A 57,671-nucleotide genomic window follows, 5' to 3' on the forward strand; every position below is an offset into this window, starting at 1 on the left:
GCCCGCTCGGTTTCGTTAAAGTGTTTTTTACTCATGTGCTCGCCCCCACTGTTAATTCCAGTATACAAAAAGGTACCCCTACACTAAACACTTTTTTCTAAGTGTCCAGAGTATGGGTACCAGTTTAATCGAAGCCCCTTTCCTTTCAACGCTCCTCGGCAAGTCCTCCGGGGGCGTATGACGATTTGCCTCTTTCTCGCAGCGAAAGCAGCTTTCGCACCGTCGTTTTCGCCAGGAACCAGAGAAGACGGAAGGCGCTATCCGCACCGTAAGCCACTCCGATCACGATAAACGGAACTGCAGGCGCCTTGTACCTGTACATGCTATCGATGAAAAATACGATGCAGAACGACAACACCGCCAGGACGAGCAGCCAAATAATCGATGCTTTCCGGAACAGACCGTTCCAAGCGGCCGCGGCGATTCCGAACAGGAACAGCCCCGTCGGGATCATGTTGATGCCGAATTTGGCGATCCCGCGTATCGTCGTCAAGTCGGTTTGTATCGCCCATCTGCCGAGAAAGGCGACCATCCGCTTCATATACAGGACAGAAACGTGATCCCAATTGTTGACGATAAAGCTGACCACAAGACTGTTCAAAACGTCGATGTCGTAATTGGGCTTGAACGGGTGGTCGAACGCAGAAGCTCTGTCGAAAACCCAGCCTTTGGCGTAAATGTTGTACAACACCATTTTGGCGTTTAACTGCATGGAAGCGATCAGCGTGTCTAGCTTGCCGGCCAGCAGCAAAACCAATTCGATGGCGACAATGGCGGCCGCCCCGCCTGCCAGCGGGAGCCAGCGTTTTTTGACGAACGCTCCGAGCACTCCTTTACGGAGATTGATAATAAGGTATAGACCCATAAATGCCAAAGCCATGATCCCGGTAGGCTTGAATAGCGCCAAATATACGGCGGATGCAATGAAAGCGGCCATATGCAGCCTTTTGCCCGTCTCCCGCCATTTCAGCATCAAGTAAACGCAGAGCAGCAGCAGGCTGATGAAGAAGCTGTCCGCCAAAATATACGTCGACCACAGTGTAATCGCCCATGTCTCGTAGCAGAACAAATAAGTAGCGATGATGGCGGTGAGCCGGTTGAACAACAAACGCGCGATGTGGTAGACGAGTATGACGCTCAGGCCGGCTACCAGTGCCTGAATGAACAGCACCTTCACAGGGTCCTTGAACAGATACATCAGCAGCGTAAGCAGCAGATTATAGCCCAGATACATCAGATCATTCATTCCGGTGCCGATCCCTTTACCCTCGATCAGCTTCTGGGCATAGGCCAGATACCATTTGGAATCATCCGATGTGGGAAAGCTCTGTCCCGGAGAAGCGAGAAAAAAGTAATAGTTCAATCTCACCTTGAGTGACAGCAGCACGAACGGGATAAGGATCAGCCAGTCTTGGACCGCAATTTTTCGGATCAGCCGGATCACCGGATCTTTGTACGTCGCGTAAAGCCGATGCATAGAGAACACACCCTATTCTAAGATAACCCCACAAAGTGGAGCCCAAGCTTCGAAGCTTATTCCAGATACTTTGCGGGGAGCCCCGAAACTTGAAAAAAGGATCGCATCTGTTTGACAGCGCTTGCAGTCATTATATCCGGCGGCTTTTACTGGGAAAATAGACAAATCGAAGTTGTATATGGACGATTACATACTGTTTCCCCACAAAGTGACGAGAAGCTTCGAGGTGCATTCTGATTACTTTGCGGGGACCCCTTGAAAGTGCAAAAAAACCCGCTTCCGGGGCCGGAAACGGGCTGAGTGATAGTTCCAATAAAATGCTTACCGCAGTCTCGATTGGGCGTACTCGGACGGCGATTGTCCGGTGATCTTTTTGAACACCCGGCTGAAATACAGCGGATCGGAGTAGCCTACTACGCTCGCCACCTGCTTCAGCAGCAAATCCGGCCGCTCGTCCATCATCCGCTTCGCTTCTTTGATCCGGAATTCCACCAAATATTCGAGAGGCGTCTGGCCCAGCTCTCGTTTGAACAGCACGCTTAAATAGTTGGGGACGAGGCCGAATTCGTGCGACAAGCTTTGCAAAGTAATCGTTTGCCGGTAGTTCGTCTTCAAATATTCCTCGATTTGTCCGACAATCGTATGCACTTGGACGGACTTGACCGACTGTTCCGGCGAATCGAACAGCTCGTGAAACAACAGCGAAACGTGATGCCTCAGCTCGGCATAACCCAGCGAATGCGAGACTAGCATTTCCAGATCGATCTGCCGCTCCAGTCCCCGGTCTCCAAGCTCGGCCAAAATGCGGAACAGCGTCTGCTGGATGACATACTGGGTCGCTTCTTCGCTCTCCCAGCTTGCCATGAGGGCGCTCAGCTCATCGGCGAACAGATCGAATCTCCGCTGCTCGATCACTTCCATGACCTTTGCCGTTTCACCAGCAAACTTGCGCGGTGTCTCCGCTTTTCTCAGACCGGACTCGCGCAAAAACGTCAGGCTCGATTTGCCAAATACTAGAACGCGCAGCAGCTCCTTGCGCATCCGGTTGCCCGCATCGTACAGCTGGCCGAGCGTCAGGCCGGAGGCGGCCACTACGGTAACGGGCTTCTTTCGGTTTTTGATCGCGCTTTGCAGCTTGTCTGTGAACGTCCGGAAGCGGCTGTCCGCCTCGGATCCGTCCGCCGCCAGCGCCACGAACCGTTCGTTCGGCCTTTCCCCGCTCACAATCCACATGCGCTGTTCCGGCTTTCCGCTCTCTGCGGAGCATTCGTCCAGCAGCGCCGACAGCTGCTGCCCGTCATCGGGGTACAGCTCGGCCCCCCCGTTCAGGAAAGGACCGAAACAGACAAGCAGCAGCGCAACCTTCAAGCCATTCAGCAAGGAGGGAGGGTTGTCCGCCGGAAATCCGCGCAGCAGCGCGCCGATAGCGTCTTGCTCCTGCCGTCTGGCCTGCTGTCCGGCCCGCTCCTCCAGCCTTTCGAGCAGCTCATGGAGAGCACCGGCCGTCACCGGCTTGAGCAAATAGTCCGTTGCGTTCATCAGCAGCGCTTCCCGGATGTATTCATAATCGGAATAAGCGCTGATGACCGCCGTCAGCAATCCCGGCTTCCTGCTCCTGGCTTCGCGGATCAGCGACAGTCCGTCCATTCTCGGCATTCTCATGTCGGTAAGGAGAATGTCGGGATCGAACTCCCGCATCAGATCAAGAGCTTCAACACCGTCGTACGCCTCTCTGACGGCATAACGATCGGCCCCCTTTTTCAATATCAGCTTCTTCAATCCGTTCAACAGCGCCACTTCGTCATCCACGAGCAATATGTTCAGCATCCGCGTCTTCTCCCGTCTTCATGCCCCAGTTTACGGAGGCTCCTCCGGCTTCGCCATTCGACAGCACGAAAGTTAGCTTGTCACCAAACGTATGATGCAGTCTCGCGTACGTGTTCATCACCCCAAGCCCGCCGCTTTGCGCGTATAGATCGAACGCCCCCGAGCGGTTCCGGTTCGCTTCGAACCGCTGCAAAAAGTCGCTCCCGAAGCCTCCCCCGTCGTCGCGGATGCCGACGCTCCAGCCGGACTCCGACACGGCAACGGCCAGCTCGATGCGCCAGGGATATTTTTTGCCCGCGAAGCCGTGCTTGACGCAATTTTCCACGAACGGCTGTACGACGAGCTTAGGCACCCGAATCGCGCTCAAATCTCCCGACAGGCTTACCTGAACGGAAAGATGATCCCGGTAGCGCATCTTCATAATATCGAGATAGCAGAGCGCGTGGTCAACTTCCTCCTTCAGCGTTACCAGTTCCTTGCTGTCATACGTAATATAGCGGAGCATCTGGACGAGCTCGCCCGTAATTTTCGGAATTTCATCGTTGCCGTCCTCCATCCCCAGCATGCCGATCAAGGTTAGCGTATTGTACAGAAAATGCGGATTCATCTGTGCCTGAAGCGCCAAAAACTGCGCCTGGAGCTCCCGGGACCGCGCCTCGACGGCAAGCTGCTTGGACTCCTCCAGCCGCTCCAGCATGCTTCTGAACGAATGATACAAATGAACGACTTCATTGTGCGTTTCTTTGCCGTCCACATTTGCGAACAGCCTGGCCAGTTGGACGTTCGTCTTCTCATCCCCGGGCAATTGCGCCATCGCATGACTGAGCCGGACAAGAGGCCTCGTCGTCCTCGCCGTAAAAAAATAAATCATCGTGAGCGAGGCAAGCGACAGTCCTCCGGCAATCGCGGCCATCCAGTATCCGGTTTCCCTCACCGGCTTCAGCAGCAGATCCATCGGCTGGGCGACGACAATCCGCCACCCTCCGTGGCTGAATCGGCTTTCCGCGGTCACATAAGGGCCGGAAGGCATAACTCTCTCCTCGGACGGATAAATGATCTCATCGTTATCGTCGTACACTGTGACATGTTTACCGTTCGTCGTAAAGTTTCCTTTGAAAAGCATCGCTTCCATGTAGGAGAACGGAATCTGCACTTCAATGACCGTGCCGGGGACGGCGCCGCGAATGACGGACACGATCATTTTGCCTTTGGAATCCCAGTCGTCGCGGTGCGGGGGCAGGACGAGCATCGGCTTGTTCTCGACATCGTCAAACCACGTCAAGCTGGTTATTCTTTTTTTCGCCTGATCTTTATTTAAGGACGAAGCGCCGAACGTAAGGAACGTCCCGGAATCTTTAATGATCGAGATCCGGTTGAAGCTGTCTGGGTCCACATCCAGATCAAGCCTCATTTTATTGAAAATATTAATCACTTTGCTGTTGGAATTCGCATCCGGCGTCTCCTTCATCCAATTCTCGATGGACGGATTGGCCAGCGTATTCACCGCCAGGCTGTCCGCCGCAACGATGACTTTATCGAGCTGCTCGGCAAGTGTGTTCACTTCCAGATCGAACGCTCTGGACAGCGTCTGATAAGCGATCGACTTATAGTACCGGTACAGCACGAAATTGGACAGCGGAACGACCAGAATGATGATTAGCGAATAAATAGCAAACAAACGGGTCGGAAAACTCCACTTTTGCAGCATCGCTTACGGCTCCTTTATACCGGATATCCGCATTTTAACACCGACCTGCCAAAACTGTAAAACAGTTTGTACCTCGGTGCTTCCGCGAATACCGGGCCAGCAGCAAAAAGATCGGAATCGCCAATACGGCGGTCCCGATCCTCTCCTTGCAGCCTATAACCTTAATCGCTCCTTACAAAATAGGCGAAAGCAAACGCGCGCACGATTCGAGGAACCGCTTGTACAGCGGCCGGTTGCGGTACTTCTCCTCTGTTAGCAGCTCGCTGTTCATCAGATCGTCCAGGAAAATGCGCTGCAGCTTAGTGGCGGTATCGGTGTCGAACAACACGGCATTCACTTCAAAATTCAGCTTGAAGCTGCGCAGATCGATGTTCGCCGTTCCCACCGAAGCGATCCGGCCGTCGACCACGATCGTTTTGGCGTGCAGAAACCCTTTGGAATACAAGTAACATTTCACCCCGACCGACAGCAGCTCGCCCAAATACGAGGTCGAAGCCCAATAAACGAGCGGATGATCCGGCGTGCCCGGCAGCATGAGCCGCACGTCCACTCCTGAGAGGGCGGCCATTTTGAGCGCGGTCATCAAGCTTTCGTCGGGCACGAAGTACGGGGTTTGAATCCAGACGCTTTGCCTCGCGGCGTGAATCATTTTGATATACGCTTTTTTGATTTGCTCCTTCTCGTTGTTCGGCCCGCTGGCTACAATTTGCATGCCTACCTTACCCGGGTGCACTGCCGCCGGGAAATAGGCGGTCATGTCGGAGATTTGCTCCACCGACGACAGATTCCAATCGAGAACGAACTGCATCTGCATCTGGAACACGCTGCCGCCGCATACTTTCAGATGCGTATCCCGCCAATCGCCGAAGCGCTTGTCCAGCCCCAAATATTCGTCGCCCACGTTCAAGCCGCCGATAAAGCCGCAAGTTCCGTCGATGATCGCCAGCTTGCGGTGATTCCGGTAATTGACGCGAAAGTTGATGTACGGAATTTTCGAAGGGAAAAACGCCGCCACTTTCCCGCCGGCCTGGATGAAGGAGCGAAAGTACTTTTTCTTCAGCGCGGAGCTGCCGATCGGGTCGTACAGGAAGCGAACCTGCACGCCTTCCCTTGCCTTCGCGGCCAGCTCTTCGATCAGCCTGCGGCCGAGCCCGTCATCCTTCACGATGTAATACATCAGATGGATATGATGCTTCGCTCCGCGGATGTCCTCGAACAAGGCCTCGAATTTGCCGCTTCCTTCCGTGAAAATGTCCACATGATTATCCTGCGTGTAAAGCGACCGCCCGCTGCACAGATTCATGTAGATCATATCCTGGTAGTGGATCATGGCGGGATCGTGGAAATGAATGTGCCGGATTTCCCGCTTTTGCCGCTCGACCAGATGTTCGATGAACTCGCGCTGGTCCTCCTTGATTTTGTATACTTTACGCCGGCTGAGGTTCTGCCCCAGGAACAAATACAAAATGAACCCGACGCCGGGCAGCAAAAACAGCACCATCAGCCAGGCCCAGGTCGCGCCGACATTGCGCCGTTCGAGAAAAATGACGGTGGCGGCAAACAGCAGATTAAACAAAAAAAGCAGCGATGACAAGTTTTGCAGCGTGAACATGACGGCATAATCCTCCAAGCGATTGTATACGGAAATTTCCGGGGAAATATCCGGAACGGTTCGGGACGCACCCCGTCTCGGCTTTTATTCCTCCGGTGGCCTGAAGCGCAGTTGCAAATAGCCGTACAAATTAACGACGATGATTTTGGCGACGGCGTACACAGGAACCGCCAGCAGCATGCCGAGTGGTCCGACCAGACTGCCGACGACAAGCAGCAGCAGCAAAATCGTAAGCGGGTGAATTTCCAACTGCTTGCCCATAATTTGCGGGGAGATCAGGTTGCCTTCGATTTGCTGGGCGATGATGCATACGATAATGACCTTCACGACCATAAACGGCGAATCGACCATCGCGACCAGAATGGCCGGAACCGCGGCCAGAAAAGCGCCCACGTATGGAATGACGTTCGTAATCATCGCAGCAAGCGCCAGCAGGAAAGCATAATCGATGCCGATGATCAAATAGCCGAGCAGGCACAACACCCCGACGACGAAAGCGACGATAATTTGTCCGCGTATGTACAGGCTGACCGTTTCGTCCATTTTGGACAAAATTTGCTTGACGCTTCCTTTGTGCGTTTGCGGCAGCAGCTTCAGCAGGCCGTCGCGGATTTTATCCCCGTCCCTGAGCAGATAGAACAAGATGAACGGAACCGTAACGGCCAGAAAAAAGACGTTGGCCACAAAGCCGATGACCGTCTTGAAATTCGAACTGAGCAGATTCAGCCCGATTACGAGATAATCGGACGCCTTCTCCGACAGCTTGTCGAAATCTACGTTGAAGCTTTCGGTAAACCGCGTGAACCATTCGCTCTCCGTCAGCTCCTGGCCTTTGCTGATGGCGGTCTGAATCAGCCCCGGCATGCTGTTAATCAGCTCGGTAAACTGCCGCTTCAGCACCGGAGCGACGAATATGACGATAATCGTCATCAGCAGCGCGAAGAACAAATAAACGACCAGAATCGCAAGCGATTTGGGCAGCTTTTTCTCAGTAAGAAAATTCACCAGCGGACGAAACAAATAAAATAAAATACCGGAGATGAGAATCGGAGAAAACAACGTCTGAACAAGCACCTTTAGCGGGTAAAAAATAAAGCTGATTTTCACGCCGACCCAAACGATCAGGAACACAAGAAGTATGCCGTATCCGATACGGAAAAATTTCGATTGTGGCACCGTATCTCACCAACCTCTCTCAACTCACGAAGATAAAGCCTATGTCGCTTTCATTATAACAGGTAACCGGAGCTAATTAAACGAACCCGGCAAGCGAAAAACAAAAACCCGCCAAAACTCCGGAGAGCGTACGACGGGTTATTGCCGCTTCTTGCGATTGGCGATGCGTTAGCCGCCGCTTATTTGCCGCTTACGCTTGCTTGCCGAGCGGGAACGGACGAGGCGGACGGCGAACGGAACTGCGAGAAATAAACGAAGGTCACAACGATCACGAGCGCAAGCAGCAGCACCAAAATGTTGCTGTACAGCAGCCCCGCCCCCGGAGCGAACGGATTCAGCCGAAAGCCGGCGGACTCGGCGTCGAGCGCCTTGCCGATCAGCGTCGTCGACGTTGCGCCGGCGATAAAGTTCAACATCGCGAATATGCCCATACCGACGCCGACCTGCTCCTTCGTCAGCGTGCGCGATATCGTGTTGGACATCGCGATCTGGATGAACGATTGTCCCACCGTGCCGAAAATCATAAAACAGGATATCCAGACCGCAGACATGCCGACAACCGACGACAGCGCCGCAAAGCTAAGCATAATCAGACCGGACGCAATCGCAAACAAATACCGGTTGCCCTTCTCGTCGGCCAGCTTGCCCCCTCTTTTTCCGAGCAAGGCGGCGCATATCGCCGAAGGAAACAGGACGAACCCGACGGCAAGCGGCGATAAATGATTCAGTGCCGCCAAAAATTGCGGGGCCATAAACGGCAAACCGAAATTCAGCCCCGTGAGCACGAAGGCGATGCACAGCCCGAGCGTATACGATTTGTTGCGGAAAATGGCCGGCTGCACGAACGGTTCCGCGGCGGTGCGGATTCGCAGCAAAAACAGCAGCAGCAGCAAAACCCCGAGCCCGCCCAGAAGGAGGCTGCTCTTCGTAATCGCAAGCAGCAAAGACGCTACTGTACCGGCAAGCATCAAGCCGCCAAAGTAGTCGATACTGCGCGCGGTTCCCGTCTCATTGTCCAAATATTTGCGGAAAAACGGCAATACGAAAATGGCGAGAATCGAGAGCGCGAACAAGTACCGCCAGCTGACAAGCCCCGATACTACTCCGGAAACGATCGGCCCGAGAGCCGCGCCGAGCGCCAAACCGACCGCTGTCGTGCCGAGCGCCCGCCCGCGCTTCTCCGGCGAAAAGTAACGGACCGGCACGATCATCGCCGTAGCGGGAATGACCGACGCCCCGGCAGCTTGAAACAGTCTCCCGGCGATAACCATCCAGAACTCCGTAGCGGCCAGCCCGACGACCGAGCCAAGCGCGAAGGCGATCAAGCCGTACGTAAGCAAATCTTTCAGCCTGTATTTGTCCGCCAGCTTGCCGAACGTAACCGAACCGATCGCGTAAACGATCATGTAACCGGTCAGCATCCAGCCAACCTGCGACGGCGTCAGATCGAATTCCGCCCGAATGACAGGCAGCGCCACATTAAACATCGAAGCGTTCATGACAGATAGGATCAGCGTAAATACCAGTACGCGCAGCAGCTTATCGGCTTGCTGTTCCCGGCTTAATAACTTTGGTTCCATGTACGTCCCACCTTATCATCTTTGTTTCCGCGATTTTGTTACATTATAAACTTTTTAAACTTGTATGTATAGTTAATTTATTTTAAAAAACGCAAACAAATTCGCACCCGCGAACGGATGCGAATCGGATTTTAATAGAAGAATGGCTTTAAAGCACACTGGTTTATTTCAAGCGGGATAGCAGCGTACTCTCCACCGTTTCGCGCAGCTGCGGGTATTGATTCGTCAGCTCGGTAAAGCCGCTTCGCCTCAAGGAGAGCACCGTCGTCGGCTCCACCGCCGTGACGGTTGCCGTTCGCGGGATATTCCGCAGCAAAGCGATTTCTCCGAAATAATCGCCGTCCTGCAGCGTCGCCACCTTCTCGCCCCCTCGCGTAATCGCTACCGTTCCGCGAACGATGATGTATAGCTTGTCGCCTTCGTCGCCTTCGCGGACGATCGTTTGACCGGAAACGTACGCTTCCGAGGCGAATAACGACGATACCGACTCCAACGCTTCCATATCGATTCCTTGCAGGAACGGCAGACGACTGAGCCGCTTGCCGTCGATTTTCGCGTGAAAGCCGTCGCCGGACAGCGTAAATCCATTCTGCTTATCCCACATCTCCCGGTACAAGCCGTCCCGGCCAAGCAGCTCTTCGTGACTGCCCGCTTCCACCACCTGACCGTCCTTGAATACGACGATCGGATTCGCCTGCTGAGCCGAGGAAAGGCGATGCGTAACCATCACAATCGTACGCTGCCCCTTCATCCCGGTGATCAGCTCGTTAATGTCGGCTTCCGTAGCCGGGTCCAGCGCGGATGTCGCTTCGTCCAGCAGCAGGATCGACGGCCTCCGAATCAGCGCCCGGGCGATCGATAACCGCTGCCTTTGGCCTCCGGACAAGCTCCCTCCCTGGCCGGTTATGACCGTATCGTAGCCGTTCTTCCACTTCAGGATCGTCTCGTGGATGGCCGCTTCCCGGGCCGCGCGGATCATATCCGCCTCGGTTGCCGTATCCGCGCCGGCGAGCAGATTGTGCCGGATCGTGTCGTTGAACAGAAACGTGTCCTGAAACACGACGCTCATCTGCCCGCGCAGCTCGGCTTCCCCGACGTCCCGCAGATCGACGCCGTCCAGCGTAATTCGCCCCCGCTTCGGATCGTAGAACCGGAGCAGCAGCTCAAGCGCCGTGCTTTTGCCCGAACCGCTCGGCCCGACGAACGCCGTCAAGCTCCCAGCTGGAATATTCAGCTCGATATCGCTCAAGGCGGCTGCATCATCCGTGTAGCCGAAGCTGACCCCCTCATAACGGATTTCCCGCGAAACGGGCGGCAGCGCGACCGGCTGCTCCGGTTCCTCGACCGAAGGGCGGTGCCGCATCACTTCATCGATGCGGCTATAGCTCACTTTCGCTTCGATCACGAGCGGAAGGACCATCGCCAAATTCGACACCGAAGTGCCAAAGCTCATAAACAGCGTCAGAAAAGCTACAAAACTGCCAATCGACAGCTCGTCCTGGAAAATGAGATAGCCGCCATAACCAAGCATAATGCCGTTCAACCCTAGCAGGCCGGTAACGGGCAGCCGCTCGAGCAGCGAATTCGTCAAGCTTTGCCGCAGGCCCAGCGTAAACAGCGAACGGATATGGGCATGGGCACGCTGCTTCATCACCGCTTGCAGCGCGAGTCCACGAATCGTCTTGTAACCCTTCAGATGCTCGTCGATCGTATTCGCGAACCGTTCCTGTTCTTCCTTCACCTGCCGATTGAACCGTTCGGCGCGGCCTTGAAGCAAGCGCGGGCCGATAAAAACCAGCAGCGTGCCGCCTATCATCGCCAGCGTCAGCTTCCACTGCAATTGAAACAAGAGGGCAAGCCCTACGACGCCCCCGATGCCTTCCTTCAACGTATAAGGAAACGAGAACGAGATGAGACGTTCCATCGCGCTTATATCGGATGTAAAGCGGGTAATCATGTCGCCGGACCGGTAGCCGGCAAAAAACTCGGGAGCCTGCTTCTGCATCTGGCCAAACAAGCCGCTGCGAATCCGCTCGACGATATGTCCGCTCAGCCGGGACAGCGAGTAGTCGCCTCCGATGCCGGCGCCGACGCTAATCAGTCCGCTCGCCAGCATAATCGTCAGAATCAGTACGAACAATGCTGCATTTTTCGGCGTAAACGCTTCATCGATCATGTATTTCAGGCTGAGCGGGGACACCATCGTGTAGGCGACTTCGAGCAGGATGCCACAAATGACGAACACGGAAAGCCATTTATGGGCGGAAGCGTATCGAACTATTTTACTTATCATGGACCGCTTAATCGCCGCCTCCTCGGAACCTTGTACCCGTGTCGTCGTCACGGAATACGCCTGTATTCAGTAGCCGCAGGCAAACTGCGAACCGTTGTTCTTTCTAGCATACATGAGTTTCACCGTACGGTAAATAACAGAACAGTCCGGAAATAACCCCACAAAGTGGAGCCAAGGCTTCGAAGCTGGGGGCTCCCCCGAAAGTAATCGGATTAAGCTACAGTTGTTACGTCACTTTCGGGGGAATAGATTATTCCAAATACTTTGCGGGGAGCCCCGAAACTTATGAATTCTAGCAGTAAAACAAAAGAAAGCCTCCTGGAGCGGATCACGCCGTCCGGAGACTTCCCTTCGCTTTCGGTTTTCCCTTACATCCGTTCCTCACGCCGTAGTTACTGCGATTCCGAGCTGCTGCAGCTGGTTCATCATCTCGCCGCTGATATACCGGTCGGTGACCAGCGTGTCGACCTGATCGAGCGAAGCGACAAACGTAAAAGCTTGCGAGCCGAATTTGCTGGAGTCGGCGAGCAGAACGACTTGGTCCGCAATGCCGATCATCTGCTGCTTCACACGCGCCTGCAGCTCGTTCGGTTCGCTGATTCCCCGCTCCAGGTGAACGCCCTTGCAGGACAAAAACACTTTATCGACATAATACGAACCGAGCGACCGCTCCGCGAGCGGGCCTACATAGGAGAGAGAACGGGAAGCGAGTATGCCGCCGGTCGAGATTACTTCGATTTTTTCTTTGGAAGCGAGCTCTGTCGCCACCTTGATCGAGTTGGTCAGTACCGTAAGCGGGATGTCCGGCAGCTGCGCGGCCATATACCAGGCGGTCGAGCTGGCGTCCAAAATAATCCGCTCGTTCGGCGCGATCAGCTTGATCGCTTCCTCGGCGATACGCCGCTTCTCCTCGGCATGCGTCACTTCGCGCTCGAAATAAGGAATTTCCGGCTGCGCGTCCTTGACGCTCACCGCGCCGCCGTGCGAACGGCGAAGCCTGCCGGCCTGCTCCAGCCGGTCGAGGTCGCGGCGAATCGTCTCTTCGGTTACGTTGCACAGTTCGCTCAGCTCCGTTACCCGGACGCTGCCTCTCTCGCTCACCACCTGCACAATTTTCTCGTACCGCTCCGCGACCAGCATAGCGTTCCCTCTTTCAATCGAAGTTTAGTGCAAGGCCTAAGATAGCCGTACTCTGTTCCGGAAGGTCAAGCGAGTCCTGCGAGCGACTGGAATCGCCCGTACGCGTCTTCCCACGCTTCCCGGCGGGCCGGTTCATAGGTGACGACCGGGAACGAGTCGCGGATCACCGAGCGGGCTTCCCATATATCGGAGAAGTCCCCTCTTGCAATCCACTGCACCGCCAGATTGCCGATCGCGCTCCCTTCCGCCGGACCGGCCCATACCGGCTTGCCGATGGCCGCCGCCGTCCAGCGGCACAGCAGCGTATTGTGAATACCGCCGCCGACCATATGCAGGCCTCCGAAGCTTTGACCCGACAGACGCTCGGTTTTTTCAAGCACATAGCGGTATTTTAACGCCAAACTTTCCAAAATACAACGGACGACGGCTCCCGTCCCTTCGGGAGAACGCTGACCGGTTTCCCGGCAGTAGGCCGCGATGCGTTCCGTCATGCCGCCCGGGGCAAGGAACCGCGGATCGTCAGGGTCGATCCAGGCGGCGAAGGCTGGCGCCCGCTCGGCTGATGCCAGCATTTCCTCATACGAGTACGTTCTGCCGTCCCGCTCCCACTCCCGCTTCGTTTCCTGCAAAATCCACAAGCCCATAATGTTTTTCAGCAGCCGGTACGTGCCGTAGGCACCGCCCTCGTTCGTAAAGTTCAGCTCCAGCGCTTGCTCGCTCAAAACCGGCTGCGGCACCTCCGTCCCCATTAGCGACCACGTCCCGCAGCTCAAGTAGGCGAACGAGCGCTCGGACGCGGGCACGGCCACCACGGCCGAACCGGTGTCGTGCTCCGCTGCCGCGATAACGGGCAACTGCCCGATGCCGAGCTCCGCCGCTACTGACGGAAGGAGTTGCCCGGCCGAATCGCCGGGCTTAGCGACGTGACCGAAGAGCGAGGCGGAAATGCCGATCCGCTCCAGCAGCTCGGTATCCCACCCGCCGGCAAGCGGGTTGAACAGCTGCGTCGTTGTCGCGTTGGAAAACTCGTTTATCGTTTCACCGGTCAAAAAGTAACGCAGCAAATCCGGTATCATCAGAAACCGCCGCGCTTCCCTCAGCAGCGGACTGTTCGCCTGCTTCATCGCGGCAAGCTGGTAAATCGTGTTGAAAGGCAAAAACTGAATGCCGGTGCGTGCGAAAATGTAGCTGCGCGGGATGCTCGCAAACAGCTTCTCCATCAAACCGTCCGTATGCGAATCCCGGTAATGGTACGGGTTGCCGAGCAGTTCCCCGTCCGCGCCGAGCAGACCGAAGTCAACCGCCCACGAGTCGATCGCGAAACTGACCGGGATGTCTCCTTTGATTTTCGCCTTGAGCAGCGCCGCCTTCATCTCGTGAAGCAGCCTTAGAATATCCCAGTACAACCGCCCCCCGGCCTGCACCGGATCGTTCGGAAAGCGGTGAAGCTCCTCCGTTACCATGTTGCGGTCCGTCAGCCGGCCGAGCAGCGCCCGGCCGCTGCCGGCGCCGAGATCGTATGCGAGAATGCTCGCCATAATGGCATCACCTTATCCGAAAAGTTATCAGCCGCCCCGCTTCAGCAGCACGTCCCGCTCGTATCCCTTCACTTCCGCCAGCCACTCTTCCCGTACCGGCACGCCGGAAGTGGCGCAGTAGTAATCCCATACGGCGCCGAACGGGTACGACTTGAATTCCTCGGTCAAGGCGAGACGAGTCGTATAGTCGCCTGCCAGCTCCGCTTGTCTTAACGCTTCGATCGGTTCGAGCATCGCCCGCAGCAGCGACTTAATCGTGTTGCGCGTGCCGATAACCCATGCCGCTACCCGGTTGATGCTGCCATCGAAGAAGTCGAGTCCGATATACGTTTTGCCGAGCAGATCCCCGTGAACGAGCTCCTTGCCGATCTCGAGCAGCTCGTCGTCCAGCGTTACGACATGATCGCTGTCCCAACGCATCGGACGGCTCACGTGCAGCAGAATGCCGTCGGCGAACAGCGACAGCGCAGACAGCTTGTTCGAGATCACTTCCGTCGGGTGGAAATGGCCCGCATCCAGACAGATTAGCTTACCCTTCTGCAAACCGTACCCCATATAAAACTCGTGCGAGCCGACGACGTACGCCTCTGACCCGAGGCCGAACAGCTTGCTCTCTACGGCATCCAGATGATGGCGAGGATCGAGCTCCTCCGCGAACACTTCGTCGAGCGCGTCCTTCAGGCGCCGCCTCGGAGCAAGCCGGTCGCTCGGAACGTCCTTGAAGCCGTCGGGAATCCAGACGTTCGTTACGCAAGTTTGTCCAAGCTGTTCGCCGAAGTAGGCTCCGACTTTGCGCGACGCCTTGCAATGGTCGATCCAAAACTGCCGGATCGCCGGGTCCGGATGGCTGAGCGTAAACCCGTCGCTCGATTTCTCGTGGGAAAAGCAGGTCGGGTTGAAATCGAGCCCGAGTCCATGCTCCTTCGCCCATTCGACCCAGCTCTCGTAATGCTTGGGCTCGATCTTGTCCAGCTCGACCTTCTCTTCCGTATCGGCATAGATCGCATGCAGGTTGACCTTATGCTTGCCGGGAATAAGCGAGAACGCCTTCTCCAGATCGGCGCGCAGCTCCGCGGGCGTGCGGGCCGCCCCCGGGTAATTGCCCGTTACCGAGATGCCGCCGGTGAGATCCTGGTCGCGGTTCAGAAAGCCGCGGACGTCGTCGCCCTGCCAGCAGTGCATCGATATTTTGACGTTTTTCAGCTTTTCCAGTACGCTGTCGGTATCGATTCCGTGCGAAGCATACAGCCGCTTCGCCGCTTCATAGCTTTTTTCGATTTCGGAATTCATGGAAGCTCCTCCTTATTGGACCGCGTAAGCGACGACCGACATGAGCGCGTTTTCCGCCTGCGTGGAGTCCAGTCTGCTGTATTGCACGATAATCGGGATATCGCTTTTCACTTCGATCGCGTACGGAACGCCGACCGGTATACCCGCTCCGTCCTTCTGAAGCGAGCTTGTGCGGATATGCAGCGTACGCCTGCCGGGAACGATGACGGCAATATCTTCAAGCGGCTCGCGGTCCTCGAAGAAGATCGTAAACAGCAGCTTGGCGTCGTCGGACGAACTGTTGAGCACGCAAACCGATTCGTGACTGGTCAGAAGTCCCGAGCTTTTTTCCGGTATGTAAGCATCCGGAATGAACCAATGTGTTGCGCCAGCACCTTTGTGCATACAAGCACCTCCGAAATTTATCTTGTAAATGCGGCCGGTACGCCGCCGTCGATCGTCAGCATGCAGCCCGTCGTTTTGGACGATTGGGACGAAGCGAAGAAAGCGACGCCTTCGGCAATGTCCCGCGGATAAATGTTGACGAGCAGCGTCGTCCGTTTGCGATAATATTCTTCCAGCTGATCGGGCTCGATGCCGTACGCCGCAGCCCTTTCATTGCGCCAGTTGGAATTCCAGATGGCCGAGCCTTGCAGGATCGCATCCGGCAAAATCGTATTGACGCGAATGCCGAATTCTCCTCCTTCGGCTGCAATGCAGCGGGCGAGATGCGCTTCAAGCGCTTTGGCGGCGCTGTATGCCGATGCGTTCTTGCCGGCGTAGATCGAGTTTTTCGAGCCGATGAACACCATACTTCCGCCGATCGCCTGCTGCTGCATCAGTTTGAACGCTTCCCGCGCTACGAGAAAATATCCCGTGCCGAGCACGCCCATGTTCAGGTTCCATTCCTTCAGCGACGTTTCGGCGAACGGACTGGAGGTCGCGAGTCCCGCATTGTTGACGATAATGTCGACACCACCGTACGTCAGCGCCGCTTCGGCGTAAGCCGCAGCGATATCCTCTTCCTTCGTTACGTCCATCTTAATCGCAACAGCCCGGTTCTCGCCATACTTTGCGCTAATATCGTCCGCAACCTTCTGCGCTCCCTCCAGATTGAGGTCGGCCAGCACGAGATGCGCGCCTTCGGACGCCAGCCGTCTAGCAGTTTCGCTGCCGATGCCGCCGGCTCCTCCCGTAATGAACGCAACTTTGCGCGAAAATTCCGCTTCCGGCGGAGCGAGCGTCAATTTGTACAGCTCGAGCGGCCAATATTCCACGTTGTACGATTCGTTCTCCGTCAGCGAGACGAACGAGCCGAGGGCGGTAGCTCCTCTCATGACCGCTATTGCGCGGTGATAAAGCGCGCCGCTTACTTGGGACATCGCCCAGCTTTTGCCCGTATTGATCATGCCGACGCCGGGAATGAGGATAACGCGGGGCGCCACCTCGAACATGACGTCGCCGTCATTACGGTTGCGCTCGAAGTACGCCTTGTACTGCTCCTTGTAACCCGCAATCGCTTCCTTCAGCTTCGCCTTGAGCCCTTCCGCGTCGTTCGCGTCAGGCGTCCAGTCGATAAAGAGCGGGACAACCTTCGTATGCACGAGATGGTCCGGACAAGCGGCGCCCACCTGGGACAGCTGCGCGGAATCGCGTCCGCAGACGAATTGCAGCACATCCTCCCCGTCGTCGAACGACAGCAGCATTTTCTTCTCGTCGCTGACCGCCCCGCGAACCGTTGGCATTACTTTCGCCGCCAGCTGCCGGCGGACATCCGCCGGCAGCGTCTCGTACTTCCGGCCGCCGAACAGCTTCGCAGCGTCGACGCGCGCTTCGATGTAGCTTTCCGCTTCATTAATAATGGCGATCGTCTTCGCGTAGCAGGCTTCCGACGTTTCGCCCCAAGTGACGAGGCCGTGCTTCTCCATCAGCACGAGCTCGGCCTTCGGATTCGCCAGCACGCCTTCGGCGATTTTTTTGGACAGCGAGAAGCCCGGACGCACATACGGTACCCAAACGAATCTATCGCCGAATATTTCGCGTGCCACCGACTGCCCGTTATCCGCGCAGCACAGGCTAATGATCGCGTCCGGATGCGTATGATCGACATGCTTGAACGGCAGGAACGCGTGAAGCAGCGTCTCGATCGACGCCCGCGGGTGCTTCGCGTCGATCATGCAGTGCGCGAGATAGGCGACCATCTCTTCATCGCTCATCGACTCCCGCTCGAACAGCGGGCGAATGTCGTCCATCCGCAGGCCAGTGAAATTGCCCGCCTTCATCGTCGCAAGGTCAGAGCCGCTCCCTTTCACATACATCACCTCGACCTCGCGCCCGCGAAAGTCGGTGACCGTCGTCTTGCTCGATGTGTTGCCGCCGCCCCAATTGCATACGCTGCGATCGGTGCCGATCAGATTGGAACGGTACACGAGCTCCTCGAGACCGCCTTTCCGTTCGGATGCCTTAGATTGCTCCCACAAGCTTTGTACCATTGGTTCTCCTCCGTTGTGTTTTGTTTGTGTTTGAATCCACTATATCATCTTTGTTTATTTTTGAATATAACAAAATCAAAAGAAAACAAAGAAACAACTCTGCAAAAGAGTTGTTTCTTCGGGTTCAAATATTTTCGGTTCGAGCCTACGGCTCAATCGTCATAGTCGGCGAGTCCATTATCTAGCAAATATTTCATCTCAAGATCGAGGATCGTGTCCACGTCCAGCTCGCTCAGCTTCACATCGGGACGGCTGAGCACATAATCGACCAGCTCGTCGCTGTCGATCTCGACGTCGTGCTTCGCATTTTTTTGCATCCGGCTCACGTAGGCCTGCTCGTGCCCCAGCACCAGCCGGATGTTCGCCTCGCTAACCTTCGTATGCTCCTTTATGTATTGCAGCAATTTCGGATCGTTCGTATAATCGTTCATCTGTCGTTCTACTCTCCTATTCTTCCGTATGCCGTTATTGTAGCATAGTAACGAGCCTTTCACACCTAGGCTTACGCGGGCCGGCGCATATTTGCGGCTTTCGCGCAACGGATTGTATAGCTTTATTTGAAAATGGACTTGAAACGATCCGCCGCCGACGGGAAAATAAGAATAATAACTTTATCGGGAGGAAAACCGAATGATCCGGATCGAAGAAGCCTCGATAACCGATTTGCAGCGCGCTCTCGCGTGCAAAGAGCTATCCTCGTTCGAGCTTGTACAAGCCTACATGGAGCGGATCGCCGCCCACGATCGGCAAGGAGCCGGCATCAATGCCGTGTTGGAGCTGAATCCGGACGCTTTGTTTATAGCCGAGGCCATGGACGAGGAACGCAGCCGGGGAACGTTACGCGGTCCGCTGCACGGCATCCCTATTTTGCTGAAGGATAATATCGATACGGCAGACGGCATGCATACGAGCGCCGGGTCTTTGGCGCTGGCTGGTCACTACGCCCGCGAAGACGCTTTTCTCGTGTTGCTCCTTCGGCTTGCGGGCGCCGTTATTTTGGGCAAAACCAATATGACCGAGTGGGCCAACTATATGGCAAAAGACATGCCCGGCGGCTATAGCTCGCGCGGCGGCCAAACGCTGAATCCGTACGGGCCGGGACGCTTTGATGCCGGCGGTTCGAGCACAGGCTCCGGAGCGGCCGTCGCCGCAGGTTTTGCCGCAGCCGCAGTCGGCACGGAAACGTCGGGCTCGATTCTCGACCCGGCCGCCTGCAACTCCGTCGTCGGTATCAAGCCTACGCTCGGGCGCATTAGCCGCAGAGGCGTCATCCCGTTGTCGCATAGTCAGGATACGCCGGGCCCGCTGGCGAGAACGGTTAGCGATGCCGCGCTGCTGCTCGGCGCGATGTGCGCCGTTGATCCTCTTGACGCCGCAACAGCCCGTTCCGGAGGCCGGGAGCAGTTGAACGTTTCGTGCTTACCTTTAACGGGCGGATTAAAAGGAAAAAGAATCGGAATACCGAGACGTTTCTACGCGGATTCGCTACCTGCGGAGGAAAGCAAGCTGTTTGAAGAGGTTGTGCGGGAGTTGTCGGGCGCGGGGGCCATCGTCGTAGATCCTGCCGACATCGGTTCGACGGAGGAACTGGAAAGCCGGAATTCGAGCGTGTTCAGGCATGAGTTCAAAGCAGGCTTGAACGCTTATTTGAATCGTCTGCCGACCGGACTGCCCGTTCGCTCGCTGGAAGAGCTGATAGCCTTTAACAAGGCGAATCCGGAAAAGATGCTGAAGTACGGGCAGTATGTTCTGGAAAAAGCGGAGGAAACGTCGGGGTACTTGACCGAGCCCGGCTATATTCGCGACCGGCTAAGCGATATTCGGCTGTCGAGAAAGGAAGGAATCGATAAGGTCATGGACGAGTATCGGCTGGATGCCTTGTTGTTTCCCGATTCCAACGGGGAATCGATCGCCGCTAAAGCCAGCTATCCGTCCATCGCAGTTCCGGCCGGATATTTGTCAAACGGACGGCCGTTCGGCATCATGTTTACCGGCCGGGCGTTCACGGAGCAGGTACTGATCCGGATTGCGCACGCGTTCGAGTTATTGCGTCCGCGTCGGATTCCGCCGGTTTTGTAGGCGGTACGGGCGGCGTTCCCCGCCGCTCCCGCCGTTTCCCTTGCAACGAAGAGCTATGATCCTGAGGCAGCTTCCAGCCGCTCCGCCCGTTCTTTATTAATGCTCTCCACCCATTGATGCATAGCGTACAGCCCTTTATAATGCCTTTTGACAAACCGGATCATAAGGGCGTGCCGGTCGAACTTCGCTTTCGCTTGGGCCTTCGGTTTCGTTTGTACTGCAGTCCACATTGTCTTTTCACTCCAATACATAATTTCGAACACAAAAACCAGTGTATTCGAGCGCAGCGAAAAGTATGACCGGCAAACGCTCATTTTCCCCGCCCATCAAGGACCCGTTCAGTTTTCAACCGTCGCCGCCTTCCGGTGCGAAAGCAGTTCCGAAACGGTAACAAAGGTAAACCCCCGTTTTTTCAGATCAGGCAAAATTTGCTTTAACGCTTCGACGGTTTGCGATTTCCCTTCGACATAGTCGTGAAACAGCACAATATCGCCGTTGCGGGCGTTGCCGAGCACTTTGTTTACGATTTTCTTTACGCCGGGCGTGCTCCAGTCCTCCGTGTCCTGATGCCAGGACCACATGACGACTTTGTAGCCGGTTCGTTTCGAAGCGCCAACCACCTGTTCGTTGTAGTAGCCGCCCGGCGGGCGAAACAGATGCGGCTTTTTGCCCGTAGCCTTGAAGATGCTTGCCTCCGTCTTCGTAATTTCCTCCTCGATCCGCGCTGCCGACAACCGGTTGCGATTCATATATTGATGGCTGAATGTGTGATTCGCGATCTCATGCCCTTCGGCGATTTCCCGTTTCGCAATGTCGGGATATTTATCGACGCGCTGGCCGACGACAAAAAACGTAGCCTTGGCCTCATACTGCTTCAGCAGCTCCAAGATCGCCGGCGTATCGACCGGGTCCGGCCCGTCGTCGAACGTTAGCGCGATAACTTTTTGATCGGTCGGCACTTCCCATACGATCTCTCCGCGTTCCTCATAATACTCGCGGCCTTTCTTCGCCGGTGCAGAGTCGACATATTGAAGCAGGACCATACTAAACAGACAAGCGGCGGCCGTCAAAATCATCGTTTTCCGGAAAGTTCCCATCGGATCTCCTTCAGAGCGCAAGCTCGTTCTATGATGGTTGCTGATTGCAACTTGTACTTGGTACTATTTCCGTTAACGGTCAACTATACTCCGCAGCCGGACGCCCCTTTTATTTCCATTCAGAGCCTGAGGCTCGTTCACAAAATGAACACAGCTTCGTTCATTGCTCCTGCCAAGAAAGTCATGGTATACTAATAGGAATTGGCGAAAGATGTGGTGATGGAATGGATACCGGGATTTTTGCGCAAACTTCATATAAATTCCAAATCCTTGACCGAAAACGGTCAAGGATTTTTGTTTCCTTCGGGAAAAAAAGCTGTAGGGGGCAATGAATGATGACCGGAGGGAACAATTCGTCCATGAAGGCAGTCTGGATCAGCTTGATCAGCAATATTTTGCTAACCGCCTTGAAGCTGATTGTGGGGATGCTGGCGAACAGCCAGGTATTGATCGCGGATGGCGTACACAACGCAGGAGACGTCATCGCTACGATGGCCGCGCTCAGCTCCATGCGCATCTCGAAACGTCCCGCCGACGAAGATCATCCGTACGGCCACGGCAAAGCCGAAGTGCTCGGCTCGGGCATCGTTGCGATCATTCTCGGACTCGCTGCGGTTTATATCGGCTACCACGCCGTGCTCGCCTTCTTCGAGGAACCGGGGGAGGCCAGTCTTCTCGCTCTCGCCGCCGCGATCGTGTCGGTCGTCTGGAAGCAGTGGCTGTACATGTACACCATCCGGATCGGCAAAAAAGAAAACAGCAAAGGACTGATCGCAACCGCCTACGATCATTTGGCCGACGTTTATGCGTCCGTAGCGGCAGTCATCGGCATCGGGCTCGCCCTGATCGGCGATGCTTACGACATTCATATTTTGACGTACGGCGATCCGGCGGCCGGCATTATCGTCTCTATTCTTGTTATGAAGCTCGCGTACCATATGGCGCTGGAAGCGATCGATATTTTGATGGAGAAGGCGGTTGACGCCGGGAAACTGAACGAATACAAGACGCTCGTCGAGAGCATCCCGCAGGTGAAACGGATCGACCGTATCCGGGCCCGGGAGCACGGGCATTACATTCTCGTCGACGTGCGGGTCAGCATTCCCGGCGAACTTAGCATTCAGCAGGGACACGACATTTCCCGCTCGATCAAAAAAGCGATTATGGACCGGCACCAAGAGGTCGACGAAGTGCTGATCCACTTGAATCCGTGGTACAAATAGCTTAAAGCTCCTTAAGGGGTGCGATCCCGCCCCGCCTCGGTTTCGACCGAAACTTCCTCCGGCAGCTTTTTAGACATGCCGGGCACTTCCCGCGGCTTGTATTCGATCGTATCGGACGAGTAAATCGCCACAAACATCGTGCCGCCCCCGGCGAACGAACGGATGAGCACCGGCTGATTGTACGGATTGCGGAATGCAAAATCCGGTCCGTCCCAGCTTACCGTCGCATCCCGGCCGGGCAGCACATACGGCACATGGCGGCTGTGCGAATAACGCTGGACGATCTGAAGGCCGGCACGGTCGATTGCATTGTACAAGGTCGACGACACTTGGCAGATGCCTCCGCCGATATCTTCCGAAAGTTCGCCCCTAACGATGACGGGCGCGCGCAAATAACCTCTTTCCGTCGTGCGTTTGCCGACGACGCGGTTGAACGAGAACGTTTCGCCGGGAAAAACGACGTAGTTGTTGATCGACTTCGAAGCGAGCGCCATATTGTGCGCTCTGTTTTTGTTCCCCGAATTGTAATAGGTGGCGTAAGAGCCGATCGGTTTTTGGCGTATAGCCGCGAGCAGCTCGCTATCTACCTGAGGGAATACTTTGCTGCGGATCAGTTCGGTCCGCTCCGGCCCCCGGGAATAAAAGTAAGCGTAAAACCGTTCGGCAAACAAATCTTGATTCAGCTTGTACCCGGGCTGCTCGGGGACGATGCCACCGCTATCGCCGATGACGGCATTTTTCGGAGGCACGTAGGTAAGCCGGTCGATTTTCTCGATCAGCTTAGCCAATTTGTCCGGATCGACCATCGTTTGACCGGGCAGCGAATAGTCGATCCGATCAACAGTCATAATGGTGCGGCCTTGAAGCTCGACCGTCAAAGGACCTGCGACATCCGGGAGCGGCTGCTGCTGCGGTTGCGGCAGAAACATCAGTATCGCGGCTAACCATGCGGTTTTCAATATAGGTCCCCCTTAACCGCCTCGAAATGTTGTACCTCCTAGATACAGTTTCCTAACTGAATTCAATTTATGTCGGCCTGTCCAGGGTACGTAAGTCAGGTCGGCCGACAACGCAAAAAGTTGCCCGTGGCGAAACCGCGCACCTCGTCTTCCTTGTACTTTTTCAGCAGCTCCTCTATCAGCGACTGGCTTTGGCCCGCATGCTCAAGCCCTGCGATATGGCTGGAAATGCCGTCCAAATCCGAACCGAGGCCGATATGGCGAACGCCGCCAAGCGCGCAATAATGGTCGATATGGTTGATCAGATCCGTGATCGTTGCGCCCCCGCCTTTTTTCGTAAACGGGGGGTTGTAAATGACGTGCACCATCGCTCCTTTCGCAAACATCGCTTTCGCCTGTTCGTCCGTCAAATTGCGCGGATGGTCGCAAAGCGCTTTCGCATTGGAATGGCTGGCGATCGGATAATCGGCAAGCTCCAGCACGTCCCAGAACGCCTTCTCGCTTATATGGGAGACGTCGGTAAGCAGCTTGTGCTCGTTATTGAAGGCGACGATTTGTTTGCCCCAGGCGGTGAGCCCCGCTCCTCGCGGCTCCATGACGCCGTCCGCAGCCAGATTGGCGTTGTTCCAGGTCATGCCGATCGACCGTACGCCCAGCCGGTGTACCAGATGCAGCTTGTGTAGATCCGTTCCTAGCGCATCTACTCCTTCCAGCGTCAGCATCGCGCCGATCTCCCCGGCCTGCAGCCGGTCGAAATCGCTCCAGTCCGTTAGTTGCTTCATTTCTTTATTGTTGCCCAGCACCTCTTCGTAAAAATAATGAATCTGGTCAAGCACCGCCTGAAAGCGATGCTCCTCTTTCACGGCGGGAGGAACGAACAGCGCGAAGCATTGCACAATCACGCCGCCTGCGTGGAGACGCTCATAGTTCGTTTCCAGCTCTTCACTGTCACGGTACGCCAGCTTCCCGCCCGATTCCCATATTTTATATAGGGCGTCGCAATGCAAATCGATAATATCCATTACATTTCATCCTTTCAACCGAGGATACCCTCATTATAGCGAAATCTTCCAGGTCAGCGGGAAAAAGAAAACCCCGGCTTCCGTAAAGGAAGTCGGGGAACGGTGCATCAACGCTGCGGGTAAGCCCGCCTCGGATCAAACGTTTGCTACGGCTTCAACCGGATTCGGTTTGCCGAGGAAGCGCCAGAACGCACCGCCGAACAAGTCGGATACGTCTCGGCGAATTTCTTTTTTCTTCAGCTTCCAGCCGGTGTCGAGCAGGTCGCAGTATTTGTCGGCCAGTACGTTTGCGATAATGTCGCGGGAATGATCCCATTTGTACAGCAATTGATCGAGTACGCGGCAATCCGAATGCTGCGGCGTAACGCTGGTGCCGAGAAGCTCGAAGCGCATACGCGTCATTTCTTCGATCAGGCTCGGGTTGTTCAGGAACCACCAGCAGCCGAATACGTGCAGATTGCGGAACTTGCGGGCCGCAACGGCGAGACCGTGCTGGTTCTCTCTAGCCAGCATCGTGCACAAAAACTTGTTGTCCGGGTGCATGGCGCACAATTGCTCGACTACGCGCACATCGCTTAGCCCAACACTGTCTCCTGCGTCTCCCAGAGCGGGATTGACCCGTTTGTTGACGCCGATCATCATCGCGAACGGAATATCGAACTCGCGGGCAACCGGAAGAATGCATTTCTCGATAATCGCGCCGCGGGCCGATTGCTCGGGATAGCGGAACGATGGCGGCAGCGATACGGCCATATAAAGCGGATTCATTTTGCGAATCCAGACGCGCAAAAATTCGCGGATGCCTTCCACCGTTTTGTCCGTTACCTGCTGCTCGACGTCGTAGCCCCATTCCTGAAGACGCTCCCACGTTTTTTCTTCCCATTGCATAAGGAGCGGGTCAATCCGCAAAGCGGTATGGAATCTTGGGTCCACGTTGTCGATAGTCGCCCAGCCTTCGCGCTCCGCGTCGACGAACGGATCGTTCGTCATACAGACATTATGAACGCCGGACAGCTTGAAGACGAGGTCAATGTATTCGCTGGTCGACTTCGAGGCGAAAAAGGCCCGGTACGCTTCCAGATCGCGGGACGCTACATCCAGCCCAAGCCGGTTCAGAACGGTCAGGACGCCGCGGCACGCTTCGCTATACGGGGAATGCTCAATAAAGAGCGTTTGCCACACGAGATCGGCTTGCTCTTTTTTCGACATCGCCCAGAACGTTTCGTATGCCAGATCCGGATGAAAGCGGAACGTTTCCGCCACCAAGTAATGGTACGTCAGCAGCTCGTCGATTCCCCACAACAGCAAGCCGTCGAAATCTTCGGTAAACAGATGGGTATGAATATCGGAAATCGGGGTTGAACGGACCGTCTCGCGGACAAACGAACGGAGCTCCTCTTTACTATGAATAGCCATCTTCTGCTTCCTTTCCCGACTGCGAATTTTGGATCGCGCACAATGTTAACGTGTGCATATTGCTAGAAGAAAAGCCTCCGCAGAAGCTTTTCCTCTATTGTACACGCCTAAGCGTTATTTGCCAAGAAGCGCCACATGTTTGCCGATATGTGCGCTGAGCGCTTCCGTATAAGACAACTCATAATCGTCCATCGTTTTGAAAAACTCATCCTTAAACAACGCTTGACCGTTTGCGTCCTTGGCTTGAAGCAGAACGCCGTACGTAATATGCAGCATTTGCCGCGCGTCGTCGTCGTTTAAATAATCCGGGAGTTCGGCGTCGGTAACGTCAGCCAGCGGTTTGATCGCATTCAGATCGGCCTTGACGTGGTAATACGCGGTCGCCTCATGGAAATGTTCGAATGCGTACGCATGCATCCGCCGGTACAGAGCCGGTTTTTCTTTGGCGATCACGCGCATCGCCTCCAGCCAGTTCGTGCCCGCCGTCTTCAGATGGAAGCGGCCTTTCGTATGAAGACCGATCATCGGAAACACCGTAAATTTGTCGCTGCCGGAATGGATGCTCAGCTTGTAGCCGAAATGATCGGCGATCGCGGCATGCACCTTCAGTTCTTCCTCGAACCGGTTTACGTCGCCGATGTAATCGATCCCTTTCTGGAACTCGCCGCAGAACCGGGGCGCCATCGAGAACATCGTCACGCCGCGTCCGTACAGCTCCTCCGCGATCAGGAAATGCGACGCCGGGTCCGTAGGCGTAAGCGTCTCGTCGATCGAAATTTCGAAGTCGATTTCCCGACCGGCCGTTTGGATATATTTACGGAATACATGCTCCATATACTCGATCGCTTTGGCGTAAATAAGCACGTTTTTGGCAAGCGACTGCGGATTGTAGACGAATCCGCTGCCGGCCACCTCGAAGGTGCGGTTCAAATATTTGCCTTCGTAATGAGCGCGAATATCCGCCGGCACCTCGGCGTATTTGGCCATTAACTGTTCCTCGTTAAGCCCCTCGACCGTATTGTCGATATGCTCCGAACAGTCCAGCGTCAGCATCGTGAAGCCGAGTCCGAGCGCCATCTCGATATCCGCTTCCACCTTCAGATGATCGCCGTCGGCGCCGAAGCCGTCCGTGTAGCCTTCCTGGAAGGCGGCATAACAGGCGGCGTCAAGCACCTGCTTGTAATCGCGCCCGGTCAAGTTCAGCTCGCGGATGCTCTGCTGCGCCAAAATCGGGCGAAGCTCCTTGCCGCGCACCGTCTCGATATGGCCGGGAGAAGCGATGCCGAGCCGGTCGCCGAGGCCGATGGTGGCGATTCCAGTCCCGAATGCGCGCGGAGCGGTGTACGGGAAAAAGCGGTTCAGCACGAGCCGGTTCGCATGGGAGAGCGGACAAAGCTTGGACGGGCTTGCGCCTCCCGCCACAGCTTCTCCTTCTAGCGCATCGGCAAGCGCGCCTAAGCCTTCAGCGAGCAGCGCCTTCCGGCCGTCCCGTTTGATCATGACCAGACGCACGCCTTCGTGCTGGGCAAGCGAGCGTTCGTATACTTTCAGTTCGGTACCGTTTTGTTTCAACTGCTCAATAATCGATAGGATAGCTTGTTGCATCGATGAACCTCCTTGGGAAGTGGCGACAAGTAGTCGGCGTTTGCAAGTAGACGGCAGGTGGCCGGTCGTTTCGTAGCCGCCTACTCGCGCTTAGCCTCATCTTAGCGCAATATCCATCCTGTTTCTGTTCAATTTTTGCGGTTTGCTTGTTTTATTCTACAAATTTTGCTCATCCGCGATCCGGTACATGCTCCGGCTGTTCCAGCACGACCGATCCGTCATCGAGGCGCAGCCATGTTTCGAAGTCTCGCCGCCCTTCGGTCAGCCGGATCAGCCGGGAGCCGCGCGGGAACCCTTCGCGCCCGTACGTGTTGTAGCCCGTCGCCCGGCCGTACGTCAGCTTGATACCGAACAGCTCCCCCCAATAATCGTTCACGTGATCGTGTCCGCAGAACGTTGCCAGAACATCCCCACCCTCGACCAGAGCCGCGAACAGCCCGCTATTCACTCTCGCGCAGCAAACATCTTCATACTTTTCGCCGTAACACGTCTTGGTTCTCCATACAAGGTCATACTCGGGCAGCGGGATGTGGAAGAAGGCGAGCGCGGGCATCGGCTCTCCTCCGTTTTGTTCGGTTAACCGGCGGGATTCGTTTAAATACCAGGCGATCTGATCCCGGCGAACCCAATCGTAGCCGCCCACCTGCGGCAGGAAAGAGTAAGCGCCCGAATCGAGGCCGTACAGCGCGGCCGCCGCACGACCGTCGCCGCCTTGCAGCTCAAGCACGAAGTTCCCGCAGCCGGACAGTTCTTCTGGTCCTCTCGTCGAAACCGCGTGCGCATACGTCTCCACCTCCGCAGCCAGTTCCTCCCGCGTGATAAACTTCTCCGTATCGTGATTGCCGAACACGACCGCCCACGGAATCGCGTTTTCCTCTGCGGCCGCTACCGCCTCGCGCAGCGCTTTTTTCGGATCGGTGCACGGCTCGCGGCCTTCCTTCACTTTGCCCGTATAAATCAAGTCGCCGGTAAATACGATAAGGTCCGGCTTCTCTTCGCGGATGACCCGCTCCATCAGCTCGCGCGAGCGCAGATCCGCCTCCAGTCCGTGCATCCAATGCACATCGGTAAATTGCGCGATCGTAAACGTTCCGTCCTGACGGAATTTCAACTGCTTTCGATTGCTGCTCATGTCTCGGCGCCTCCCCTAATTTGTAACGACTTGCATTTCATTGCCATGCCAATTGCCTGTTTATTCACGGTTTCAACGTTAAGGCGCCGTTATCAGCTCCACGCTGCGTTCCGCGAACCGGTCCAGCCATTCCTGCGGGCACTCCGCATCGGTTACGATCATACTCACCTCATGCAGAGCGGCGATATGGGCGAACGTTGTTTTGCCGATCTTCGAATGATCGGCCAGCACGATCGCTTCCTCCGCGCATTCGAGCATCTTGCGGGAAACGCTCGCCTCCCCGTAGTCGTAATCGGTAATGCCGTTCTCCAGCGATACTCCGCCCACCGACAAAAACGACTTGTGCACCTTGAACTGGCCGAGCAGCCGCTCCGTCATCGTCCCTGTTACGGATTGCAGCGGAGCGTTCAGCTCCCCGCCGGCAAACAGCAGCTTCCCGGCGAAGTGCTCCATGGCCGCCAGCAGCACCGGCACGGAATGGGTCACAATCGTCACATCCTCCCGGTCCCGTAAATGCTGCAGCAGTCCGAGCATCGTCGTCCCATGGTCGACCATGATGGTCTCCCCTTCACGAACAAGCGCTGCCGCATATGCGGCTATAGCCGCTTTGCCCGCCCGGTGCAGCTCCATCCGCTGTTTGAACGGCGGCTCGCGAAGCTCCATCCGAAGCGGAACGGCTCCGCCGTACACTTTCTTCAGCTGGCCTTCCTTCTCCAGACGGTCCAGATCGCGCCGGATCGTTTCGGCGGATACCCGGAGCCGCTGCGCAAGTGCGGGCACCTCCACCTTCCCCTGTTCGTTCAATATGGCCAGTATCGTGATGCGCCGATCTTCAAATGTAAGAGACATGCCGCTTCCTCCGATGCATGTTTCATGCTGTATGTCCGTTTATGACTATTCTTGTTGTTTGTTGCCCATTCTAGAACATGATTGCGAAGGTGTCAATTGTTTTTTGGCAAAAAAAGAAAGACCGTCTGTGAGGACGATCCTTCATCTAGTTATTGCGATAACAGGAGGCTTCCGGGCTTAACCGTTCCAGCCGAAGCCGACTCCGCTTAAGAAAGCGCGGGCCAGCACCATATGCCCGGTCATATTCGGATGTACGCGGTCCCACGCCAGCGTCGCGGGATAGTAATGCGGCAGCACGTCGTCGAACGCTTTTTGCGTATCGATAAAGACGGCACCCGTTTCCTCGGCAAGCTTCTTGACTACTTGCCCGTACCGGTCCATCGCGGCACGCATGGCATCGTCGCGGTTCGGCTCGATATAAAACGGGGTCATCAGCACCAGCCCTTTGACCAGCGGCTGCGTTTGGCCGACCAGCTCGCGCAGCGTGCTTTCGTACTCCTCGATCCGTACATGCTTCTCGGAATAAGTCGGCAAATCGTATTGCCGCCAAACATCGTTAATACCGATCATAATCGACAGCCAGTCCGGCTTCAGATCGATCACGTCGGTTTGCCAGCGTTCCTTCAGATTGCGGACCGTATTGCCGCCTGTTCCCATGTTCGTTACGCGAATCTCATGGCCTGGATAAACGGTTCCGAGCAGCGCATCGACGAGCGAAACGTACCCTTTGCCGAGCGCTTCTCCCCGGCCTTCCCCGATCGGCTTCGCGCGGCCGCAGTCGGTAATCGAATCCCCAATCATCACAAGTCTGCTTTTCGGCTGAATGAGCAATGGTTTCCCCTCCGTTTGGTTGAAAACGTCCAGTACCATTATAAGGGAATCGGCCGGAAGCGGACATGCTTTTTTTATGAGTTTTTGCGTAACCGGTACAAATAGTCTAGAAAAAAGAACGGACCGCTTCCCCGTCTCATAACCTATTCTCTACAGCGGAACTAGAAGTTCCTCTATCGCCGCTTTGCTGGTCGTCCAAGTTGACATAAAGGAAGCAAATCTTCCTTATGGGCTCATTTGCCTGCTTCTCCCGAGGTTAACTGCCGCTATAACGGAACTTTCGCTTCCGCTCCAAGCTTCGAGCTGACGCTACTAGGAACAAAAAAGGAATCGGCGTTGTGCCGATTCCCGCTGTGACTGCTTGTTAGAGCAGTCCGCCGCCCTGCTCCACTACGCGCAGCGCCTGATGATGAACGTCTTCGTCCATAACGGCCGTAAGTAAATAGTTCCGGCCCATCGTATCGTCCTCGCCGCTGACAGCCATGCCGCTTGCACTGGCGTCGGCCGCTGCGAGTACAGCCGCATCCCGGTCCGGGAAATCGCCGCCGAGCGTCAAATAGCCGAGGCCCGAGAAGTCGGCGTTGACCGGATTTTCGATACGGTCGCTGCCTTCGCCGGGAAAACGCCCGATCTCGTCGACACGCATGTCTTCTATGCGCAGCGACTTCAATTTGGCAGCGGCTCCTTCGGCTTCCTCGCGGCTTTTAAAGTAAGCGAGTATTTGTTTCTCCGCCATCGTCGTTCCACCTCCATCGGTTCAAGGCGCCTTTTTATTCGTCCTGCTGCCGCTCGTCAGCAGCCTCAGCCCGCTCGCGCGCTTCCAAATCGTCCGAATCCGCTAACGCTTCGGAAAACTCAACATCCTCGTTTTTCCCTATCGAAAAGGCCGATCTTCCCTTTTCCTGCTCGTTCTCGTCATACATGCCGATCCCTCCTTCAGTCCATTCGATAAACGGGTGAAATGTGGTACCTACGTATTTTTCCATTCCGAGGAAAACTTATGCGGACGGCAAAAAGACCGCCTCCGAGGGAATCGTTCCCCCAGGAAGGCGGTCCTGTGCATTATACTGGCGCTCAGCCGGATCAGTCGCCCAAAAACGCTTTTTTCATACGCTCGAAAATCGTCTGGTTTTGTTCATGGGTATGCTCGCCGTTTTGCTTCGCCAAGTCGCGCAGCAGCTCTTTTTGCTGCTCGTTCAGGTTGGTCGGCGTGACGACGACGACCTTCACCTGCTGGTCGCCTTGCCCGTAGCCGCGCAGACGCGGTACGCCTTTGCCCTTCAGGCGGAAGTAGGTGCCTGTCTGGGTGCCTGCGGGAATTTTCAGCTTTACCTTTTCCGACAGCGTCGGAATTTCGATCTCGTCGCCGAGCGCCGCCTGAGCGAACGTAAGCGGAACCTCGCAGAAAATATCGTCGCCCTCGCGCTCGAAAAAGTCGTGCGACTTGACGCGGATGACGATATACAAGTCGCCCGGAGGGCCGCCCTTCGTTCCGCCTTCACCCTCGCCGGATACGCGAAGCTGGGCTCCGTCATCGACGCCGGCCGGTACTTTCACATGAATTTTGCGCTGACGCTTGATTTTGCCCGCGCCGTGGCACGACGAGCATTTGTCTTTAATGATGGAGCCTTGCCCGTTACACGACGAACAAACCCGCCGGTTGACGATTCGGCCGAACGCCGTGTTTTGCACGACTTCCTGCTGCCCCGTACCGCGACATGTCGAACACGTCTCCGGCTTCGTTCCCGGCTTAGCTCCCGAACCGTGACAGTTGTCGCAAGACTCGGTCCGCGGAATCTGGATATCCAGCTCCTTGCCGAACACAGCCTCTTTGAACTCGATCGTCATCGTATATTGAAGATCGGCCCCGCGCTGCGGCGCGTTTGGGTTGCGACGCTGTCCGCCGCCGCCGAAAAACATATCGAAAATATCGCCGAAGCCGCCGAAGTCTTGAGCGCCGCCGCCGAAGCCGCCCATTCCCTGATTCGGATCGGTCGTGCCGAAACGGTCGTAATGCTCTCTCTTCTGGTTGTCGCTGAGCACCTCGTACGCTTCTTTCGCTTCCTTGAACTTCTCCTCGGCATCCGCCGCTTTATTTACGTCCGGATGGTACTGACGAGCCAACCGTCGATACGCCTTTTTAATTTCGTCATCCGAAGCTTCTTTGCCTACGCCAAGCACTTCGTATAAATCGCGTTTGCTCACCGTTCCACCTCCCCAAGATACCCCAAAAAGTGAAGTTAATCTTTGTAGCTTAATCCGACTACTTTTTGGGGACCCCAGACTTCGCCCCAAAAAGTGAAGTTAACCTTTAAAGCACCCCAAAAAGTGTAGCACGTCCACGCAGCCGGCGCCAGCCCAAATGCGCTTATCCGCAAAACGAAGTCAAAGCCAGGATAGCCCTGGCTTTGACTTTCGCGGAAACGCTGGACTTTGCCCGCTAGCTTGCATGCTTCGCTTCTTACTTCTTGTCGTCCACCACTTCGTAATCGGCGTCTACGACATTTTCGCGCTTCGCTCCGCTTTCCGCCGCACCGGCTTCAGCTCCGGCTCCAGCCCCAGCGCCTTGCGCTTGAGCCGCTTGCTCATACAGCTTCACGGAAAGCTGCTGAACAACTTCGGACAGCTGCTCGGTCGCCTTCGTGATCGTCTCCAGGTCGTTTCCTTCCAAAGCTTTTTTCAGCTCATCCTTAGCCGCATTCGCTTTGTCGATTTCGCCTTGATCCACTTTGTCGCCGAGGTCCTTCACCGTCTTATCCACCGTATAGATCAGCTGATCCGCCTGATTGCGGGCTTCTACCAGATCTTTGCGCTTGCGGTCTTCATCGGCGTGAGCTTCGGCATCCTTCATCATTTTGTCGATTTCTGCATCGCTCAGGCCGCTCGAAGACGTAATCGTAATTTTTTGGCTCTTGCCCGTGCCTTTGTCAAGCGCGGATACGTTCACGATACCGTTGGCATCGATGTCGAACGTAACTTCGATTTGCGGAATGCCGCGCGGTGCCGGAGGAATATCGCCGAGCATAAACCGTCCGAGCGTTTTGTTGTCGGCCGCCATCGAGCGCTCGCCTTGCAGCACGTGAATTTCAACGCTCGTTTGGTTATCCGCATAAGTCGAATACACTTGCGATTTGCTCGTTGGAATCGTCGTATTGCGGTCGATCATCTTCGTGAACACGCCGCCTGCCGTTTCGATACCGAGCGAAAGCGGAGTTACGTCGAGCAGTACGACGTCTTTTACGTCACCGGTAAGAACGCCCGCTTGAATCGCGGCGCCGAGGGCAACGACTTCGTCCGGGTTAACGCCTTTGTGCGGCTCTTTGCCGATCAGCTTCTTGATCGCTTCTTGAACGGCCGGAATCCGCGTCGATCCGCCGACGAGAACGACCTTCGTAATTTCGCTGGTAGAAAGTCCGGAGTCGCTAAGCGCCTGACGAGTCGGGCCAAGCGTGCGCTCTACGAGCGGAGCGGAAATTTCTTCGAATTTCGCGCGGGTCAGGTTCAGCTCCAAGTGCTGCGGTACGCCGTCGACAACCGTGATGAACGGCAGCGAGATCGTCGTCGTAAGCACGCTGGAAAGCTCTTTCTTCGCTTTTTCGGCCGCATCCTTCAAGCGTTGAACGGCTGCTTTATCTTTGCTCAGATCGATGCCGTGCTCTTTTTTGAACTCGGCTACCAAATAGTCCATAACCACTTGGTCGAAATCGTCGCCGCCGAGACGGTTGTCGCCGCTCGTCGCTTTTACTTCAAAAATGCCGTCGCCGAGCTCGAGAATCGATACGTCGAACGTACCGCCGCCAAGGTCGTAAACGAGAATCGTCTGGTTCGTATCCTGCTTGTCGAGACCGTAAGCAAGTGCGGCCGCCGTCGGTTCGTTTACGATCCGAAGCACTTCGAGACCGGCTATTTTGCCTGCATCTTTGGTCGCCTGGCGCTGGCTGTCGTTGAAATAAGCCGGAACGGTAATAACCGCCTGCGTTACGGTCGTGCCGAGATAAGCTTCGGCGTCCGCTTTCAGCTTTTGCAGGATCATTGCAGAAATTTCTTGCGGCGAATATTCTTTGTCATCAATCTTTTCTTTGTGGTTCGTTCCCATATAACGCTTGATCGAGATGATCGTACGGTCCGGGTTCGTGATCGCTTGGCGTTTCGCCGTTTCACCGACGACGCGCTCTCCGTCTTTCTTAAAGCCCAGGACGGAAGGAGTCGTCCGATTGCCTTCCACGTTAGGAATAACTACCGCTTCTCCGCCTTCCATAACCGCTACGCAAGAGTTGGTCGTACCAAGGTCGATTCCGATTACTTTACTCATGAACAAGTACCTCCTAAAGTTTGGGTTGTATCTATAAATAAAATAGCTGCTTATCCGCTAACTTTGACCATCGACGGGCGAAGGACTTTATCTTTCAGCATGTAGCCCTTCTGCACTTCTTCCACGACGGTGCCTTCCTCGTGCTCCTCCGACTCCACCTGCATAATCGCCTGATGGAATTCCGGATTGAACGGCTGCCCGACGGACTCGATCCGCTGAAGGCCTTCCGCCGCAAGTACTGCATCGAATTGGCGGAATATCATATCGACGCCTTTCAAAAGCGCCTCGTGGTCGCTGTTGTCCTTCGAAACGGCAATAGCCCGTTCGAAATTGTCCACGATCGGCAGAAGCTGCTCGATAAGCTTACCGGAAGCGTACTTGGCGAAATCTTCCTTCTCCTGACGCGACCGGCGGCGGAAATTATCGAAGTCCGCTTGCGTACGCAAATAGCGCTGGTAGTGTTCATCGGCCAGCTTCCGCTGCTCCTCCAGCTCGCGGCGCTCGGCCGACACTTCTGCGGCCGCCTCGGCTGCCGCTTCCCCCGCTACTTCCTCCACCGTTTCAGCAGCCGCCTCATCGGCCGTTTCGCCTGCCTGTTGCACGATGTCTTCCTGCTCTAGAGTAGCCTGGCGCTTCTCCTGTTCTGCCACCTTGCAGCACCTCCACCTATTGTCCTGCGATTTCTATTTAATCGTCGGATTTCATCTTGATTACCGTATGAATGCGCAGCACCGCCGCCGCCACTTCGCCCGCCGCCCGCAGGGCGTGGACTTTCACCGGAGCCGGATCGATAATGCCGCGGGCGAGACAATCCGTCACCTGTCCGCTATCGCAATCGATGCCGTGCCTGTCCGACCGCTCGGCCAATTGGGCGGATTTGACCGCCTCGAGCTTCTCCAGCGGGTTAAAGCCGGCGTTTTGCGCCATTTGCGCAAGCGGCTTACGCAGTGCGTGGGCGACCGCTTCAACGCCGAATGCTTCCAGGCCCGCCACGGTCTCGCGGTAACGCTCCAGCTCATAAGCGATCGCTACCTCGACGGAGCCGCCGCCGGGCAAATAGCCGCCGCGGATGGCCGCCTGTGCAGCCGCTGCCGCATCCTGGGCGATGCGCGCCCGCTCGCCGACGACCTCGCGTGTGCTGGCTCCGACCAGTACCGTCGCAGTCGGCTTGCCGGCCCCGCCGGTCAGCCGGATGCGACGGATGCGGCCGTCGTATTGCAGCGACGCGCATCGTCCCGTATAGCCGGCAAGCTCCTGAGCCGGCTTGCCGAGCACGGACTTCCGCGCAGGCCGCGCTCCCGTATGCTCGCACAGCCGCTCCAGCTCCCGCTTCGGCACGCGCTGCAGCAGCATGATCCCGTTATCCGCGCAAAATTGCTCGGCTTCCGGATCGGCGCTGCGATCGAGCGCGACAAGCCGCACATCAAGCTCCGGCAGCTTGCGCAAATGCTCCGCAAAACGTTCCTTCAACCGCATATACGCCTGAAAGCCCGCATCCGTCATGAGCGTTTCGTCCCCCAGCTTCTCCGGCTCCAGCGCGTCGTACAAGACCAGCACCGCCGAGTCCCGCACCTCCGCTTCGAACTGATGCGCCTGGTACGGCTTCTGTTCGAGCATAAGGCCGGGCCACACTTCGCTTGACGGCCGTTCGTGCGAAACGACGAGATCGGAGAAGCGGAAGCCTTCCTCCTTAAGCCGCGAGCCGCCGAGCAGCTTCGCCGCATCAACGACGAGCTCGGCGATGTCGCTGTGCTCGCGTCCGGCCACATAGGCGATCCGGTACAAGATCGGATCGTCCGGCCCCGACACGGCGCGGGAGCGCTCGAGCAGACGCCGCGTTGCAAAGCCCACTCCGTCCATCAGGCCCTGTACCACCTTGGCCACGGGCACGCCCTTCGTCACCTGGGCCACGCCTTCGGACACAAGCGCCCCGGCAAGCACCGTCGCCGTCGTTGTGCCATCGCCGATCTGCTCCTGCTGCGACCTCGCCACCTGAACGAGCATACGGGCGGCGGGATGCGTGACATCCATTTTTTGCAAAATGGTAGCCCCGTCATTCGTCACCAGCACGTCGCCGCGAGAACCGACCAGCATCGTATCGAGCCCTTTCGGGCCGAGCGTCCCTTCGACGGCGGAGCATATCGCCCGAACGGCGGCGGCGTTGTTGAGCAAGGCGGCATGACGCTCCTCACCCTCATGATTCGCTGGATTCATAACCGATTGATTCCTCTTCCGGTCCGCATTCTGAAGCCGTTACTTGTACCAGCGTGCAAGCACTACGGCCATATCCTTCGATAAATGATCGAGCAGGGAGATCACCTTGCCGTATTCCATCCGCGTGGGACCGAGAATACCGATCGTTCCGAGCAGTTGTCCGTCTATCGAATAGGATGCCGTAATCAGACTGCAGTTATTAATAGCTTCGACGCTGTTTTCCGTGCCGATCTTGACCTGAATGCCTTGGGGCGCCTGGGAGAACAGCTTCACGAGCGTCTGCGCCTCGTCGAACAGATCAAGAATGCCTTTGACTTTGTCGACGTCCTTGAATTCGGGCTGTGTCAGCATATTGGTCGAGCCGCTGACGAAAATGCGGTCCTCCTCGTCGCTGACGAGCGTCCCTTCCATCATTCGGATCAGTTCCTCGTACTTGCTCACATAATTGCCAAGCTCCGAGCTGACTTCGTTATGCAGACGGGACTTGAAATGGATGAGCGGCACCCCGGACAGCCGGGCGTTCATCAGATTGACGAATCGTTCCATCTCGTGCGGAGACATCCCGTCCGGGATCGAGATGACTTTATTCTCGACATGCCCCGTATTCGTCACGATGATGGCGACCGCCGACGTATCGTTCAGCGGTACGATCTGAAGATGCTTCAGCGTCGTAGTAAGCAGTTCCGGGCCCAGCACAATCGACGTATAATTCGTCAGGCCGGACAGCACCGTCGCCACATGCTGAATGACATGCTCCATCTCCTGCAGCTTCTCGACGAAAAACAGCTTCAGAACATCCAATTCCTTAACGGACAAACTTCCGAGCTTCACCAGATGGTCCACATAATAACGGTAGCCTTTATGGGACGGAATCCGGCCAGCCGACGTATGCGGCTGCTCCAAAAATCCGAGCTCCTCCAAATCCGACATTTCGTTGCGGATGGTGGCCGGACTGAATCCGACTTCGCTGCGCTTGGAAATCGTCCGCGACCCGACAGGTTCGGCTGAACGAATGTAGTCGTCGACAATGGTGCTCAAAATCAATTTCTGACGTTCAGTTAACATGTGCGGACCTCCTTCAGATTTCAAGCTTGCAGTTCGTCGTTAGCACTCAATCGAAAGGAGTGCTAAAAAACCTTACTACAAAAATACCAAAAAGAAAAGCACCTTGTCAAGTCAGTCAAGGCGCTTCAGAACCGCTATTTCGTCACAATTGTGCTGCTTTTTGCAGTGGACGCAATCCGTCCAAACTTTCTCCGGAAATATTTCTTTCGGCACGACCGAAAACCCGATCTTTTCGAAAAAGGCAACCTCGTACGTGAGCGCCATAATTTTCGGAATGCCCTGTCTTTTCGCTTCCTCGGTCAGGAACTCAACCAGCTTGCGGCCGATGCCCTGGCCCTTGTATCCGTCCGTTACGCCGAGCGACCGGATCTCGACGAGGTCTTTGCCCAATTGGAATAGCGAGCCGCAGCCGACGAACCGCCCTTCGTATTCGGCGATCACGAACGAATCGATATGACGGCTGAGCGCTTCCTTCGAGCGCGGCAGCATGATGCCCTTCTCCGCATAAGACGCAATAATATCGTACAGCGAGTCGACGTCGTCAAGCGCTGCTTTTCTGCATGTTACAGTCATTTCGCATTCCCACCTGCCAGCATTCAATAATATGAATAAATATACAACAGCCGGCCGGATCGTTCAATATATTTTTTGAAAAGTTTTTGCAGCGATTCACCCGCAGTTTACTCCAGAAATTCGCCGAACACATCGTTGCCGAACAGCAAGCCCTGCTCCGTGAGTCGAAACCCGTCATTCTCCGCTTGAAGCAGTCCGCGGCTCAGCAGTTTCTCGAGCTGACGCCCGAACGGCTGCTCCATACCGATACCGAACTGACGGCGAAAATCGGCGTTACTTACGCCATCCAGCAGACGCAGACCGACCATCATGAAGTCTTCCATCGCTTCCTGGCGGCTCACGTCATGCGTTTCCTTGATCGGCAGCCCTTTGCCGCACGCATCGATATACGCCTGAACGCCCTTGATGTTAAAATGCCTCTTGCCGCTCGCATATCCGTGCGCCCCGGCTCCAAGGCCGTAATAGGCCAAATTGCGCCAGTAGGCCTTGTTGTGCCGGCTCTCCATGCTAGGCTTCGCAAAGTTGCTGATCTCGTACTGGCGGTAGCCGGCTTCCTTCATCCGCCGCATCACCGTCACATACATATTCAACTCGTCGTCCTCGCTCGGAAGCGGCAGCTTGTTTTTATGATACAGCGTATGGAACAACGTGTTCTCTTCGATTTTCAGGCTGTATGCGGAGTAATGCTGCAATTCGAGCTTCAGCGCCTCGTCCAGCGTCGCATTCATCGCCTCTACGGTCTGATTCGGCAGTCCCAGCATCAGATCGATCGACAAATTGTCAAAGCCGGCGGCTCTCGCATTCTCGATGCTTCTGTACACGTCGTCCGTACTGTGGATGCGTCCGATCGTCTCCAGCAGCTTGTTGTCGAACGACTGCACGCCGAAGCTGATCCGGTTCACGCCGCCTTCCTTCATCGCCGCCAGCTTCTCCGGATCGGTCGTCCCCGGGTTCGCTTCCATCGTAATTTCGCAATCCGGCAGCCGATCGCCGAAATAGCGGTTTACCGTGCCCAGAAAGTAGCTCATTTGCTCCGGCGTAAGCACCGTAGGGGTTCCGCCCCCGACGAAGATCGATTCGATTCCCTCCGCCGGAAACCGCTCCACCGTAAGCTCCATCTCCCGCTCCAGCGCCCGCAAATAGTCCATGACCGGCTGGCCTTGCACGACGTACGAATTGAAGTCGCAGTAGTGGCACTTGTTCGTGCAGAACGGAATATGGATATATACCGCTCTGGGCGGGGCTTGGTTGTAGTCTGGGCGGTTAGCCTTATGCGCCGCTTCGCCTGCCTGCATCTGCGTCATAATTTTTTATTTCCTTTCTATTAAACAAGAGACGTTATTCGTCGATTTTGAGCACGGCCATAAACGCTTCCTGCGGCACCTCGACGTTCCCTACCTGCTTCATCCGCTTTTTGCCTTCCTTCTGCTTCTCAAGCAGCTTCCGTTTCCGCGAAATGTCGCCGCCATAACATTTGGCCAGTACGTTTTTACGCATCGCCTTGATCGTTTCGCGGGCGACCACCTTTTGCCCGACAGCGGCCTGGATCGGCACTTCGAACATTTGCCGCGGAATAATATCCTTCAGCTTCTCGCAGATAATCCGTCCGCGGTTGTAGGCGCGGTCCCGGTGAACGATAAACGACAGGGCGTCGACCTGCTCGCTGTTCAGCAGAATGTCCATCTTCACCAGATTGGAGCGGCGGTAGCCGGACACCTCGTAGTCGAACGAAGCGTAACCTTTCGTGCTCGATTTCAATTGATCGAAGAAGTCGTACACGATCTCCGACAGCGGAACATCGTAAATGAGCGTAACACGCGTCGTGTCGAGATATTCCATATTGATGAACTCGCCGCGTTTGCCCTGGCACAGCTCCATGATCGCACCGACGTAATCTTTCGGCACTATAATGGAAGCTTTCACGTAAGGCTCCTCGACATAGTCGATGCGTCCCGTTTCCGGATAGTTCGACGGATTATCGATCAAGAGCACTTCGCCGCTCGTCAAGGTAACGCGGAAAATAACGCTCGGCGCCGTCGTAATGAGCGGAATATTGAATTCCCGCTCGATCCGCTCCTGGATGACGTCCATATGGAGCAAGCCGAGGAAGCCGCAGCGGAAGCCGAAGCCAAGCGCCGAAGACGTCTCTGGCTCGTACTTCAAGGAAGCGTCGTTCAGCTCGAGTTTCTCGAGCGCTTCGCGCAAGTCGTTATAATCGGCCGTATCGATCGGATACAAGCCGCAGTATACCATCGGATTGATTTTCCGGTAGCCGGGCAGCGGCTCGATAGCCGGATTGCGCGAATCGGTGATCGTATCGCCGACGCGAGTGTCCTTCACGTTTTTGATGCCCGCTACGACAAAGCCGACATCGCCGACCTGAAGCTCATCCACAATCGTCATGCGCGGCTTGAAGGCGCCGACCTCGATCACTTCGAATTCGGCTCCGGTCGCCATAAACCGGATCGGGGTGCCTTTCTTGATCGCGCCGTCGATGACCCGTACGTACACGATTACGCCTTTGTACGCGTCGTAGTGGGAATCGAAAATGAGCGCCTTGAGCGAATTCGACGGATTCCCGTTCGGAGCCGGCACTTTCCGTACGACCTGCTCCAAAATATCCTTGATGCCGATACCCGCTTTGGCCGAGGCAAGCACCGCCTCGCTGGCGTCGAGACCGATCACATCCTCGATCTCCTGCTTCACCCGCTCCGGCTCCGCGCTGGGCAGGTCGATCTTGTTAATGACCGGTAAAATTTCCAGATTGTTGTCCAGCGCCAGATAAACGTTGGCGAGCGTCTGCGCTTCAATGCCCTGAGCGGCATCGACGACGAGCAGCGCCCCTTCGCAGGCGGCAAGACTGCGGGAAACTTCGTACGTGAAGTCGACGTGTCCCGGCGTGTCGATCAGGTTCAAAATGTACTCCTTGCCGTCGTCGGCTTTATAAGCGAGACGAACGGCCTGCAGCTTGATCGTGATGCCGCGCTCGCGCTCCAGATCCATCTGGTCGAGCACCTGCTCCTGCATCTCACGCGAGGACAAGGCGCCTGTATATTCCAAGATCCTGTCGGCAAGCGTAGATTTGCCGTGATCGATATGGGCAATGATGCTGAAATTGCGAATCATGCTTTGTCTGTCCGTACTTTGCGACATGTTGACCCTCCCGGTTTTCGCGCATTACACTCCATTATAACAAAATTGCAAGCGTTGCATCAAATGGCACTTGATTTGCAGTAGGACTATTGCAAATGAGAACGAAAAACCCCCGGCAGCACCGGGGGCTCGCTTACAACTTATCCTTACATTTTCATCCTCTTGCTTATTGTCGGCAGCCGCCGCATCGCCTATTTCGCTTTCAGCTCGGCCATCTTTTTCTCCGCCTTGTTCTGGGCTTCGCGCAGCGTCGTATTGACGTCTTTACCGGTTTGGGCCATATCCTTGGCCGCTTCGCCGAGTATTTTTTTCAGCTCGACGTCGTAATCGGTCAGCACGGTGCCCGGCGCCTGCTTCAGCTTAAACACCGCCTGCACGTTTTTCCCCTGGAAGCTTTTCAGCTCCGAAGCGAACTGTTTTTTGATCGCTTCGTCGTTCAGCACCGTAAGCCTTCCTTTTTTATTCAGATCGGTCTGCACCTCGTCGGAAACAAGCGTATCGATGACGCGGAACGCGGCTTCCTTGTTCGGGCTTTTCGGGAACATCATGAACACCGGCATATTCGCGGGTCTGCCGAGCTCGGGCCGGTCGGCGAACACGGGCTGCGTGACAAGATCCCAATTGACCTGGTTTCCCTGCTGAGCCGCCTCCTCGAGCAGGCCGACGACGCCGTTGCCCCAAGTCGGCATCATCGCTACGGTTTTGTCTTTCATGAACGCATTGCGGCCGTAATCGTATTTGCCTTTGTCGCCTATAAAGCCGGGCACCTCGTAAAATTGCTTAAGCAGCGTAAACAGCTTCTGATAGCCATCCGAATTCAGCACCGGCTTCTCCTGCTTTTCATCGACATAAGGCAGCGAATACTGCTCCTTCATCTGGTCGACCGGTCCCGGGTCGATGCCGATATAGGAGACGTCGCGCTCCTTGCGCGTCAGCTTTTTGCCCAGGTCGAGCATTTCGTTCCAGGTCATCTTGTCCTTCGGATACGTTACCCCGAACTGATTAAAAATGTCTTTGTTGTAGATCGTCATTCCATAGTTCATCGAAAACGGGATGCCGAACAGCTGATCCTTCGTGCCGAATTGCTTGATCGCCTCCATCGCGCCGGCGTCGAAACGGTTCACGTTCAACTTATTCTTTTTGGCCAATTCGCTCATATCCATATTCATGCCGAGCTGGTTGAACATGCCGATATAAATGTTGCTGACGAGCAGCAGGTCCGGATACGTACCGGACGCCATCAGCTTCTCCGGCGTATTCTCATCGCCGTTACGGTTAATGAGCTGTAACGAAATGTTCGGGTATTTCCGCTGAACCGGCTCCACGATATATTGCTGGAACTCGGCATCGGTCAGACTGGAGCTGTACGTATACAAAATGAGCTTGACGGGCTCTTGGGCGGCTTCCTTCGATTTCGCGGCTTCTTTCGTTTGGGCGGCATCGCCCGCCTTTCCCGAGCCTGAACAGCCTGCAAGCAGGATAGTGGCGGATACGGACAACAGCGCAAGCTTCCAGCTTCTTCTCATTTCGGGTTCCCTCCGATTTCGCTCAAGATCAGTTCCACCGTTTCTCCATACATGCAGACCAGCTCGATCCGCGTACAGTCGCCGCTGTGCGCAGTGATACGGGCAAGGTGCTCCCCTTTCGTTTGCCGCACGATGCTCCACTTGCCCCGCAGCTCGATCGTCACTAGCCCGGGTTCGCTATCCGTCCAGACGGTACGGTCGTCCATTTTTTGATTTTCCCTTTTCGGCAGGCGCAGATCCGGGTCGGCTACGCTCACCGTCCATTGTCCGTCCCGCTTAATCACATAGGCCATAATCGGAACGCTTGCCCGGAGAAGCGGTCCGGCCGGGAGCGTCGCAGTCTCGTCGAAGACGGCATAACCGGTTGCCTGAAGGAGCGTATGCTCCACGATATGGGCAGCGTTGTTTTTTTGGATAACCCGATAAGGCATATTGTCCGCATAGGCGGCAACGCGATTCGGCGGGGTTTGCACCAAAATCGCGTATTCGTAATCGGCACCTTCGGGCCGAAGCCCATGATCGAACCACGCGGTTGCATAAGCGCCGCTCGTTTCTTTTGCGCCCGTATGATCGATCGAGTGCTGTACGCCTTTCTCGATATGCAAATGGCTCGCGTCCGCCACCACATAACCGTTGCCGTTCGGATCGGTGAACCATAACGGAGCGCCTGCGCCGGAGCGCTCGCCGAAAACATATGGAAATTGAGTCACCTCAGCGGACTGCACCCGTATCGGCATGCCGGGATCAGGCAAATAACACTGGAACAAAGTCGTTTCGACCCGGCTCTGATCGTCCTCGCACCCGATGCCGGAGCCGAGCGCCACGATCTCGCTCCCGAAATAAAAGTACGATTTGACGGCTCGGAAGCTCGGGTCGAATACGGTATCGTGCAGCTTCATCGCGAACAAGCCGCAGCTGTTTTCGCTTTCGACGCCTCCGACGAACGTTTCGTCGCTGAACGAGCGCGTATTCTCATTAAATAGGCCGCCTTCGGAACCGTTCTTGCCGACCAGCATCTCCGCAAGCGGCACCCGCTTCGCGGTTGTGCCCGGCCAGCGGCGCCAATCCCAGCCTCGATCCGGCGCGTAGCCGCTATCCCGCGCATTGACGGGCTCGCCCGACGCCACAATCTGCATCGCCCCGTAGCTGATATATCGTCCGAATACGTTCTCCCCCTCGGTGAACTTGTGAACCGAGCCGCCGCCGCGCCGCCCGTGCGCTTCAAAATCGAACACGTACTGGCTCCAGCCCTTCGTCGCTACCATCCAGTCGTCCCGGCGAAGCACGGCGAGCGCGGATGACGGCTTGACCCAAAAGCCGCTTGGACTGTTCTCTGCGGCAAAGCCTTGGTCGGCAAGCTTCAGCATCAGCTCTACGGCTCCGAGCGTGTCCATATACTGCACGCCGTTCGAGCTCGCCTCGGGAAACAGTTCTTCCTTCAAACACCGCGAATCCGGGTCCCACAGCCGCATGAACGCGCCGGCTATCTCAGGATCGGCAGGCTCGCCGGCAAGCGCCATATACGCATAGGCAGGGAGGATTTCGTTCGTTACTCCTCCTTTTACCGGGAACCGGCCGCTTATACCGACGGGCACGTCGTATTTGTTCGTGACGGTGCGCAGCGTCAGCAGCGCTTGCTTCACATTCTGCACCGATGCCGCGGACAACGCGAACGGGGTGCCGTGCAGCAAATAAACGGTCAACGCAGCCGTATGGTACGCATTCGGCGCATAGGCGCTCATATAAACGCCCCGATGGTGAAAGCCCATGTAGTCCCGCTTGATCGTCCCGGCGTACCCCGGAGCGATGGCAAGCGCATGGTTCATCCAGGCGAGCAAACCTTCCATATGCCGAACCTTTTCAGGCGTATTGTCCATTGCCAGCACGTATTGCAGCTTGTAGATGAAACGGGTGCGTACTTCGTCCGCGGTTGTTTCCGTGTAATCTTCTCCGGGTATTCCGTACGTTTTTCCGATATTGAGAAACCAGTGCACCGTGGCCCGCTCGCGATCGAGCCGTCCGGTTTGGCGAAGCTCGTCCCGCATCAGGAAAAAGGCGTGAAAATAACCGTTATTCCGGTTCGTCTCATGATCGAGCGTCTCCAGTCCGCTGCCGGCCGCCCAGCCCTGATCGTGAACGTGGTCGAAAAGATCGAGCGCCTTCCGCTTGCTCTCGCTATTTCCATTCAGCTTGTAGTCGAGTACGAGCGGCAAAAACACGTTCCGCGAAACGGTCTTGCCGAATTCGGGTCCGTGCGCCGACCGGCTCGAAAAGAGTGGAAGTCCGCTAATGTAACCGCTATCATCTCGTTTTAGCCGAAGTGTATCGAACGTTTCCACGCCTTGCCGGATGAATCGCTGCATCGCTTCGTACCGGATGCGCTGCGGTTCCCTCGTCAGATCCGGGCTGCGGCCGCACACCCACTCTTCCAGTCTTTGCGCTATCGTTGCGAACGCCTCAATCTGCTCCTGGGTGATCGCTCCCGCTAGGGGCAAACGCGGCTTTTGCCCGCTGTAATAGAACGAACGGTCCCACGTTCCGCCCTTTCCTTGATTCGTTTTTTGCCGCACACGCGGGATTTGAAAGTCGGACGACCGGGATGCAGGGATACGGCCGACAAACTCGACGACGTCGAAAAAAACGGCCCCGCTCTCTCCGCTTGTTGGCGGCACGATATCGATCGCTTCCAGCGCCGCGTCCTCTGCACCGGACCAGCCTTCAACGGCGGCATCTTCGCGAAAATGCACGTTGACGCCCCGCCAGCCGGTAAAGCCGATGCGCATGTCGAATTCATACCGGGGCTCCCCCCGATCAAGCTCCTGCCTGGAGCCGAGCCGGAACGTAAGCGCTCCGTCGACCGCGTTCTCGCTGTATACCCAGATCCGCATACCGCCGCTGCGGCTTTTGCCGGCTTCCTTCAGATGTTTCGGCCCGTCAACCGTCAGGCGCGAGCCCGGAATCCACCGCCAGTGCAGCGACTGTCTCCCATGCTTGTAATGGGCGCGCGACAGCTGCAAGCTGCCTCCATCCCGAACGCGCCATTCGTCCGGGATGCCGTCCCCCTCGAACGATTCGGCCAGCGCAAACGTGCCGTCGTCCGGAGTAGCCGGCGCCTCGCCCGAACCCCCATGCTCCATGCTGTCGATCTCAAGCTGCCGTTCCTGCTTGTTCATAAACCCCTACCTCCCTGACCGAAGGGATGGGAGGCGGCTGAAGCGCCTCCTCCTTCCGGCGAATCGAGCTTATTTTTTCGATCTCTCGGCGGTTATGTCTTTGGCTAGCAGCTCCGAAGATTCCCGAATCGCGGTGACATTATCTTTTTTGCCCCGCCCGATATCGCCGAACGCTTCGTTCATGCGTTTCCAGGCCAGGTCGTTGTAGTCGGTAAGCGGAGCCGGAGCGGCGTATTTTTGTGGGAAGATGGAAGCGATGCTTTTGCCCTTGTACTGCGGCAAATCCTGGGCGAACACCTTTTTGATGTCCGGATTTTTGAGCGCGGATTCGATGCCCATCTTCGAACGGATCGTCTGGAATTCGTCCGATGTAAGCGCCTGCAAAACATCCATTGCATCGTCCTTGTGCTTGCTCGTCTTGCTGATGTAGATGTAGCCCGGATACGCTTGCGGTCCAACCGGTCCCAGCTCTTTGAAGTAAGGCAGCGAAGCGTAGTCCCAGTTCAGATCGGCCGGGAAATTGACAGCCGAGTTGGAGAAATGCACCCACATCGCCAAATTTTTGTCCTTGGAGAACATTTTCGACTGGCCGGTCGAGGAGAAGAAGCTTCCTTCCAGCGGCTTGCCTCCCGGCGGCGGAACAAGCATGTAAAACCGTTTCAGATTTTCCAGGAACGTCATCATTTTCGGATCGTCGAACATCGGCTTGAAGCTTTTCGGGTCGATGAACGGCGCGGAAAACTGATTCGTCTTGATGACGTGCTCCGGGGAGGCGAGCAGGCCGTAATACTGGATGCCGCCGTCGCTGCGCGTAACCTGCTTGGCCAGATCGTACACCTGGTCCCAGGTCATGCCGTCCTTCGGGTAAGGAGCCCCGAACTTGTCGAAAATGTCTTTGTTGTACATGATGACCGGCGATGTGTTCGACAGGGGCAAGCCGTATATGCCGCCGCCGGATATTTCCCTTTGCTGGTCGATCGTGAACGGGTCGAACCGATTCAGGTCGACGCCCTTTTTCTTGACCAGCTCCGACATATCGTAGGCGAAATCGTTGCGGATCAAGTTCAGATGGGTGTGCCCGATGGAGAACAGAAAGACGTCAAACTGCTGGCCGGCGGCGATCAGCCCTTCCATCGATTTCGTGGACGGTACGGGAACGAACTTGGGCGTAATATGCGGAAATTTCTGCTTGATGTAATTCCCGTAATTGCTCATGAAATCTTCTTCATTCCAATCGGCGTTGCCGGTTTGGTAAAAGACGAGCTCGACCGGCTCTTTTTTGCCGCCGGTTGCGCCCCCGCTTCCGGACGCCTCCTGTTTCCCACCGCTACCGCCGCAGCCGGTTAAAACGACGGCGGTCAGAGCGGTTGCGGCAGCGATTTTACCCGTTAATTGAACCCACGAATTCATACGCGCACCCCTTTTTCTATTGAAACGATATTTGGCGGTACAACTTACTGCCTTATATGCCCCTTCCTTACGCAATCAGGAGAGCGCGTAAATGGGGGAAATCCAGGCGCACTGGCCGTTCATCTGCCGCACCTCGACGTGATACACATCGCATTCCGACTCAGGTTCCGTGTCTGTCCAAACTTCGTTCACCGTATAAGCGCAGCTCGGGATCGCTCGCTGAAGCACAATCGCCTCGGAATTGTAAGCTTGCAAATGCAACGTGCGGTTGCCGCCCAGCAATTCGCCGATCGTTGCGCTCAGCTCGCTGCCGTTTAAGCTGATATGAATCTCGGTAGCCGCGTCGCCTTCAATCTCAAGAATGAGCCCCGCCGTATGCGGATGGAGCGTAGTCGGATTTTTGAACGTCGTGCAGCTCCATTCCACCGACGATTCGGTCTGGGCGATGAGCTTGTTATTCAGCGCGTTCATCGAAGGATCGTCCTTCATCTCCGGCGTCGGGGCGAGCACGCTGCGTCCGCGGAAGCAGGTTTCCACCGACCTCAGCTTGCCTCCGCGCACAACGCCCGATCCGTTCCACTCATAGCCGTTTTTCTTGTTGCCCCAGCCTATCTCCACTTTTACTTTATAGGTGCCTTTGACTGCTGCGTCGGCAGTCTGACCGGCCAGAAGCGACTCGCCGTTCACGACTTTCCACGGCCGCAAGTTTTTGTACACGACCACCTTGTCGATCTGATCGCAAGCCGTAATGTCCAGCTCGAAGCGGCGCTCGCGGGCTTGCACCTCGCTGCCCATCGGTTGCCCGTTCATCGTGAAGCGGCAGGCGATTTTGTCCCCGGTTACCGCATACGTGCGGCGCGCCAGTATCGCTTCCCAGATCGATTCCCGCGTCTTCTCGTCCGCAAGGACCGCAAGGCGTCCGTCCCCGTAGGAGCCCGGATAACCGGCATGGTGATCGGTCGAGCCGACAAAGCCGAAGCGTAACTTCCGCGATAACGCCTCGTACACGCTGCTGCGGGAATCGCGCGGCCCCATATCGTGGTAATACGGGTACGGGCTCTGGTCGGTCATCCCGCTGCCGTGCTTCGAATATACTTCGACGATCGGGCTGATCGCCCCGTTGAAGCTGTCCCAGTTGCCCCCGCGATAACCCGGCGTATAGCCGACATGGTGCGGGACGGCGATGACGCGGCGCGGCGACAGCTTGGCGACGATCGCGGCCGGAGATTCCCCTTCGACGAGCGGGAGATCGTCGTCCGGCGACAGGAAGTGATGATCGCCGTACAGGCTCGAATGCGCCTCGTATCCTTGGAACGTGACGAACTCGCCGGGAACGTTGAAGCTATTCACTGTACTAAGCACATAATCCCAATGACCGCGCAGTTTGGCGAAGCCTTCTTTGTGGAAATCGACCAAATATTCAAGCCCTTCCGTACGATTCGGAATGTCGTACCACGAGGCGTGGCCGATAATGGCGCAAAAATCGAGCTGGCCCTTGGCCGCCAGCAGCGCATTCTCGAGTCCTCCGAAGCCGTAGCTGATCCCGCAATGGTTGTGCAAATCTCCCCAGTATAGTGGCATATGGTTATGTTCCTCTCCAGTTGGTATGGTCGAAGTTTAGTTCGGCTGCCGGAAGCGGGTGGTGAAGCTTCCGCGCCGTTTTGTTTGTAGAGGCGTTAAGACGATGCGGTACAAAAACCCGCCCCATGCGCGCTTCAGCTTTTTGTCTTCTAAAACGATCGTTTCGATGGCGGCCGCAAACTGCCGGTCGTCGTACTCCATCGTCAGCGCTTCCCTCTCGTCGCGAAGGAAGGCGATTCGCCCTCCCGCTTCGATGCGAGTCTGACAGCATGTCATGAAATTCAGCGTAAACCCACATTCCGCTCCGTCCCGAAAGGCGAAGCGCTCCTCCAGCTCGGCGGCAACGCGCGGCTCGCGAATCAATCGGCAAGCTCGCGTCCATGAGTCGAGACCCGCTTTATGGGGATAGGCGGAAGCCAGCTCGAGCGTGAGCCGGGAGACGTCCGCGGCTGCGGCGTATTCCGCGCCGGTTGCCCGGTATTCGTCGCCGTCCCGCTGCATATGGCCGTTAACGGTCGGCACGCTGTGATAACCGGACTGCATCGTCCAGATCTCGTACCGCTCGGGGCCAAACGTCTTCGCCGTGTATTCCTCCACTCCGGCATCAATCAGCATCGGCTGGCCGTCTGCATAAACGACGAAATGACCGACATCATTATGATTGTGGCTCTCTAGATTGTGGCCGCCCTTCATCGCAACATACAGTCCGCGGTCCGAAGAGCCTGTTTCCCGCGCCGCCATAACCTGTATGCCGTCCATCCATATATCCCGCGCGAACGTTAGCGGTCTCATTTCTCTCTCGATCGCCGCGTAGTTGAACAGCGCCGGAAGCACCCGCAGGAACGACAAAAACTTCATATGGCTCCATCCGGCCGCGCCGAGCATCCGGTGGAACGCCGAGCCCAGCGCCATCATATTTTCGTCCCGGATGCGGCTGCCGTAGCGGTATACCAAATCGCCTTCGATCGTAATGCGATGCGGTCCGTCGGCAAAGTTCAAAAAGTAGCTGCCGTGGATATGCGCCCGGTATATATAAGCGCCGATATTCCGAACAAGCGGGTCCTCATAAGGATCGAACCGGCCGCCGGTGGCCGCGTGCAGCTGTTCGAAACAGTCGAACAGCGAGCCGCCTGCTTTGTTCCAATAGCCAGGACCTTCATCGCAGCCTCCGTCGGCGGGATGTTTGGCAAGATACCGGTCGAGACTGGCCAACGCTTTGCGCACGGCCTGCAATCTCCGTTCGGGATCGCTCTCGGCAAGTAAAAACGCGCTAAGGCAGTTGGAGGTGCACCACGGCGTCCAGTTGTTGAGCCGCCGCTCGCGGGCTGTAAACCCCATCCACCACAGATCGTCCCGCTGCAAATACGGGTCCAAAATGCGGCGGCGCAGCTCGGAGAGAACCCGTTCGTCGATTAGCGGATGAACCCGGTCCAGCACGGGACGAAGCAAATAGTGCAGCCAAGCGAATAAATTTCCCGTCTCCAGAGCGAATAAATCGATGCCGGGTACGTCGGAGATGTCCGGCAACTCCGGATGCCGCTGCTGGGACATCCGGTTATGGGCCGAAATGACCCAGCTCGACTCCTCGCTGATGAGCCATATGCCGTTGATGAGATCGTCCAGAAAACGTCCCTTGTTCTCGACGCATTCCGCAAGCGCCAGGCTCGTAACGGCTCTTCTTCGCGCATGGTAAGGCCCGTCGAAGCGGGTCCGGTTGCCGCCGCGCAGAAACTCCATATGCATCGTCGCGGTCAGGAGCGGCCAATCGTACTGCAAATACGTTTCGCCCCCAACCACGATCGATTGCCGAAGCTCCGTGGGAAGCCCTTCCCACTCGCTTCGCCGCTCGATATCCGGAAACGGGCGGTAGTTTTCCTTCGACATCAGGCTTTCCGCCAGCTGTTCCGGGGACAGAAGCTCGGATAATACGATCATCGGTTTGCTGTCTGCTCCTTTCCGTCCGCTGCTGCGACTTCCAACGGCACGAGACGCACGCTTCCCGAAATACCCGTCAGATGGAGCGTGCCGCCCGCTTCCGTCACGGTGTGCGCTTCGCTGGTGCCGCCCGTCTCCACCGTCCATACGCCAGGCGCGAGATCGGCGACGAAGCAGCTCCAAGAGCCGGCCTCTTCTCCCGCTTCGGCATACAGCGGGATATATTGCTCCCGGTTCAGAGCCTCGCCGCTTTTGGCGAACAGGACGACCCAGCCGCCTATTTTCGCCCCGACCAGCTCTTCCGTCTCCACCTTCGCTACCGCAAGCGGCTCCGCGCCGCCGCGATCCTTCACCTGCATTACGTTCAGGAACAGGTCCTCCTCGGAGCTTTCTCGCGGACTGACCTCGATGCGCCAAGCGCCCTGCTCCTTCGTCTCCGGAAAATCGTTGACGTAGTTCGTACCGAACACCCAGAACGCTTTGTCCGGCCCGCCCACCTTGGCAATTTCCGCATCGCCGGGCGGCGGGAGCAGCGTATCGTTTACAAGCAGCCCGCCATACCCGTCTTCGCTCCGCGACAGGAAGGTTCGGCCGCCTTCCGTCACCGGCTCTTCGACGCTGTGCAGCAGCCAAAACTTTTTAAACTCCGGCTTAGCGGAGACGACCCGGTCGAATACGAGCAGCGCCGCGGGAACGTCGTCGTTTTTGAAGTTCAGGAACAGGAACGAGCGCCGGAACTGCCGCATTTTATCCGAATACGCCGCCGTCAGATCGCCCTTCAGGTAAGAAAAGTCCGGCTGCGCGGCATCGGGCCCGAACGCGTGCGCCAGCACCTTGCCGCGCCGGAACAACTCGCCGTCCAGCAGATCGTCCAGCGTACGGGGCGGGCGCCCTTCGTTCGGCCAGCGCTGCCCGCCGTCGTTCACATTCGGCCACACCAGACCGCCGTCCTTGACATACGGATACCGGCTCAGCTCATCGGGGTCGTAGACGAGCACCGAATTATGCGCAATCGTCCGCTTGAAATAGTACTTGTTGTGCGGCGAATGGTATTTGCCGGACGAGCCTTTGTAAATGCCGGAATCGATCGCCAAATAGCCTTTGTAGTACAGCTGGAACGCTCCGGCATCGAGATGCTGGTGGTTGTTGAACTGGTATTCGCCAATCCGCATTTCCGCTACGACCGTGGGCGAGCTTTTGTCTATTCCTTCGTCCCATCCGGTGCGGGCGATCATGATGCCGGCCGGCGAGCCGAAGTAACGCGTAAGCGGCAGCTCCTTGATCGACTTCGGCGTAACCGCCGGATCGTAAAACAGAAAAGCGTGAAACGCGTACATGTCCGGCATCGTCACGAACTCGCGGAACTGCTGGTCGTGAAAGTACGGATTGCCGTAATAGCTGCCGGCCATCAGGTACGCGAGCGGGAACAGCTGAACGTACCGGTCCTCGGCATACAGCGGATTGTCGCTGTCGCCGTCGCGCAGCAGCTTGCCGTCGGGCCTGCGGGTATAAATCCATTGATAGCCGACTTGCTCCTGCGACGCGTCGAACGGATTGCCCCCGCCCATGCGGGCTATGATCCACGTGGCGTACAATTCCGCCTGGTAGCGGTAGGAGCCGTAGTTGTCGCCCTGATGATGCCACCCTGACGGGTAAAAAAAATTGCGCGCCGGCACCATCTCCGCATAAAACCGGCCTGCGGCGACGTCGTACATCTCGGGGTCCTCGTCGTAAATGGCGATGCCGGTGCCGATCAGATCGCGCATCAGCATCCATTCGCTCGTATGGCCTACGATCGCTCCTTCCTTCGTAGGTGGATAACCGCATTCGAGCAGTCCGGCCAGCCGCCTGAAATGGCCGAGCATGAACTGTCGGTCCTCGTCGCTGAGCAGCTTGTAACACCAGTCGTAAACGACGGCGGCGGCGAGCATGAGTCTTCCGATCGAACGGGAGATGTCCTGGTAGTTCGGATTGAATGCTTTGCGGATGCAGCGCAGCGCAATCGCCCTGGCGCGGATGCCCGCATCCCGGTCTCCGTCCAGGACGTACAGCAGAGCGGCGGCCTCCATGGCGTACGCAGCGTCCGGCTTATCGAAGGAGCCGATTTCATCCGGCTCGGTCCGGCCGAAAAACTCCAGCCTTTGCCATATCGCTTTCATCTCCGGCTTCGACCGTTTCTCCCGCAGGGCGGGCAAATCGCCGCTTCGCAGCAGCAGACGCGGATGCTCCTTCAGCGGCTCAACCGGCGGTTTCGGATACACGTCTTGACCTCCTCCTCGTGACTCGAATCATTGCAGCCTTACTTCCATTCGGCCAGCGGCACGAAAGGGCTCCCCGAAACGGGCACCGGCTCCGTCTTTCCCAGCGGCACAAGCTCGACCGCCATCCGCACGTCGGTTGCGCCCGTCAGCCGGATCGCCAGCTTGCGGATTCCGGTATTCGGCGTTTGCCCCTTCGGGTTCGGCGACTCCGGCAGCGGCCGGGCTTCCTGCACCTCGAACACGGCGGGTTGCGGCGCGTCCTTCGGGAAGGTCATCGTCACCCACAGCCGTTTGCCGTTCTGTGTCAGCAGCGCCGAGCGGCCGTCCTCGGCCAGCTGCACCGACGCCCTCGTATGCATAAACCACCAGACGTCGGACGGGGTATTCGTCCGAAACTCGTCCTGTACGATCAGCCTTTGGCGCTCCGCCAGCTTGACGCCTCGCCTCGCGGCGTCGGCAGTCCGGGCATAGGCCGGAAGCATGTCGGCGATCGCGAACGCCTCCTGTGGTTTGGCGACAAAGCTCTCGATCCGGCTTTTCGCCGCAGGCTCCTGCTGAAACAACCCGTCCGGATGAAAAACAAGCGTATTGTGGCCTTCCGGCTTCAGCCGGTAATAGGTGTATCGTTCTTTCTCGTAGTTGGAATACCCCGGCAAATTGTAATCGTCCTTGCCGATATCGATCGCCCATTGCTCGCCGCCGGCCTGGAACACGAACTGTCCGGTATCGGAGTGCGAATGACTGGCGATTGCGCTTCCCGCTTTGAAGCCTGCAAACAGCGCCGAAGAGTCGTTCCATTTGCTGCGCATCGTAACGACCTCCGCTCCCCGGTCATAATGGTCGAGCGGAAGCGATACGTCCGCCTCGCGAAACTTCGGATCGTACCAGAGCAGGTCGTACACGCCGCCGGCTTGCTTCGCGTCCTCCATCATCGCGATTCGAAGCGAGGCCAGCTTCGGATCGTTCGTCGCTTTGGCCAGCCAGAACAGCTCGGGAATTTTCATTTTGCCGCTGTCGTTGTCCGCGAAGTTGAATGTGCCCTGGGGGCCTGTGGCGAATACCGGGAAATAAGCCATCCGGTTCATGCCCGTCGTCTGCGCGTGGCCGTACGTCGTGCCTAGCGCCGACTGCATCGCGGCCATATAACTGACCGCGTACTCCATCATGTATCGCCAGTAGCCCGGCCCTTCGCTCCAGCCCTCCTCGCGCTCCCAGGTCTTCAGGATGATGTTCTGCACCGATTGCAGCGATCTGGCGATAACGTCGCCGGCCAGCTGCTTCTCCTCGTCGCCGACGGCGAGCGCGCCGACAATGATGCCGCCGTTGCAGACCGAGCTCCAGTTGTTGACCGGGTCAAGCCTGACCGTCCACCACACTTTGTTGTTGTGGGCGTCGATCGCCTTTTTCAAGCCTTTATCGACGATCGCCTGACGGACGGCGTCCCGCTGCTCCCCGGTCAAATAATCGTACAGCCAGTCGTAGCCGATCCCCATCCCGGCCGTAATTTCGGCGGTGTTGAGAAACTCCTTCGCATGGTTCCAGTCGGGGAACGCGGCCATCGCCATCATTTCCTGCACCGCCCGCTTCGCGTACGCTTCTTCGCCGCTGAGCCGGTACATAAGCGCATTTTGCTCGATGATCGGGCGTGCGTCACGGGCGGACAACATGCGTCGTCCGTCCGGCGTTTCATAAGCGCCGACCGGCTTCGACAGCGTTTTGTCCGCCGTCTTGCGCAAATCCGCGTACCATTTGCGCAGCAGCGGATCGGCTCGCACCCCTTCCTTCAGCTTCGCGAACGTATCGGCGGTGGCGAATAGACGAGGATGCTGCGGATTCCGCCGCTCCAGATCGGCGACAATGCGGGCCGCATCGGGCGGCGCTCCGGTGTAGGCAGCGGCAAATTCCGCATCGGGTTTCGCCTCCTTCGCCGGCACTACTTGTTCCGTCTTCGCCGGGGCGGATTCGTCCGCGAGCCCGTTGCAGCCCGGAAGCAGGGCGAAAACGGCGGCGGCGCCGAGTAACAACAAACGATTCCACGGCCGGTATACTGGCATAATTCCGCTCCTTCGTTATCCGAATTAGCTTTTGAACGGTCCGTAATCGGTCAGGAAACGGCCATAGGCATCGGAGGGAACGTCCAGCATGTCGCCTGTTGCGAGCATATGCCCCCTGAGGTTCTCCAGCATGCTTTCGATCCGGCCTCCATGCGAGTCCGCCTGAAACGCCAGATTGTTCATTTCCTGCGGGTCGGCTTCCATGTCGTACAGCTCGACAAACAGCTCATCCTTGAACATGTCGACGATCAGTTTATACCGGTCCGCGATGACGCACCGCTGAAAGTTGCTGCGGGCGCCGTTTCCGTCAAACTGGATAAACAGGCTTTCGCGTCCGAGCGTCGCCGCCTTGCCGCGAACGAGCGGCAGCAGCGACTGGCCGGACATGCCTTCGGGCGGCTCCAGACCGAGCGCCTCGCACAGCGTCGGCAGCACATCCACGCTGCTGACCGGCTCTTCCGAGCGGCCGGGCCGGATGCCGAAGGAGTCTGGAAACTTGAACGAAAGCGGCGTTCGCACCGATTCCTCGTACATGCACATTTTTTGCCACAGCCGGTGGGAGCCCAGCATTTCCCCGTGATCGCTGGCGAAGACGATCAGCGTATCGTCGTACAGCTCGTGCCGCTTCAACTCGTCGATGAGCGTACCTACACAGTGATCGAGCAGCGCGACCAGACCGAGATAAACGTTCCAGATGCGCTTCCAATCCTCCGTCGTGTAGGAACTGCCCAGCATCCCGGTCAAATTGTACAACTGCAGCGGCGACTGATTGTCCGCCCAGACGCCGACGTTCGCCGGCAGCTCCGCCTCGCGGATCAGCGAATACCAGGGCTCGGGAATATGCAGCGGCGGGTGCGGAGCGAGAAACATCGCGTTCAGCGCGAACGGCTTGCCGGGATCTCTTCCGCGAATCGCAGCCAGCGAATCGTTCAGAATGAAGCCGTCGTAAAAATAGTCAAGCTCTTCCTCGAACCGCCCTACGGTTGGGATCGAATACTTGCGCTTTCTCGTAATTTTGCCGTAGGCGAGCTCGGGCACGAGGCCTTGGAAGGCTGGACCGCCGGGCTTCTTTTTGCCGTTTGCCTTCAGGAACGCTTCGTATCGCCCTTCCAGTTGTCGCCAGTGCGTGCGGCTGTCCGCCCGCTGCTCGGGCTTCGGCTCGGCAAACAGATGCTGCTTGCCGGTATGCCAGCTATCCCAATCGCTCTCGAGCAAGTCGTATAAGCTCGCATGGCCGGGCCGGACGAAGCCGTGAATACGCTCCTGCTCCGTCCACGGATTGATAAGCGATCCCGTCACGTTCGGATATTTGCCGGTAAAAAACGCGCCCCTGGCCGGCACGCAAAGCGGAGAAGCGCAGTAAGCCCGCTCGAAGCAATAGCTCCCCGCCCGCAGCCGATTGATGTTCGGCGTATGGGCTCCAAGCGCGTCCCAGCGCAGCTGATCGGCCATAATAACAACGACGTTCGGCTTAGTTCCCATCCTCCGTCTCCTTTCGTTTAGACCCGCTCCCGGCCTCGCCCGCATAACGCAGCACAAGCTTCCCGCACGGGGCCTTCCTGCGCATGTGCAGCACGCCGCCCTCGCCGGTTACTTCGTAGAACGTTTGCTGCTCCGGCTCGTTTGGCCCATCCGTGCCGTCCCGGTCCGCTTGCCGCTCCTCTACCGCCCAACTGCCGGCCTCGAGATCGGCCACGAGGAAGCTGTATTCGCGCTTTTCATCGCCCGGGCCGGGCGGAATGTCGGGCAGCTCGATTTCGCCGGGCTGTCGCAGGCCGCTCTTCGCGAACAGCACGATCCAATCGCCGACGAACGTGCCGATCAGCGCCGGGCTCTCCAGCTTCTCCGTAGGCAGCGGGGCCGGACCATCGATATCCTTCACCTGCATGACGTTGAGGAAAAAGTCCAGCTCCGAGGACGACTTCGGGCTGAGCTCGATACGCCACTCGCCCTGCTCTTTCGTTCCCGGGTAATCGTTCGCGTAATTGGTGCCGAACACCCAGTATTCCTTGCCGGGACCGCCAACCTTCGCAATGTGCCGGTTGTCCGGCTCGGGCAGCAGCGTGTCGTTCACGAGCTGTCCGTTATA

Annotated in this window: 43 protein-coding genes (1 of these 43 running past the window's edge); 2 read left to right on the top strand and 41 right to left on the bottom strand. The window is 56.8% G+C overall.

Translation table 11 applies throughout. The annotated features are described in order from the left end of the window. Positions 1–145: 145 nt before the first annotated feature. The 13 genes from D7M11_RS21465 to D7M11_RS21525 all read right to left on the bottom strand — a co-directional run bounded on the left by D7M11_RS21465 (position 146) and on the right by D7M11_RS21525 (position 18,543). On the bottom strand, positions 146–1,477 hold the full coding sequence (locus tag D7M11_RS21465) for a glycosyltransferase family 39 protein (protein WP_120749317.1): 1,332 nt from the start codon (positions 1,475–1,477) through the stop codon (positions 146–148). A gap of 321 nt (positions 1,478–1,798) precedes the next feature. Beyond that, positions 1,799–3,304 (bottom strand): response regulator transcription factor, encoded by a 1,506-nt coding sequence (locus D7M11_RS21470; RefSeq protein ID WP_120749318.1) that lies wholly within the window; start codon positions 3,302–3,304, stop codon positions 1,799–1,801. Then, entirely contained in the window at positions 3,279–5,012 is a 1,734-nt protein-coding gene (locus D7M11_RS21475) for a sensor histidine kinase (protein ID WP_120749319.1), read from the bottom strand. Before D7M11_RS21475 ends, D7M11_RS21470 begins: the two co-directional genes overlap by 26 nt. Before the next feature lie 172 nt (positions 5,013–5,184). Continuing rightward, complete coding sequence (gene cls / locus D7M11_RS21480) at positions 5,185–6,624, bottom strand: cardiolipin synthase (protein WP_120749320.1); 1,440 nt, start codon at positions 6,622–6,624, stop codon at positions 5,185–5,187. A gap of 84 nt (positions 6,625–6,708) precedes the next feature. After that, positions 6,709–7,800, bottom strand: coding sequence for an AI-2E family transporter (locus D7M11_RS21485; protein ID WP_120749321.1), 1,092 nt, complete (start codon positions 7,798–7,800; stop codon positions 6,709–6,711). Positions 7,801–7,979: 179 nt separating this feature from the next. Further along, positions 7,980–9,380: an MFS transporter gene (locus D7M11_RS21490; protein ID WP_120749322.1), complete on the bottom strand. Its 1,401-nt coding sequence runs from the start codon at positions 9,378–9,380 to the stop codon at positions 7,980–7,982. A gap of 163 nt (positions 9,381–9,543) precedes the next feature. Next, positions 9,544–11,673 (bottom strand): ABC transporter transmembrane domain-containing protein, encoded by a 2,130-nt coding sequence (locus D7M11_RS21495; RefSeq protein WP_120749323.1) that lies wholly within the window; start codon positions 11,671–11,673, stop codon positions 9,544–9,546. A gap of 381 nt (positions 11,674–12,054) precedes the next feature. Next, the gene (locus tag D7M11_RS21500; RefSeq protein ID WP_120749324.1) at positions 12,055–12,813 is read right to left on the bottom strand and encodes a DeoR/GlpR family DNA-binding transcription regulator; all 759 of its coding nucleotides are present in this window, start codon (positions 12,811–12,813) and stop codon (positions 12,055–12,057) included. A 65-nt stretch (positions 12,814–12,878) separates the two neighbouring features. Then, complete coding sequence (locus tag D7M11_RS21505) at positions 12,879–14,351, bottom strand: rhamnulokinase (RefSeq protein WP_120749325.1); 1,473 nt, start codon at positions 14,349–14,351, stop codon at positions 12,879–12,881. Positions 14,352–14,378: 27 nt separating this feature from the next. Next, a complete protein-coding gene (gene rhaA / locus D7M11_RS21510; protein WP_120749326.1) occupies positions 14,379–15,641 on the bottom strand; it encodes an L-rhamnose isomerase in 1,263 nt (420 codons plus the stop codon). Positions 15,642–15,653: 12 nt separating this feature from the next. Continuing rightward, positions 15,654–16,025, bottom strand: a complete 372-nt coding sequence (locus D7M11_RS21515; protein ID WP_120749327.1) for a sensory rhodopsin transducer — start codon at positions 16,023–16,025, stop codon at positions 15,654–15,656. Positions 16,026–16,042: 17 nt separating this feature from the next. After that, positions 16,043–18,112, bottom strand: coding sequence for a bifunctional aldolase/short-chain dehydrogenase (locus tag D7M11_RS21520; RefSeq protein ID WP_120749328.1), 2,070 nt, complete (start codon positions 18,110–18,112; stop codon positions 16,043–16,045). Positions 18,113–18,264: 152 nt separating this feature from the next. Continuing rightward, entirely contained in the window at positions 18,265–18,543 is a 279-nt protein-coding gene (locus D7M11_RS21525) for a hypothetical protein (protein WP_120749329.1), read from the bottom strand. A 199-nt stretch (positions 18,544–18,742) separates the two neighbouring features. Here D7M11_RS21525 and D7M11_RS21530 point away from each other — a divergent pair, with 199 nt between their 5' ends. Next, entirely contained in the window at positions 18,743–20,191 is a 1,449-nt protein-coding gene (locus tag D7M11_RS21530; RefSeq protein ID WP_120749330.1) for an amidase family protein, read from the top strand. A 53-nt stretch (positions 20,192–20,244) separates the two neighbouring features. Here the strand turns inward: D7M11_RS21530 and D7M11_RS36500 are convergent, their stop codons facing one another. Both D7M11_RS36500 and D7M11_RS21535 read right to left on the bottom strand, forming a co-directional pair. Beyond that, on the bottom strand, positions 20,245–20,421 hold the full coding sequence (locus D7M11_RS36500) for a hypothetical protein (protein WP_158606767.1): 177 nt from the start codon (positions 20,419–20,421) through the stop codon (positions 20,245–20,247). A gap of 108 nt (positions 20,422–20,529) precedes the next feature. Further along, a complete protein-coding gene (locus tag D7M11_RS21535; RefSeq protein WP_120749450.1) occupies positions 20,530–21,267 on the bottom strand; it encodes a polysaccharide deacetylase family protein in 738 nt (245 codons plus the stop codon). A gap of 356 nt (positions 21,268–21,623) precedes the next feature. Here D7M11_RS21535 and D7M11_RS21540 point away from each other — a divergent pair, with 356 nt between their 5' ends. Beyond that, complete coding sequence (locus D7M11_RS21540; protein ID WP_120749331.1) at positions 21,624–22,511, top strand: cation diffusion facilitator family transporter; 888 nt, start codon at positions 21,624–21,626, stop codon at positions 22,509–22,511. Positions 22,512–22,522: 11 nt separating this feature from the next. On the opposite strand, the gene D7M11_RS21545 is transcribed toward D7M11_RS21540, so the two are convergent. The 26 genes from D7M11_RS21545 to hepB (D7M11_RS21670) all read right to left on the bottom strand — a co-directional run. Continuing rightward, on the bottom strand, positions 22,523–23,470 hold the full coding sequence (locus D7M11_RS21545; RefSeq protein ID WP_338042508.1) for a VanW family protein: 948 nt from the start codon (positions 23,468–23,470) through the stop codon (positions 22,523–22,525). A 95-nt stretch (positions 23,471–23,565) separates the two neighbouring features. Next, positions 23,566–24,492 (bottom strand): dipeptidase, encoded by a 927-nt coding sequence (locus D7M11_RS21550; protein ID WP_120749332.1) that lies wholly within the window; start codon positions 24,490–24,492, stop codon positions 23,566–23,568. Between the two features lie 135 nt (positions 24,493–24,627). Further along, the gene (locus D7M11_RS21555) at positions 24,628–25,908 is read right to left on the bottom strand and encodes a glucuronate isomerase (protein WP_120749333.1); all 1,281 of its coding nucleotides are present in this window, start codon (positions 25,906–25,908) and stop codon (positions 24,628–24,630) included. A gap of 114 nt (positions 25,909–26,022) precedes the next feature. Beyond that, entirely contained in the window at positions 26,023–27,513 is a 1,491-nt protein-coding gene (locus D7M11_RS21560; protein WP_120749334.1) for a tagaturonate epimerase family protein, read from the bottom strand. Positions 27,514–27,682: 169 nt separating this feature from the next. Continuing rightward, the gene (locus tag D7M11_RS21565; protein WP_120749335.1) at positions 27,683–28,645 is read right to left on the bottom strand and encodes a metallophosphoesterase family protein; all 963 of its coding nucleotides are present in this window, start codon (positions 28,643–28,645) and stop codon (positions 27,683–27,685) included. Between the two features lie 78 nt (positions 28,646–28,723). Further along, positions 28,724–29,494, bottom strand: coding sequence for a DeoR/GlpR family DNA-binding transcription regulator (locus D7M11_RS21570; RefSeq protein WP_120749336.1), 771 nt, complete (start codon positions 29,492–29,494; stop codon positions 28,724–28,726). 177 nt (positions 29,495–29,671) lie between these two features. Further along, entirely contained in the window at positions 29,672–30,295 is a 624-nt protein-coding gene (locus D7M11_RS21575; RefSeq protein WP_338042511.1) for an SGNH/GDSL hydrolase family protein, read from the bottom strand. Positions 30,296–30,689: 394 nt separating this feature from the next. Then, the gene (locus D7M11_RS21580) at positions 30,690–31,061 is read right to left on the bottom strand and encodes a hypothetical protein (RefSeq protein ID WP_120749338.1); all 372 of its coding nucleotides are present in this window, start codon (positions 31,059–31,061) and stop codon (positions 30,690–30,692) included. 34 nt (positions 31,062–31,095) lie between these two features. Continuing rightward, positions 31,096–31,311 carry a YfhD family protein gene (locus D7M11_RS21585; RefSeq protein ID WP_240041241.1) on the bottom strand — a complete coding sequence of 72 codons (216 nt, stop codon included), beginning with the start codon at positions 31,309–31,311 and terminating at the stop codon, positions 31,096–31,098. 97 nt (positions 31,312–31,408) lie between these two features. Next, the gene (gene dnaJ / locus D7M11_RS21590) at positions 31,409–32,530 is read right to left on the bottom strand and encodes a molecular chaperone DnaJ (RefSeq protein ID WP_120749340.1); all 1,122 of its coding nucleotides are present in this window, start codon (positions 32,528–32,530) and stop codon (positions 31,409–31,411) included. 256 nt (positions 32,531–32,786) lie between these two features. Beyond that, a complete protein-coding gene (gene dnaK, locus D7M11_RS21595) occupies positions 32,787–34,637 on the bottom strand; it encodes a molecular chaperone DnaK (RefSeq protein ID WP_120749341.1) in 1,851 nt (616 codons plus the stop codon). 50 nt (positions 34,638–34,687) lie between these two features. Beyond that, positions 34,688–35,287, bottom strand: coding sequence for a nucleotide exchange factor GrpE (gene grpE, locus D7M11_RS21600; RefSeq protein WP_275671724.1), 600 nt, complete (start codon positions 35,285–35,287; stop codon positions 34,688–34,690). Between the two features lie 37 nt (positions 35,288–35,324). Further along, the gene (locus D7M11_RS21605) at positions 35,325–36,851 is read right to left on the bottom strand and encodes a TCP-1/cpn60 chaperonin family protein (RefSeq protein ID WP_120749342.1); all 1,527 of its coding nucleotides are present in this window, start codon (positions 36,849–36,851) and stop codon (positions 35,325–35,327) included. 39 nt (positions 36,852–36,890) lie between these two features. Then, positions 36,891–37,916 carry a heat-inducible transcriptional repressor HrcA gene (gene hrcA / locus D7M11_RS21610; RefSeq protein WP_120749343.1) on the bottom strand — a complete coding sequence of 342 codons (1,026 nt, stop codon included), beginning with the start codon at positions 37,914–37,916 and terminating at the stop codon, positions 36,891–36,893. Positions 37,917–38,027: 111 nt separating this feature from the next. After that, entirely contained in the window at positions 38,028–38,489 is a 462-nt protein-coding gene (locus D7M11_RS21615; RefSeq protein WP_120749344.1) for an N-acetyltransferase, read from the bottom strand. A gap of 107 nt (positions 38,490–38,596) precedes the next feature. Next, positions 38,597–39,784 carry a radical SAM family heme chaperone HemW gene (gene hemW / locus D7M11_RS21620; RefSeq protein ID WP_240041248.1) on the bottom strand — a complete coding sequence of 396 codons (1,188 nt, stop codon included), beginning with the start codon at positions 39,782–39,784 and terminating at the stop codon, positions 38,597–38,599. Positions 39,785–39,827: 43 nt separating this feature from the next. Beyond that, positions 39,828–41,642: a translation elongation factor 4 gene (gene lepA / locus D7M11_RS21625; RefSeq protein WP_120749346.1), complete on the bottom strand. Its 1,815-nt coding sequence runs from the start codon at positions 41,640–41,642 to the stop codon at positions 39,828–39,830. Between the two features lie 191 nt (positions 41,643–41,833). Next, complete coding sequence (locus D7M11_RS21630; RefSeq protein ID WP_120749347.1) at positions 41,834–43,168, bottom strand: ABC transporter substrate-binding protein; 1,335 nt, start codon at positions 43,166–43,168, stop codon at positions 41,834–41,836. Beyond that, the gene (locus D7M11_RS21635) at positions 43,165–46,341 is read right to left on the bottom strand and encodes a chondroitinase family polysaccharide lyase (protein WP_120749348.1); all 3,177 of its coding nucleotides are present in this window, start codon (positions 46,339–46,341) and stop codon (positions 43,165–43,167) included. The genes D7M11_RS21630 and D7M11_RS21635 overlap by 4 nt, the downstream gene beginning before the upstream one ends. Positions 46,342–46,410: 69 nt before the next feature. Beyond that, positions 46,411–47,751, bottom strand: a complete 1,341-nt coding sequence (locus D7M11_RS21640; protein ID WP_120749349.1) for an ABC transporter substrate-binding protein — start codon at positions 47,749–47,751, stop codon at positions 46,411–46,413. A gap of 75 nt (positions 47,752–47,826) precedes the next feature. After that, the gene (locus D7M11_RS21645) at positions 47,827–49,332 is read right to left on the bottom strand and encodes a DUF3604 domain-containing protein (RefSeq protein ID WP_120749350.1); all 1,506 of its coding nucleotides are present in this window, start codon (positions 49,330–49,332) and stop codon (positions 47,827–47,829) included. Between the two features lie 36 nt (positions 49,333–49,368). Next, positions 49,369–51,267 carry a heparinase II/III domain-containing protein gene (locus D7M11_RS21650; RefSeq protein WP_158606768.1) on the bottom strand — a complete coding sequence of 633 codons (1,899 nt, stop codon included), beginning with the start codon at positions 51,265–51,267 and terminating at the stop codon, positions 49,369–49,371. After that, on the bottom strand, positions 51,264–53,528 hold the full coding sequence (hepB, locus tag D7M11_RS21655; protein ID WP_120749352.1) for a heparin/heparin-sulfate lyase HepB: 2,265 nt from the start codon (positions 53,526–53,528) through the stop codon (positions 51,264–51,266). Before hepB (D7M11_RS21655) ends, D7M11_RS21650 begins: the two co-directional genes overlap by 4 nt. Before the next feature lie 38 nt (positions 53,529–53,566). Then, positions 53,567–55,582: a heparinase II/III domain-containing protein gene (locus D7M11_RS21660; protein WP_120749353.1), complete on the bottom strand. Its 2,016-nt coding sequence runs from the start codon at positions 55,580–55,582 to the stop codon at positions 53,567–53,569. 24 nt (positions 55,583–55,606) lie between these two features. Beyond that, the gene (locus tag D7M11_RS21665) at positions 55,607–57,064 is read right to left on the bottom strand and encodes a sulfatase family protein (RefSeq protein WP_120749354.1); all 1,458 of its coding nucleotides are present in this window, start codon (positions 57,062–57,064) and stop codon (positions 55,607–55,609) included. After that, positions 57,054–57,671 carry the 3' end of a heparin/heparin-sulfate lyase HepB gene (hepB, locus tag D7M11_RS21670; protein WP_120749355.1) on the bottom strand. The gene runs 1,785 nt beyond the window's last position, so the window shows 618 of its 2,403 coding nt (coding positions 1,786–2,403); its start codon lies off the right edge, out of view — the gene reads right to left on this strand; it ends in the stop codon at positions 57,054–57,056. The genes D7M11_RS21665 and hepB (D7M11_RS21670) overlap by 11 nt, the downstream gene beginning before the upstream one ends.

Origin of the sequence: Paenibacillus ginsengarvi (assembly GCF_003626695.1) — a bacterium.
In the GTDB taxonomy this organism is placed as follows: domain Bacteria; phylum Bacillota; class Bacilli; order Paenibacillales; family NBRC-103111; genus Paenibacillus_AB; species Paenibacillus_AB ginsengarvi.

Excerpts from the sequence above, each read along its gene's own strand:
- D7M11_RS21495 (WP_120749323.1), bottom strand. The coding sequence starts at position 11,673 with ATGATAAGTAAAATAGTTCGATACGCTTCCGCCCATAAATGGCTTTCC.
- D7M11_RS21650 (WP_158606768.1), bottom strand. The coding sequence starts at position 51,267 with ATGATCGTATTATCCGAGCTTCTGTCCCCGGAACAGCTGGCGGAAAGC.
- D7M11_RS21605 (WP_120749342.1), bottom strand. The coding sequence starts at position 36,851 with ATGAATCCAGCGAATCATGAGGGTGAGGAGCGTCATGCCGCCTTGCTC.
- D7M11_RS21575 (WP_338042511.1), bottom strand. The coding sequence starts at position 30,295 with ATGATTGGGGATTCGATTACCGACTGCGGCCGCGCGAAGCCGATCGGG.
- D7M11_RS21660 (WP_120749353.1), bottom strand. The coding sequence starts at position 55,582 with ATGCCAGTATACCGGCCGTGGAATCGTTTGTTGTTACTCGGCGCCGCC.
- D7M11_RS21550 (WP_120749332.1), bottom strand. The coding sequence starts at position 24,492 with ATGGATATTATCGATTTGCATTGCGACGCCCTATATAAAATATGGGAA.
- D7M11_RS21585 (WP_240041241.1), bottom strand. The coding sequence starts at position 31,311 with ATGGAAAAATACGTAGGTACCACATTTCACCCGTTTATCGAATGGACT.
- rhaA (WP_120749326.1), bottom strand. The coding sequence starts at position 15,641 with ATGAATTCCGAAATCGAAAAAAGCTATGAAGCGGCGAAGCGGCTGTAT.
- D7M11_RS21615 (WP_120749344.1), bottom strand. The coding sequence starts at position 38,489 with ATGACTGTAACATGCAGAAAAGCAGCGCTTGACGACGTCGACTCGCTG.
- D7M11_RS21570 (WP_120749336.1), bottom strand. The coding sequence starts at position 29,494 with ATGTCTCTTACATTTGAAGATCGGCGCATCACGATACTGGCCATATTG.
- D7M11_RS21505 (WP_120749325.1), bottom strand. The coding sequence starts at position 14,351 with ATGGCGAGCATTCTCGCATACGATCTCGGCGCCGGCAGCGGCCGGGCG.
- D7M11_RS21465 (WP_120749317.1), bottom strand. The coding sequence starts at position 1,477 with ATGCATCGGCTTTACGCGACGTACAAAGATCCGGTGATCCGGCTGATC.
- cls (WP_120749320.1), bottom strand. The coding sequence starts at position 6,624 with ATGTTCACGCTGCAAAACTTGTCATCGCTGCTTTTTTTGTTTAATCTG.
- hemW (WP_240041248.1), bottom strand. The coding sequence starts at position 39,784 with ATGCAGGCAGGCGAAGCGGCGCATAAGGCTAACCGCCCAGACTACAAC.
- hrcA (WP_120749343.1), bottom strand. The coding sequence starts at position 37,916 with ATGTTAACTGAACGTCAGAAATTGATTTTGAGCACCATTGTCGACGAC.
- D7M11_RS21560 (WP_120749334.1), bottom strand. The coding sequence starts at position 27,513 with ATGCAACAAGCTATCCTATCGATTATTGAGCAGTTGAAACAAAACGGT.
- D7M11_RS21665 (WP_120749354.1), bottom strand. The coding sequence starts at position 57,064 with ATGGGAACTAAGCCGAACGTCGTTGTTATTATGGCCGATCAGCTGCGC.
- D7M11_RS21535 (WP_120749450.1), bottom strand. The coding sequence starts at position 21,267 with ATGATTTTGACGGCCGCCGCTTGTCTGTTTAGTATGGTCCTGCTTCAA.
- D7M11_RS21540 (WP_120749331.1), top strand. The coding sequence starts at position 21,624 with ATGACCGGAGGGAACAATTCGTCCATGAAGGCAGTCTGGATCAGCTTG.
- D7M11_RS21470 (WP_120749318.1), bottom strand. The coding sequence starts at position 3,304 with ATGCTGAACATATTGCTCGTGGATGACGAAGTGGCGCTGTTGAACGGA.
- D7M11_RS21630 (WP_120749347.1), bottom strand. The coding sequence starts at position 43,168 with ATGAGAAGAAGCTGGAAGCTTGCGCTGTTGTCCGTATCCGCCACTATC.
- D7M11_RS21580 (WP_120749338.1), bottom strand. The coding sequence starts at position 31,061 with ATGGCGGAGAAACAAATACTCGCTTACTTTAAAAGCCGCGAGGAAGCC.
- D7M11_RS21500 (WP_120749324.1), bottom strand. The coding sequence starts at position 12,813 with ATGCTGGTCGCGGAGCGGTACGAGAAAATTGTGCAGGTGGTGAGCGAG.
- D7M11_RS21640 (WP_120749349.1), bottom strand. The coding sequence starts at position 47,751 with ATGAATTCGTGGGTTCAATTAACGGGTAAAATCGCTGCCGCAACCGCT.
- D7M11_RS21490 (WP_120749322.1), bottom strand. The coding sequence starts at position 9,380 with ATGGAACCAAAGTTATTAAGCCGGGAACAGCAAGCCGATAAGCTGCTG.
- D7M11_RS21530 (WP_120749330.1), top strand. The coding sequence starts at position 18,743 with ATGATCCGGATCGAAGAAGCCTCGATAACCGATTTGCAGCGCGCTCTC.
- lepA (WP_120749346.1), bottom strand. The coding sequence starts at position 41,642 with ATGTCGCAAAGTACGGACAGACAAAGCATGATTCGCAATTTCAGCATC.
- D7M11_RS21565 (WP_120749335.1), bottom strand. The coding sequence starts at position 28,645 with ATGAGCAGCAATCGAAAGCAGTTGAAATTCCGTCAGGACGGAACGTTT.
- D7M11_RS21515 (WP_120749327.1), bottom strand. The coding sequence starts at position 16,025 with ATGCACAAAGGTGCTGGCGCAACACATTGGTTCATTCCGGATGCTTAC.
- D7M11_RS21635 (WP_120749348.1), bottom strand. The coding sequence starts at position 46,341 with ATGAACAAGCAGGAACGGCAGCTTGAGATCGACAGCATGGAGCATGGG.
- D7M11_RS21645 (WP_120749350.1), bottom strand. The coding sequence starts at position 49,332 with ATGCCACTATACTGGGGAGATTTGCACAACCATTGCGGGATCAGCTAC.
- dnaK (WP_120749341.1), bottom strand. The coding sequence starts at position 34,637 with ATGAGTAAAGTAATCGGAATCGACCTTGGTACGACCAACTCTTGCGTA.
- D7M11_RS21520 (WP_120749328.1), bottom strand. The coding sequence starts at position 18,112 with ATGGTACAAAGCTTGTGGGAGCAATCTAAGGCATCCGAACGGAAAGGC.
- D7M11_RS21555 (WP_120749333.1), bottom strand. The coding sequence starts at position 25,908 with ATGGCTATTCATAGTAAAGAGGAGCTCCGTTCGTTTGTCCGCGAGACG.
- D7M11_RS21525 (WP_120749329.1), bottom strand. The coding sequence starts at position 18,543 with ATGAACGATTATACGAACGATCCGAAATTGCTGCAATACATAAAGGAG.
- D7M11_RS36500 (WP_158606767.1), bottom strand. The coding sequence starts at position 20,421 with ATGTGGACTGCAGTACAAACGAAACCGAAGGCCCAAGCGAAAGCGAAG.
- D7M11_RS21475 (WP_120749319.1), bottom strand. The coding sequence starts at position 5,012 with ATGCTGCAAAAGTGGAGTTTTCCGACCCGTTTGTTTGCTATTTATTCG.